This window comes from Pleomorphomonas diazotrophica (assembly GCF_002844595.1).
GTDB classification, from domain to species: domain Bacteria; phylum Pseudomonadota; class Alphaproteobacteria; order Rhizobiales; family Pleomorphomonadaceae; genus Pleomorphomonas; species Pleomorphomonas diazotrophica.
In genome coordinates this window covers 113,590-168,343 of record NZ_PJNW01000004.1, presented here as the reverse complement: position 1 = coordinate 168,343, position 54,754 = coordinate 113,590, and the positions used below count along the sequence as shown (strand labels likewise).

At 66.9% G+C, this 54,754-nt stretch carries 56 protein-coding genes and 1 tRNA gene (1 of these 57 cut by a window edge); 33 read left to right on the top strand and 24 right to left on the bottom strand.

Annotated features, from left to right (window positions below; translation table 11 throughout):
* Positions 1 to 348: 348 nt before the first annotated feature.
* Both CXZ10_RS08150 and CXZ10_RS08145 read right to left on the bottom strand, forming a co-directional pair.
* A complete protein-coding gene (locus tag CXZ10_RS08150; RefSeq protein WP_101288652.1) occupies positions 349 to 1,287 on the bottom strand; it encodes a sugar kinase in 939 nt (312 codons plus the stop codon).
* 166 nt (positions 1,288 to 1,453) lie between these two features.
* Positions 1,454 to 1,876 (bottom strand): organic hydroperoxide resistance protein, encoded by a 423-nt coding sequence (locus tag CXZ10_RS08145; RefSeq protein WP_101288651.1) that lies wholly within the window; start codon positions 1,874 to 1,876, stop codon positions 1,454 to 1,456.
* Between the two features lie 181 nt (positions 1,877 to 2,057).
* Here CXZ10_RS08145 and CXZ10_RS08140 point away from each other — a divergent pair, with 181 nt between their 5' ends.
* Entirely contained in the window at positions 2,058 to 2,516 is a 459-nt protein-coding gene (locus CXZ10_RS08140; protein ID WP_101288677.1) for a MarR family winged helix-turn-helix transcriptional regulator, read from the top strand.
* A gap of 12 nt (positions 2,517 to 2,528) precedes the next feature.
* Here the strand turns inward: CXZ10_RS08140 and CXZ10_RS08135 are convergent, their stop codons facing one another.
* Together CXZ10_RS08135 and CXZ10_RS08130 are read right to left on the bottom strand one after the other, a co-directional pair.
* A complete protein-coding gene (locus CXZ10_RS08135; protein WP_101288650.1) occupies positions 2,529 to 3,098 on the bottom strand; it encodes a type II toxin-antitoxin system VapC family toxin in 570 nt (189 codons plus the stop codon).
* A 1-nt stretch (position 3,099) separates the two neighbouring features.
* Complete coding sequence (locus CXZ10_RS08130) at positions 3,100 to 3,426, bottom strand: hypothetical protein (protein ID WP_244617224.1); 327 nt, start codon at positions 3,424 to 3,426, stop codon at positions 3,100 to 3,102.
* Positions 3,427 to 3,775: 349 nt separating this feature from the next.
* Here CXZ10_RS08130 and CXZ10_RS08125 point away from each other — a divergent pair, with 349 nt between their 5' ends.
* Together CXZ10_RS08125 and mgrA are read left to right on the top strand one after the other, a co-directional pair.
* On the top strand, positions 3,776 to 5,272 hold the full coding sequence (locus tag CXZ10_RS08125; RefSeq protein WP_101288649.1) for a DEAD/DEAH box helicase: 1,497 nt from the start codon (positions 3,776 to 3,778) through the stop codon (positions 5,270 to 5,272).
* A gap of 65 nt (positions 5,273 to 5,337) precedes the next feature.
* The gene (mgrA, locus tag CXZ10_RS08120; protein ID WP_101288648.1) at positions 5,338 to 6,384 is read left to right on the top strand and encodes an L-glyceraldehyde 3-phosphate reductase; all 1,047 of its coding nucleotides are present in this window, start codon (positions 5,338 to 5,340) and stop codon (positions 6,382 to 6,384) included.
* A gap of 9 nt (positions 6,385 to 6,393) precedes the next feature.
* Here mgrA and mnmA read toward each other — a convergent pair whose 3' ends face one another.
* Positions 6,394 to 7,548: a tRNA 2-thiouridine(34) synthase MnmA gene (gene mnmA, locus CXZ10_RS08115; RefSeq protein ID WP_101288647.1), complete on the bottom strand. Its 1,155-nt coding sequence runs from the start codon at positions 7,546 to 7,548 to the stop codon at positions 6,394 to 6,396.
* A gap of 304 nt (positions 7,549 to 7,852) precedes the next feature.
* Here mnmA and CXZ10_RS08110 point away from each other — a divergent pair, with 304 nt between their 5' ends.
* The 8 genes from CXZ10_RS08110 to flbD all read left to right on the top strand — a co-directional run bounded on the left by CXZ10_RS08110 (position 7,853) and on the right by flbD (position 17,272).
* Positions 7,853 to 10,186 carry a flagellar hook-length control protein FliK gene (locus CXZ10_RS08110; RefSeq protein WP_101288646.1) on the top strand — a complete coding sequence of 778 codons (2,334 nt, stop codon included), beginning with the start codon at positions 7,853 to 7,855 and terminating at the stop codon, positions 10,184 to 10,186.
* Between the two features lie 21 nt (positions 10,187 to 10,207).
* Complete coding sequence (locus tag CXZ10_RS08105) at positions 10,208 to 10,867, top strand: flagellar hook assembly protein FlgD (protein WP_101288645.1); 660 nt, start codon at positions 10,208 to 10,210, stop codon at positions 10,865 to 10,867.
* Between the two features lie 628 nt (positions 10,868 to 11,495).
* Positions 11,496 to 11,771: a CtrA inhibitor SciP gene (gene sciP, locus CXZ10_RS08100; protein ID WP_101288644.1), complete on the top strand. Its 276-nt coding sequence runs from the start codon at positions 11,496 to 11,498 to the stop codon at positions 11,769 to 11,771.
* A 300-nt stretch (positions 11,772 to 12,071) separates the two neighbouring features.
* Positions 12,072 to 13,763 (top strand): flagellar basal-body MS-ring/collar protein FliF, encoded by a 1,692-nt coding sequence (gene fliF, locus CXZ10_RS08095; protein ID WP_280178925.1) that lies wholly within the window; start codon positions 12,072 to 12,074, stop codon positions 13,761 to 13,763.
* Complete coding sequence (fliG, locus tag CXZ10_RS08090) at positions 13,764 to 14,828, top strand: flagellar motor switch protein FliG (RefSeq protein ID WP_101288643.1); 1,065 nt, start codon at positions 13,764 to 13,766, stop codon at positions 14,826 to 14,828.
* 28 nt (positions 14,829 to 14,856) lie between these two features.
* Positions 14,857 to 15,540, top strand: a complete 684-nt coding sequence (locus CXZ10_RS08085; protein ID WP_101288642.1) for a FliH/SctL family protein — start codon at positions 14,857 to 14,859, stop codon at positions 15,538 to 15,540.
* Entirely contained in the window at positions 15,537 to 15,878 is a 342-nt protein-coding gene (gene fliN, locus CXZ10_RS08080) for a flagellar motor switch protein FliN (protein ID WP_101288641.1), read from the top strand. Before CXZ10_RS08085 ends, fliN begins: the two co-directional genes overlap by 4 nt.
* Before the next feature lie 14 nt (positions 15,879 to 15,892).
* A complete protein-coding gene (gene flbD / locus CXZ10_RS08075; RefSeq protein WP_101288640.1) occupies positions 15,893 to 17,272 on the top strand; it encodes a sigma-54-dependent transcriptional regulator FlbD in 1,380 nt (459 codons plus the stop codon).
* Positions 17,273 to 17,385: 113 nt separating this feature from the next.
* Here the strand turns inward: flbD and CXZ10_RS08070 are convergent, their stop codons facing one another.
* A complete protein-coding gene (locus tag CXZ10_RS08070; protein ID WP_101288639.1) occupies positions 17,386 to 17,748 on the bottom strand; it encodes a glutathione S-transferase N-terminal domain-containing protein in 363 nt (120 codons plus the stop codon).
* Positions 17,749 to 17,861: 113 nt separating this feature from the next.
* Here CXZ10_RS08070 and CXZ10_RS08065 point away from each other — a divergent pair, with 113 nt between their 5' ends.
* Positions 17,862 to 18,320 (top strand): GNAT family N-acetyltransferase, encoded by a 459-nt coding sequence (locus CXZ10_RS08065; RefSeq protein ID WP_101288638.1) that lies wholly within the window; start codon positions 17,862 to 17,864, stop codon positions 18,318 to 18,320.
* Positions 18,321 to 18,329: 9 nt separating this feature from the next.
* Here the strand turns inward: CXZ10_RS08065 and CXZ10_RS08060 are convergent, their stop codons facing one another.
* From CXZ10_RS08060 to rsgA, 3 genes are all read right to left on the bottom strand, one after another.
* On the bottom strand, positions 18,330 to 18,701 hold the full coding sequence (locus tag CXZ10_RS08060) for a VOC family protein (RefSeq protein WP_101288637.1): 372 nt from the start codon (positions 18,699 to 18,701) through the stop codon (positions 18,330 to 18,332).
* Positions 18,698 to 19,612: an alpha/beta fold hydrolase gene (locus CXZ10_RS08055; protein WP_244617225.1), complete on the bottom strand. Its 915-nt coding sequence runs from the start codon at positions 19,610 to 19,612 to the stop codon at positions 18,698 to 18,700. Before CXZ10_RS08055 ends, CXZ10_RS08060 begins: the two co-directional genes overlap by 4 nt.
* Before the next feature lie 126 nt (positions 19,613 to 19,738).
* Positions 19,739 to 20,818 carry a ribosome small subunit-dependent GTPase A gene (gene rsgA / locus CXZ10_RS08050; RefSeq protein WP_101288636.1) on the bottom strand — a complete coding sequence of 360 codons (1,080 nt, stop codon included), beginning with the start codon at positions 20,816 to 20,818 and terminating at the stop codon, positions 19,739 to 19,741.
* 225 nt (positions 20,819 to 21,043) lie between these two features.
* Between rsgA and CXZ10_RS08045 the strand changes: the two genes are divergently transcribed.
* The 7 genes from CXZ10_RS08045 to CXZ10_RS08015 all read left to right on the top strand — a co-directional run bounded on the left by CXZ10_RS08045 (position 21,044) and on the right by CXZ10_RS08015 (position 27,829).
* Entirely contained in the window at positions 21,044 to 21,418 is a 375-nt protein-coding gene (locus tag CXZ10_RS08045) for a hypothetical protein (RefSeq protein ID WP_143741495.1), read from the top strand.
* A 250-nt stretch (positions 21,419 to 21,668) separates the two neighbouring features.
* Entirely contained in the window at positions 21,669 to 23,684 is a 2,016-nt protein-coding gene (gene flhA / locus CXZ10_RS08040) for a flagellar biosynthesis protein FlhA (protein ID WP_101288673.1), read from the top strand.
* Between the two features lie 175 nt (positions 23,685 to 23,859).
* A complete protein-coding gene (locus CXZ10_RS08035; protein WP_101288634.1) occupies positions 23,860 to 25,023 on the top strand; it encodes an extensin-like domain-containing protein in 1,164 nt (387 codons plus the stop codon).
* An 85-nt stretch (positions 25,024 to 25,108) separates the two neighbouring features.
* Positions 25,109 to 25,339 carry a hypothetical protein gene (locus tag CXZ10_RS08030; protein ID WP_101288633.1) on the top strand — a complete coding sequence of 77 codons (231 nt, stop codon included), beginning with the start codon at positions 25,109 to 25,111 and terminating at the stop codon, positions 25,337 to 25,339.
* Positions 25,336 to 25,713, top strand: a complete 378-nt coding sequence (locus CXZ10_RS08025; protein WP_101288632.1) for a type II toxin-antitoxin system death-on-curing family toxin — start codon at positions 25,336 to 25,338, stop codon at positions 25,711 to 25,713. Before CXZ10_RS08030 ends, CXZ10_RS08025 begins: the two co-directional genes overlap by 4 nt.
* Positions 25,714 to 25,882: 169 nt before the next feature.
* Positions 25,883 to 27,148, top strand: coding sequence for a multidrug effflux MFS transporter (locus tag CXZ10_RS08020; protein ID WP_101288631.1), 1,266 nt, complete (start codon positions 25,883 to 25,885; stop codon positions 27,146 to 27,148).
* Between the two features lie 186 nt (positions 27,149 to 27,334).
* Positions 27,335 to 27,829, top strand: coding sequence for an Hsp20/alpha crystallin family protein (locus tag CXZ10_RS08015; protein WP_101288630.1), 495 nt, complete (start codon positions 27,335 to 27,337; stop codon positions 27,827 to 27,829).
* Positions 27,830 to 27,886: 57 nt separating this feature from the next.
* Here the strand turns inward: CXZ10_RS08015 and CXZ10_RS08010 are convergent, their stop codons facing one another.
* Complete coding sequence (locus tag CXZ10_RS08010; protein WP_101288629.1) at positions 27,887 to 29,095, bottom strand: lytic murein transglycosylase; 1,209 nt, start codon at positions 29,093 to 29,095, stop codon at positions 27,887 to 27,889.
* 180 nt (positions 29,096 to 29,275) lie between these two features.
* Between CXZ10_RS08010 and CXZ10_RS08005 the strand changes: the two genes are divergently transcribed.
* Both CXZ10_RS08005 and CXZ10_RS08000 read left to right on the top strand, forming a co-directional pair.
* A tRNA-Met gene (locus CXZ10_RS08005) sits at positions 29,276 to 29,352 on the top strand.
* 81 nt (positions 29,353 to 29,433) lie between these two features.
* Positions 29,434 to 30,213: a class I SAM-dependent methyltransferase gene (locus CXZ10_RS08000; RefSeq protein WP_101288628.1), complete on the top strand. Its 780-nt coding sequence runs from the start codon at positions 29,434 to 29,436 to the stop codon at positions 30,211 to 30,213.
* Here the strand turns inward: CXZ10_RS08000 and CXZ10_RS21510 are convergent.
* From CXZ10_RS21510 to CXZ10_RS07985, 4 genes are read right to left on the bottom strand one after another with little or no spacing between them, the layout of a single operon-like run.
* Entirely contained in the window at positions 30,180 to 30,347 is a 168-nt protein-coding gene (locus CXZ10_RS21510; protein ID WP_180335914.1) for a hypothetical protein, read from the bottom strand. The two genes, CXZ10_RS08000 and CXZ10_RS21510, sit on opposite strands and share 34 nt — an antisense overlap.
* A gap of 51 nt (positions 30,348 to 30,398) precedes the next feature.
* Positions 30,399 to 31,634 (bottom strand): SAM-dependent methyltransferase, encoded by a 1,236-nt coding sequence (locus CXZ10_RS07995; RefSeq protein ID WP_101288627.1) that lies wholly within the window; start codon positions 31,632 to 31,634, stop codon positions 30,399 to 30,401.
* On the bottom strand, positions 31,631 to 32,407 hold the full coding sequence (locus CXZ10_RS07990) for a DUF1365 domain-containing protein (protein ID WP_101288626.1): 777 nt from the start codon (positions 32,405 to 32,407) through the stop codon (positions 31,631 to 31,633). The genes CXZ10_RS07995 and CXZ10_RS07990 overlap by 4 nt, the downstream gene beginning before the upstream one ends.
* Positions 32,404 to 33,747 carry an NAD(P)/FAD-dependent oxidoreductase gene (locus tag CXZ10_RS07985; protein ID WP_101288625.1) on the bottom strand — a complete coding sequence of 448 codons (1,344 nt, stop codon included), beginning with the start codon at positions 33,745 to 33,747 and terminating at the stop codon, positions 32,404 to 32,406. Before CXZ10_RS07985 ends, CXZ10_RS07990 begins: the two co-directional genes overlap by 4 nt.
* A gap of 207 nt (positions 33,748 to 33,954) precedes the next feature.
* On the opposite strand from CXZ10_RS07985, the gene CXZ10_RS07980 reads away from it, so the two are divergent.
* From CXZ10_RS07980 to CXZ10_RS07970, 3 genes are read left to right on the top strand one after another with little or no spacing between them, the layout of a single operon-like run.
* A complete protein-coding gene (locus CXZ10_RS07980; RefSeq protein ID WP_101288624.1) occupies positions 33,955 to 34,530 on the top strand; it encodes a sigma-70 family RNA polymerase sigma factor in 576 nt (191 codons plus the stop codon).
* Positions 34,527 to 35,177 carry a ChrR family anti-sigma-E factor gene (locus CXZ10_RS07975; RefSeq protein ID WP_101288623.1) on the top strand — a complete coding sequence of 217 codons (651 nt, stop codon included), beginning with the start codon at positions 34,527 to 34,529 and terminating at the stop codon, positions 35,175 to 35,177. Before CXZ10_RS07980 ends, CXZ10_RS07975 begins: the two co-directional genes overlap by 4 nt.
* Before the next feature lie 2 nt (positions 35,178 to 35,179).
* A complete protein-coding gene (locus CXZ10_RS07970) occupies positions 35,180 to 35,971 on the top strand; it encodes a DUF1295 domain-containing protein (protein WP_101288622.1) in 792 nt (263 codons plus the stop codon).
* Here CXZ10_RS07970 and CXZ10_RS07965 read toward each other — a convergent pair.
* Positions 35,934 to 36,338 carry a DUF2177 family protein gene (locus CXZ10_RS07965; RefSeq protein ID WP_101288621.1) on the bottom strand — a complete coding sequence of 135 codons (405 nt, stop codon included), beginning with the start codon at positions 36,336 to 36,338 and terminating at the stop codon, positions 35,934 to 35,936. The genes CXZ10_RS07970 and CXZ10_RS07965 overlap by 38 nt on opposite strands.
* A 155-nt stretch (positions 36,339 to 36,493) precedes the next feature.
* Positions 36,494 to 37,294 carry an SDR family NAD(P)-dependent oxidoreductase gene (locus CXZ10_RS07960; protein ID WP_101288620.1) on the bottom strand — a complete coding sequence of 267 codons (801 nt, stop codon included), beginning with the start codon at positions 37,292 to 37,294 and terminating at the stop codon, positions 36,494 to 36,496.
* A gap of 194 nt (positions 37,295 to 37,488) precedes the next feature.
* Between CXZ10_RS07960 and CXZ10_RS07955 the strand changes: the two genes are divergently transcribed.
* Positions 37,489 to 37,674: a hypothetical protein gene (locus CXZ10_RS07955; protein ID WP_101288619.1), complete on the top strand. Its 186-nt coding sequence runs from the start codon at positions 37,489 to 37,491 to the stop codon at positions 37,672 to 37,674.
* Between the two features lie 73 nt (positions 37,675 to 37,747).
* On the opposite strand, the gene CXZ10_RS07950 is transcribed toward CXZ10_RS07955, so the two are convergent.
* Genes CXZ10_RS07950 through CXZ10_RS07935 form a run of 4 tightly spaced genes read right to left on the bottom strand, consistent with a single transcriptional unit; the run spans position 37,748 to position 42,201 of the window.
* Positions 37,748 to 38,065 (bottom strand): hypothetical protein, encoded by a 318-nt coding sequence (locus CXZ10_RS07950; protein ID WP_101288618.1) that lies wholly within the window; start codon positions 38,063 to 38,065, stop codon positions 37,748 to 37,750.
* On the bottom strand, positions 38,065 to 39,600 hold the full coding sequence (locus tag CXZ10_RS07945) for a DHA2 family efflux MFS transporter permease subunit (RefSeq protein WP_101288617.1): 1,536 nt from the start codon (positions 39,598 to 39,600) through the stop codon (positions 38,065 to 38,067). Before CXZ10_RS07945 ends, CXZ10_RS07950 begins: the two co-directional genes overlap by 1 nt.
* Before the next feature lie 4 nt (positions 39,601 to 39,604).
* The gene (locus CXZ10_RS07940) at positions 39,605 to 40,747 is read right to left on the bottom strand and encodes an HlyD family secretion protein (protein WP_101288672.1); all 1,143 of its coding nucleotides are present in this window, start codon (positions 40,745 to 40,747) and stop codon (positions 39,605 to 39,607) included.
* Between the two features lie 5 nt (positions 40,748 to 40,752).
* Positions 40,753 to 42,201 (bottom strand): efflux transporter outer membrane subunit, encoded by a 1,449-nt coding sequence (locus tag CXZ10_RS07935; protein ID WP_101288616.1) that lies wholly within the window; start codon positions 42,199 to 42,201, stop codon positions 40,753 to 40,755.
* Positions 42,202 to 42,300: 99 nt separating this feature from the next.
* Between CXZ10_RS07935 and CXZ10_RS07930 the strand changes: the two genes are divergently transcribed.
* Together CXZ10_RS07930 and CXZ10_RS07925 are read left to right on the top strand one after the other, a co-directional pair.
* On the top strand, positions 42,301 to 42,894 hold the full coding sequence (locus CXZ10_RS07930; RefSeq protein ID WP_101288615.1) for a TetR/AcrR family transcriptional regulator: 594 nt from the start codon (positions 42,301 to 42,303) through the stop codon (positions 42,892 to 42,894).
* Between the two features lie 92 nt (positions 42,895 to 42,986).
* Positions 42,987 to 43,469: a group III truncated hemoglobin gene (locus tag CXZ10_RS07925; RefSeq protein ID WP_101288614.1), complete on the top strand. Its 483-nt coding sequence runs from the start codon at positions 42,987 to 42,989 to the stop codon at positions 43,467 to 43,469.
* A 5-nt stretch (positions 43,470 to 43,474) separates the two neighbouring features.
* On the opposite strand, the gene queF is transcribed toward CXZ10_RS07925, so the two are convergent.
* A complete protein-coding gene (queF, locus tag CXZ10_RS07920; RefSeq protein WP_101288671.1) occupies positions 43,475 to 43,936 on the bottom strand; it encodes a preQ(1) synthase in 462 nt (153 codons plus the stop codon).
* A 74-nt stretch (positions 43,937 to 44,010) separates the two neighbouring features.
* Entirely contained in the window at positions 44,011 to 45,600 is a 1,590-nt protein-coding gene (locus tag CXZ10_RS07915) for a sensor domain-containing diguanylate cyclase (protein ID WP_180335913.1), read from the bottom strand.
* A 306-nt stretch (positions 45,601 to 45,906) separates the two neighbouring features.
* Between CXZ10_RS07915 and CXZ10_RS07910 the strand changes: the two genes are divergently transcribed.
* From CXZ10_RS07910 to CXZ10_RS07885, 6 genes are read left to right on the top strand one after another with little or no spacing between them, the layout of a single operon-like run.
* Positions 45,907 to 46,971 carry an efflux RND transporter periplasmic adaptor subunit gene (locus tag CXZ10_RS07910; RefSeq protein WP_101288612.1) on the top strand — a complete coding sequence of 355 codons (1,065 nt, stop codon included), beginning with the start codon at positions 45,907 to 45,909 and terminating at the stop codon, positions 46,969 to 46,971.
* Positions 46,961 to 47,653: an ABC transporter ATP-binding protein gene (locus CXZ10_RS07905; RefSeq protein WP_245412973.1), complete on the top strand. Its 693-nt coding sequence runs from the start codon at positions 46,961 to 46,963 to the stop codon at positions 47,651 to 47,653. Before CXZ10_RS07910 ends, CXZ10_RS07905 begins: the two co-directional genes overlap by 11 nt.
* Positions 47,654 to 47,663: 10 nt before the next feature.
* Positions 47,664 to 48,863, top strand: a complete 1,200-nt coding sequence (locus CXZ10_RS07900; RefSeq protein WP_180335912.1) for an ABC transporter permease — start codon at positions 47,664 to 47,666, stop codon at positions 48,861 to 48,863.
* Entirely contained in the window at positions 48,864 to 50,072 is a 1,209-nt protein-coding gene (locus CXZ10_RS07895) for an ABC transporter permease (protein ID WP_101288609.1), read from the top strand.
* A gap of 3 nt (positions 50,073 to 50,075) precedes the next feature.
* The gene (locus CXZ10_RS07890; protein WP_101288608.1) at positions 50,076 to 50,750 is read left to right on the top strand and encodes a response regulator transcription factor; all 675 of its coding nucleotides are present in this window, start codon (positions 50,076 to 50,078) and stop codon (positions 50,748 to 50,750) included.
* Positions 50,751 to 50,753: 3 nt separating this feature from the next.
* The gene (locus CXZ10_RS07885; protein ID WP_101288607.1) at positions 50,754 to 52,034 is read left to right on the top strand and encodes a HAMP domain-containing sensor histidine kinase; all 1,281 of its coding nucleotides are present in this window, start codon (positions 50,754 to 50,756) and stop codon (positions 52,032 to 52,034) included.
* A 20-nt stretch (positions 52,035 to 52,054) separates the two neighbouring features.
* Here CXZ10_RS07885 and CXZ10_RS07880 read toward each other — a convergent pair whose 3' ends face one another.
* Positions 52,055 to 54,709: a nitrate reductase gene (locus CXZ10_RS07880; protein ID WP_101288606.1), complete on the bottom strand. Its 2,655-nt coding sequence runs from the start codon at positions 54,707 to 54,709 to the stop codon at positions 52,055 to 52,057.
* Between the two features lie 23 nt (positions 54,710 to 54,732).
* Positions 54,733 to 54,754, bottom strand: partial view of a nitrite reductase small subunit NirD gene (gene nirD / locus CXZ10_RS07875; RefSeq protein WP_101288605.1) — the final stretch only. Its footprint extends 308 nt past the window's final position; the window shows 22 of its 330 coding nt (coding positions 309-330); its start codon lies off the right edge, out of view; it ends in the stop codon at positions 54,733 to 54,735.

Here is a 54,754-nt window from a genome sequence, read left to right as displayed (position 1 = left end):
GCGGCAGAAGAACCGCCGTGCCATTCTCCGTCCATAACCAGATTATCGTTGCCCGAATATAGCGATCGACAATCAGGTTTTTCCCGAGGCGCCAAACGCAACCCCTGCCACCGGCGCCGTTGCCGGGGAGGTTTCGCCGCCGGCAAGGACACCCGGGAGGGCGGCGGTGCCGGCGGCAATGGCGTTTGGCCCTGTTGTCGGGCCTGTTCCCTTGGAAGGTGCGCCGTGCTCGGCCCACTCGGGTTCCTAAAAAGCAGGAAGCGTGCCAGCCCGAGGACGGGTCATTCCCCGCCCCAAGCGGCCAGCGCGGGAAATACATCGCCTAATTCGACGGCATCTGCCTATCGGTCAGCCAGCGCCACCCGCAGCAAGATCGGCGACGAGATCCATGTCGATCAGCGCCCCGCGCGCCTGGATCACCCGCGCCGCCACGGCGTGGCCGTGCCGCACCGCCTCGGCCGGCGAGCGACCGCCGGCAAGCCGGGCGGCGAGATAGCCGGCGTTGAAGCTGTCGCCGGCGCCGGTCGTATCCACCGGGTTGTCGACGCGTTCGGCGGCCACCCAGGCGTCGAGGCCGCCGGCCCTGACCAGGGTCGGGTCGGCGCCGGCCTTGACGATGATCTCCTGCACGCCCAGCGCGGCGATGCGGTCGGCGGTGCCCACGGCATCGGCGTCGCCATAGAGTTCGGCGTCATCAGGCGAGGTCGGCAGCGCGATGGTGGCGGCGCGATAGCCCTCGATGACGGCCGCCGCCATGGTCGCGCGATCAGGCCAGAGGCGCGGACGCAGGTTGGGGTCGAACACCACCTCGCCGCCGCGCGCCCGCACCTTGGCGAGCGAAGCGAACAGCGTGCGCCGGTGCTCCGGTGACAGGATGGCCAACGTGATGCCGGAGAAATAGGCGACATCGACGTCGGCCAGCGCCGCGTCGAGCCGTGCGCCCACCGAGGCCAGGAGCTTGGCGGCGGACTCGTTGCGCCAGTAGGTGAACGAGCGCTCGGCGCCCTGGAGCGTAATGAGATAGAGGCCGACGGTACGGCCGGCAATCCGTTCGACAGCCGTCGTGTCGATGCCGGCCCTGGCGATGAAGTCGACCATCTCGTCGGAAAGGGCGTCGGTGCCGACGCCGGTCACGTATTTGACCATCGATCGACGGCGGTCGAGCAGCGCCCGGAGATACCAGGCGGTATTGAGCGTATCGCCGGCAAAGCCGCGCCGATAAAGGCCGTCCGCCTGCGGCGCCATTTCGACCATGCATTCGCCGATGCTGGCAAAGCGTGCCGCCATCGTTCCCTCCCCTTTTGGACGGCAGACCCTATGCTCACCACTTCGGGCGATCAAGCTCGCAACCTGACGTATAAGCCAGAACACCCCTGAAAACGGCGACGCGCCGGGTGGGGAGCCCGGCGCGTCGATGGTCGGCTAGGGCGGGACGGGGGAGGGGCAACCCGCCTCAGAGCACGACCAGCGTTTTCTCGATGTTGCCGCGCGTCGCGTGGCTGTAGGGACAGACGACGTCGGCCTTGTTGACAAGGTCTTCCACCACGGCGCGCTCGAGGCCCGGCACCTTGATCTCCAGCTTGGCGGTGATGCCGAAACCGGCGCCGTCATCGCGCGGACCGATGCCGATGTGGGCGTCGATCGACGCGTCGGCGGGAATGGATACCTTTTCCTTGGAAGCCACGAACTTCAGCGCGCCCATGAAGCAGGCCGAATAGCCGGCGGCGAACAGCTGCTCGGGGTTGGTGCCCTGCCCGTTGTCGCCACCCAGCTCCTTCGGGGTCGACAGGTCGATCTTGAGGCGACCGTCGGTGGTCTCCGAATGACCGGTGCGGCCGCCGGTCGTATGGGCATGGGCGGTGTAGAGAACGTTCATGGCTTCCTCGCCTGTTGGTGTTCCGATGCCCATATTAATTGCGCGCAATTTAATTACGAGCAATTCACATTTTCGTGATCACCAGCGATTTCCACTGGGGAAACGAACCTAGCAAAGTATATTGATCCCCGTAGTCGGCTGGGAAACGCCGACGCCCGCAAAAGGTTCCACCCGGATCGACATGCCCAGCGCCCCCAAGCTCTCCGACCAGCTCTGCTTTGCCGCCTATTCCTTCACGCATGCCCTCAACCGTGCCTACCGGCCGCTGCTCGAACCGCTGGGCCTCACCTATCCGCAGTATCTTGTGATGCTGGTCTTGTGGGAGGCTGACGGCCAAACGGTGAAGGAAATCGGCGAGCGTCTGAAGCTCGACTCCGGCACGTTGACGCCGCTCCTGAAGCGACTTGAGACCGGCGGTTATCTGACGCGCCAGCGTGGCCGACAGGACGAGCGGCAGGTGATCGTCAACCTCACCAACGAGGGAAAGGCTCTGTCTGAAAAGGCGGCCGAGATTCCCACCGCGCTCGGCTGCGCCATGGGCGCCGAGTTCGCCGAGATCTCCGAACTGCGCGAGCATCTCCTCACCCTCCGCGACCGCCTCGTCGAAGCCGGCTGCGCCGTGGGAGAGGTGGAGGGGTGATGGCTCGCCGCGTCAGCCCCGCTTCCGGTAGAACAGCACCCGTCCGGACGGAATGAGCTGGAGCAGGTAATCGAAATCCTTGACGTTGCCAGTCACCACGGTCAGGCCGAGCTTGATCGACTGAAGGAACAGGCTGCAGTCCTGAAGGGCGCGCAAGCGCGCATCCTTCTCATATCCCTGAAGCCGGCATAGCATGCCCGAGAGAAGCGCCGCCCGTCCCAACACATCCGCATCGGGCGTGAAGATTCGATGAGGCCGCATGGCTTGGAGCACGACACCAATTTGTCGGATGACCGTTTTCGTCTGTGGGTGACGGGGATCGAGAACGCCGACGGTATGCATCAGTTCCTGGATCGCCACCGTGGAGTGGTTGGCTTTTCTAATGTCCAGAAGGCCGAGCAGTGCTTCCGGCGCCCTGCCCTGCAAGCTATCGATATAGACGCAGGTATCGAGGAGGACTTCCGATCCGGCCTCCGGCCCTTCGGAAAGAAAGGGAAGCTCCGCGTCGTCTCGCCGCGCCAGAGTTCGTTGCGGGTCGAAGCGCGCCCAGCGTAGCGTGGCATCGAAATCGAAGTCAGCCACGTCAGAAGCCTAGCTTGAGATCCGGCGAGACGGTGCCTTCGACCTCGCGAAGGGCACGACCGAAATGATCGTCGAGCGCGATGGTCGCCAACGCGAACTCGATCAACTCGGAATCCGTTTCGATCCCCGTCTGCTTCTTGGCCGTTTCCACCAGAGTCGGGCTGATCCGCCCGCCGATGCGATGGCTCTTTTCGCCCAGCATCCCGGCCTGATCGGCCGCCTTCAGGATAGAGTGAACGCGCAGAGAGATATCCGGCTCACCGGCAGAGCCTGCGCCCCGCTTGGACTGTTGCTGCCTGCCGGCCTGCTTTTCGCTACTGGCCTTCATGACCGCTCCGGTGTCTGACAATTTTTCATTTTGTTGAACATATCCTTGAAAGCCAGCACCCGCAAGTACGAAAAACCCGCCAGCTCTCAATGCGAAAGCCGGACCGTAACGCTCTCCGCATAGCTCGCATGTCCTCGTTTGCCTTGACTTTCCGGGCTCCAGGCCTCATGTGAAGGCCCAACGGGTGGCAAGCCGCCCCTTATTACGGCCGCGTGAGCGGATCGATTTCGATCCTTGGCCGTTCCTCCTACCGATAATTGGCCCGATCACGCGGGGCCGGTTGCTCCCCGCGAACGTCACCGGCTCCTCCCGCCGGCGATGACGCATGGTTTTGAAAGCAGATTTCCCTTTGACGTCCTTTTCCGACTTCGGCCTCGCCGACACGCTGAACCGCGCCCTTGTCGACGCGGGCTATGAGACCCCCACCCCCATCCAGACCCAGGCGATCCCCGACCTTCTGAAGGGTCGCGACCTCCTCGGCATCGCCCAGACCGGCACCGGCAAGACCGCCGCCTTCGCGCTGCCCATCCTGCAGCGCCTCGCCCCCGGCAAGCCGGCGGCCCCGCGCCGCGTCCGCGCGCTCATCCTGTCGCCGACCCGCGAGCTCGCCACCCAGATCGCCGAGAGCTTCAAGCTCTATTCGCGCTACATGAACCACATGTCGATCGCCGTGGTGTTCGGCGGCGTCGGCCATCGCCCGCAGGAAGACCGCCTGAAGCGCGGCGTCGACATCCTCGTCGCCACCCCCGGCCGGCTGATGGACCACATGGCCGCCGGCATGGTCTCCCTTGAATCGACCGAAATCTTCGTGCTCGACGAGGCCGACCAGATGCTCGACATGGGCTTCGTTCTGCCGGTGCGCCGCATCGTCAAGCACCTGCCCAAGGCGCGGCAGAGCCTGTTCTTCTCGGCCACCATGCCGAAGGAAATCGGCCAGCTGGCCGGCGAGCTGCTGTTCAACCCGGTCACCGTCTCGGTCGCGCCAGCCGCCACCACCGTCGAGCGCGTCGACCAGCGCGTCATCCACGTGGAGACCGCCGCCAAGCGCCGCCTGCTGCTCGACGTCATCGTCGCCGAGAAGCCGGAGCGTGCGCTGATCTTCACCCGCACCAAGCATGGCGCCGACCGCGTCGTCCGCCAGCTCGGCCAGGACGGCGTCGACGCCGCCGCCATCCACGGCAACAAGAGCCAGGCCCAGCGCGAGAAGGCCCTCGCCGCCTTCAAGGCCGGCACGACGCAGATCCTGGTCGCCACCGACATCGCCGCCCGCGGCATCGACGTCACCGGCGTCAGCCATGTGATCAACTTCGACCTGCCGAACATCCCGGAAAGCTACGTCCACCGCATCGGCCGCACGGCGCGCGCCGGTGCCTCGGGCGTCGCCATTTCCTTCTGCGCCGATGACGAGCGTCCCTATCTCAAGGACATCGAGAAGGTCACGCGCCAGAAAATCCCGGCCGAGGATCGCCGTGGCACCATTTCGGTCGCCGAGCGCGCCGACACGGCCGAGCGTGGCGAACGCGCCGAGCGCCTCTCCGGTAAGCGGCCGCAGCCGGGCAACCGGTCCGGCAACCAGCGCAACAACCGTCGCCCTGCCCCGGCTCCGGTCTCGGCCGAACAGCAGCGTCGCGACGCCATGCCGGCCGCCAAGGCCCGCCAGCCGGGCGCTGCCAAGCCCTCGCATGCCGCCCATGGCAAGCCGGGCCAGGCAAAGGCCTCCAACCGTCCCAACCACCGCGATAACGGCGCCTCCGAGGAAAGCCTTGGCCGCGTCGGCTTCCTGGCCGGTGGCCGTGACGGCCTGAAGCGTCGCCCCGAAGGGCGTGGTCAGCGCGACGGCCGCTAAGCCTTCTTGTTGCTCCTCGCTTGCCTCCGGTCCTATAACTGCGAGGCAAGTGAGGGAGTGACACGATGGCCTATGAAGCCGAGGCAAGCCGTTACGACACCATGCTTTACCGCCGCGTCGGGCGGTCCGGCCTGAAGCTGCCGGCCATCTCGCTCGGCCTCTGGCAGAACTTCGGTGAGAACTCGCCGCTCGAACGCGGCCGTGCCATCTGCCGCACCGCCTTCGACTTGGGCATCACCCATTTCGACCTTGCCAACAACTACGGCCCGCCGCCCGGCACCGCCGAGGAAGCCTTCGGCAAGATCCTCGCCAGCGATTTCCGCCCCTACCGCGACGAGATGATCGTCTCCACCAAGGCCGGCTATGGCATGTGGCCCGGCCCCTATGGCGAATGGGGCAGCCGCAAGTATCTGATCGCCTCGCTCGACCAGAGTCTCAAGCGGCTCGGCCTCGACTATGTCGACATCTTCTATTCGCATCGCTTCGATCCGGAGACGCCGCTCGAGGAGACCATGGGCGCGCTCGACCATATCGTCCGCTCGGGGCGGGCACTCTACGTCGGCATCTCCTCCTACAACTCCAGGCGCACCCGCGAGGCGGTGGCGATCCTGAAATCGCTCGGCACGCCCTGCCTCATCCACCAGCCCAGCTATTCGATGATCAACCGCTGGGTGGAGGAGGACGGCCTGCTCGACACGCTGGGCGATCTCGGCATCGGCTCCATCGCCTTCTCGCCGCTCGCCCAGGGCATGCTGACCGACAAATATCTGAAAGGCGAAGTGCCCGAGGGCAGCCGCGGCGCCCGCAAGGGGCCGCTGAAGCCGACCTTCCTCAGCGAGGAAAACCTCGGCCGCATTCGCGCCCTCAACGACATCGCGGCCGCGCGCGGCCAGACGCTCGCCCAGATGGCGATCGCCTGGGTGCTGAGGGGCGGCCGCGTCACCTCGGCTCTGATCGGCGCCAGCCGGCCGGAGCAGGTGATCGACTGCGTCGGCGCATTGAAGAACCTGGAATTTTCCGAGACCGAGCTCAGTGAAATCGACGCCCAGGCACCCGACCTCAACGTCAACATCTGGGCCGCCTCGGCCGAGCGCCAGGGACCGTCGCGCTGACGGGACGGCTTACTCGGCCGCCAGCGACGTCCCGAGCGAGGCGGTGGCCTCGATGAAGCCGCCGCCCAAGACGCGCGCCTTGTCGCCGGGGCCGTCGTAGAGCACGCAAGCCTGGCCGGGGGCGATGCCCTGCTCGCCGTCCAGAAGCTCCACGGCGATCCGCCCGTCCTGACGGACGATCATCGCCGCCTGCGGCGGCCGCGACGAGCGCACCTTGGCGAACACCATGCGGCCGCTGTCGACCTCGGCGTCGAGCGAGGTGCCGCCGATCCAGTTGAGGTCGCGCAGCATGAGGCGGTGGGTGATCAGCGCCTCGCGCGGCCCCACCACCACCTGACGGCTCGCCGCGTCCAGGCGGATGACGAACAGCGGCTCGCCGGTGGCGACGCCGAGGCCCTTCCGCTGCCCGACGGTGAAGTGGATAATGCCAGCATGGCGGCCGAGCACCCGGCCGTCGACGTGGACGATGTCGCCGGCCGCCGCCGCTTCCGGCTTCAGCTTCTCGATGACGTCGGCATACTTGCCCTGCGGCACGAAGCAGATGTCCTGGCTGTCGTGCTTGTCGGCGACTTCGAGGCCCAAGTCGCGGGCGATCGCCCGCGTTTCCGGCTTGGTGAGGCCGCCCAGCGGGAAGCGCAGGAAGTCGAGCTGGTCCTGCGTGGTGGCGAACAGGAAATAGCTCTGGTCACGGTCGAGATCGACCGGCCGGTACATGGCTCGATGACCGTTCACCAGGCGCGAGCGCACGTAATGGCCGGTGGCCAGCGCCTGGGCGCCGAGATTGCGCGCGGTATCCAAGAGGTCGGAGAACTTGACCGTCTGGTTGCAGGCGACGCAGGGCACCGGCGTCTCGCCGGCGATGTAGCTTTCGGCGAAGCGGTCGATCACCGCCTCGCGGAACCGGCTCTCGTAGTCGAGCACGTAATGGGGGATGCCGAGCCGCGCCGCCACGTCGCGGGCGTCGTGGATGTCCTGGCCGGCACAGCAGGCGCCCTTGCGATGGATGGCCTCGCCATGATCGTAGAGCTGCAGCGTCACGCCGACGACGTCATAGCCCTCGCGTTTCAGAAGACCGGCCACGACGGAGGAATCGACGCCGCCGGACATGGCAACGACGATGCGGGTGTCTTCTGGACGGCCTTCGAGATCGAGCGAATTCAGCATGGCGACTTTCCGGCGGAGGACTGGCTCCGGCGCCGCCGGTCCGCCCCGCTCACAACTCGTTCCTAATAGCTGCTTTGGCCGAGAAGCTCCAGAGCCGTGCCGGCATGGCTGGGTCAATTCTGCCGGGTAGCGGCAAGGCTTGCCGGCCACCCATGCCACGACGACGGCACCCGAAATCGGCAGAACGGGAAAAACCTGTTGTCTCCAAATGGCTTGGCTCTCAGCCGGTTTCTCCCCGCTTTTGGCCCCTCCCTTGCACACACAGGGTGAGACCGAGTTTGTCCCGCGTGTAACGGATCCGTCCATGGCCACTGTCGCTCCCGTTCTGCCGCTCCCCCAGCCCGCCGCCCCGGCGCCGGCGATCGCGCTCACCCGTGACGTCGGAAACGGCTTCCGCGACATGGTGGCCGAGGCGACCGACCGCGAACCCGCCGCCCCGCCGGCACGCGATGCCGGCACGCCGCAGCGGACCGAACGCGCCGAGCGGACGAGCGACGCCTCAAGCCGCCGGACCGACCGCGCCGAGCGGACGAACGACGCCCCCAGCGGCCAGACCGAGCGCACCGACGCCACCCCCACGCGGCGCGCCGATCGCGCCGAGGCCGCCGCGCAGCGCCGCAATGATCGTCGTGATGCCGCCAACACCCCCGACACCGGCGACACCACCGATGCCGGCGAGGATATCGGCAACACCGAGACCGCGGAGACCGCCTCCGAGGCGACCGACACGCCGCCCTCCGGCCTCCTTGCCGTGCCGCTCGACACCGCAGCCTTCTGGTCCGCCTACGCCGAGCTGCAAGCCAACGGCGAAGGCGATGCCGCCGTCGCGCTCGCGTCGATCGCCGACGCCGCGACCAAGCCCGCAACCGAGGCGCCCGCCGCGTCTCCGGCCGCGTCTCCCGCCGGCGACGAGTTCCTGAAAGCCCTGGCCGACGCCGTCAAGGAAGCGACGAGCGAGACCGAGACGGTTGAACTGCCGAAGCCGACCACCGAGGACGACGACAGCAAGGCCGCCACGCAGACCACCACGCCGCCGCCCGCCAGCGAGACCGACACCGTCAAGCCGATGAACGAAGCCGCCAAGGCCTTGGCAGCCGCGATGGACGCGGCCATGGCCGCCGCCACGGCGCCGCAGACCGCATCGACCGCTCCCGTCACGGCGACCACCCCCGCCGTGACGGGCGAAGCCGACTTGCTCGCCTCGGCCGCCACCGTGCCGCCCGCTGCCACGTCCGCTCCGGCCACCTCCGCCGCCGATGACGCGATCGCGACCCTTGTCGCCGCGCCCGTCGTCACGACCACGCCGGAGACTGCCGAGCAGCCGGCAGCGCCCGCCCTGCCCGAAGCCGCCACGGCGAAAGCCTCGCAGCCCGCCGCCGACGCTGCCAAGCCGGCTGTCGACATGACGGTCACGCAGAAGCCTGCCGCCGAAGCCGCCGCGCCGTCCACCGCAGCCGCCGATAGCGCGCCGCAGCCGGTCGCGTCCAAGACCGCCGACGCGCCGGTCGTGACCCAGCCGCAGCCGGCCGCGACCTCGGCGACCGGCGATGCTGCCCAGACGCCCGTCCTGCCGCTGGTCGAGGCCGACGCCCAGGGCGCGGCACAGACCGCCGCTGCCGAAACCGCCGCCGTCACCACCCCCAAGCCGACCACCGACAAGCCGGCGGCAACCCAGACCGTTACCAACGCACCGGCCGATGATGGCGCCGCGCCCGCCGACGATGCCGCCCCGACGACCGTGACGGCGCGGGCCCCGCTGCCGCCGGTTTCGTCCGACGCTCAGCTGTCTGCCGTATCCGCCGCCCCGGCCGATGCCGTTGTCGAGGACGCCGCCGCCACGGCCGGCGCCATGGCCGCCGCGGCCGTCAAGCCGGCCGGCACCAAGGCCACGGGCACGGACGCCACGACCGACGCCACCGATGCCGGCGCCGAGCCCACCTCGGCCACCGACAAGGGCGCCGCGCCCAACCAGGCTGCGGACAACGGTCTTGCCAAGCCGAAGACGGTGAGCGGGGTTTCCAACGCCGCCCGCGCCTTTGCCGACCGCCTGCGCGATGTCGGGGCGACCGCCTCGCAGGCCGACACCACCGGCACGCAGACCGCCGCCCTGCCGGCCAGCCAGACCACCGCCACCAGCGCCGCGCCCCAGGCGACCACCGCCACCGGCGCCGCCGTCAAGCTCGACGATCTCGGCGCCACCATCGTCCGCCACGTCAAGGCCGGCGAGACCAGCTTCTCGGTGCGGCTCGACCCGGCCGAACTCGGCAAGGTCGACGTGAAGGTCGATTTCTCGGCCGATGGCAGCGCCAAGGCCCACCTCGTGGTCGAGCGCCGCGACACCTTCGAGGCGCTGTCGCGCGACCAGCGGCACATCGAGCAGACGCTACGCGACGCCGGCTTCGAGGTGAAGGATGGCTCGGTGTCCCTGTCGATGCGCCAGGACGGCAACCAGCAGGATCGATCCGCCGCCTTCGCCCGCCAGGAACAGCAGCAGCAACAACAGCAGCAGCAACAACAGCAGCAGACCCGGCAGGCCCAGACCAATGTCAGGGGCGGGACCGAGGACGAAACCCAACCGACCGTGAGCCCTGCCGCCTACCGGGCAAGTGGCGCCGGCCGCATCGACATCAGCGTCTGAGTATTGAGTTAGGAGACGATCATGAGCGTATCCGGTGTCGGCAACTCGAACGCCACCAACACCCAGTCCGCGGCGACCAGCTCGCTGACGTCGAACTACACCACCTTCCTGACGCTGCTCACCACGCAGCTCCAGACGCAGAGCCCGCTGTCGCCGATGGACGTCAACAGCTTCACCCAGCAGCTGGTCCAGTATTCGGCCGTCGAACAGCAGATCCAGACCAACGCCAACCTCCAGGCGATGATGGACACGCTGAACTCGAGCGCCGCGCTCCAGCTCGTCAACTACGTCGGCAAGACGGTCACCGCCTACTCCGACACCACCAAGCTGGACGGCGGCAAGGCCGAATGGACGGTGAACTCCTCGGCAAAGTCCAGCAACGCCACGGTGACCATCACCGATGAGAAGGGCGCCGTCGTCTACCAGGGCACCATGGACTTGAAGTCGGGCGAGAACACCTTCACCTGGGACGGCAAGGGCACGCCCGAAGGCGACTACACCAACTCTACCGGCGCCTTCACCATCTCCGTCTCCGGCGTTGACGACAACGGCAAGAAGGTCACTACCACCGCCGAGGTCACCGGCAAGGTGCAGGCGGTCGACACCTCCTCGTCGCAGCCCTACATCAAGGTCAACGGCCGCCTGATCCCGCTGTCCGCCCTGACCCAAGTCGCCGCCTGACGGAAACCTGTTCAGGTTCGTTCTGAAGCCGCCGCCGGCCATTGCGTCGACGGCGGCTTTGACTTGCGCCTTCCCCCGAGGGTTTGCCGATAACAGGCTACCAATCCGCTCCTTTGAGCCGCCCCCGATGACGGCAATGACGAGGCCGAGCAGTGCCGACGTCAGCATGACGTCCCGATCGACACGAGGGACAGGGACTTGAGCGTTTCGCTGAGTTTGCGCTTGTGTTCGGTGAGGGGGATCATGCCGGAAGCATGCGCCACCCCACCCTCAGCTCGACCTTGAACACCGTCGCGGACGTGCTGGATCGCGATCGAGGATCTGAGAGCATACTCGTCCGATCCGGGCTATCTAAGTGTTTCTCCTGATGCTCCGGTATCGTTGCGACAGCATTCCGGTGCCGGGCGGCGCGCCGGCTCCCGCAGCTCGGGCCATGCCCATGTTAATCTTTCGGAGTAAAAAGCGTGCCTTTTCCGCGGCTGGGCGGCCCAATTCCTAAAGCACAGCAAACCGCAGGCTTTCGGCAAGTCGTTCAAAATCTTACTGAATTCTTGCGAGTGAATTAGGCGTTTTTTAAACGGCTTGATTTAGGATGCTCTCCTGAAGGTCAGATTTGTGTGAGAGTAGAATGACCGAACAGATGCGTCCGCGCGTAAAATACGTCATTGGACCCGATGGGAGTCCACTGACGATTGCCGATCTGCCGCCTGAGGGCACCCAGCGCTGGGTGATCCGCCGCAAGGCAGAAGTCGTCGCCGCAGTCCGCGGCGGCCTCCTGTCTTTGGAGGAAGCCTGCAAGCGCTACACCCTCACGGTCGAGGAGTTCCTGTCCTGGCAGCAATCGATCGACAAGCATGGTCTTGCCGGTCTCAGGGCAACGCGCATTCAGCAATATCGTCCCTGAGCGGGATTTGAGACAGCCTTTTTGAAGGGCGGCCGGTCCGGACGGATCGGCCGCCCTTGCCTTTTGCAACGGCTTTTGCCGCCTCTCGGCCACACCCGGCAAAAAATGCCGTGAATTGTGCAAATCTTCATAAACCGGTTCTGGCGGAATTCCGCCAATCCCGCCGGATAGCCCTTTGGGCGTTAATAACTTGTTTACCATAAGCGTGTGGAAATAATTGCCGCCTTGGTCCGCGGCGGCGATGACGATTCCCGCCGCGTCGAACAATGGGGAACCGGCGTGGGTGGATTTGGAGAATTCTTGAAGAACCTCGGGCCAAGCCGACTGGCGGCGATGGGCGCGGTCGCGCTCGGGCTCATCGGCTTCTTCGTCTTCATCGTGCTCCGTTTCTCGGCCATCCAGCAGGTGCCGCTCTACACCGGCCTCAGCATCGACGATTCCGCCGCCATCGCCCAGCAGCTCACCTCGGCCGGCACCGCCTTCACCCTGAGGGACAACGGCACCACCATCCTGGTCGACGAGACCAAGCTCGACCAGACGCGCATGGCGCTGGCCCAGCAGGGCCTGCCGGCCGGCGACAGCGTCGGCTACGAGATCTTCGACAAGACCGACGCGCTCGGCACCACTTCCTTCGTGCAGTCGGTCAACGCGCTCCGCGCCCTGGAAGGTGAGCTGTCGCGCACCATCCGCACCATCCGCCAGGTCGATCAGGCCCGCGTCCATCTGGTGCTGCCGGAGAAGCAGCTGTTCAAGAAGGACGAGCAGAAGCCCACCGCCTCCATCGTGCTGAAGACCCGCGGCACGCTCGATCCCGGCCAGATCCGCGCCATCCAGCACCTCGCCGCCTCCGCCGTTCCCGGCCTCGACCCCTCGCGCATCTCGGTGATCGACGAGACCGGCCGCCTGCTCGCCCAGGGCAATGGCGACGAGAACAGCGCCTCCTTCCTCGCCTCCAACGCCGACGAGCGCACCTCCGCCTATCAGAACCAGGTGGAAGGCCGCGTCCGCGACATCGTCGAAAGCGTGGTCGGCGCCGGCCGTGCCCGCGTTCGCGTCGCCGCCGAGCTCGACTTCAACCGCATCCAGGAGACGCAGGACACCTACGACCCCGACGGTCAGGTCGTCCGCTCCACCCAGACGCGCGAGGAGAAGTCGCTGAGCCAGGACAATCAGGGCAACCCGCCCGTCACGGCCGGCAACCAGATCCCCAACGCCAACCAGGGCCAGAACGCGCAAGGGCTCGCGCAGACCTCGGACAACGCCCAGACCACCGAGGAAACCGTCAACTACGAGATCTCCAAGGTCACCCGCACACAGGTGACCGAGGTGGGCGGCGTCAAGCGCCTGTCGGTTGCCGTGCTGGTGGACGGCCGCTACGCGCCGGACGCAAACGGCGTCATGGTCTATACGCCGCGCCCGCAGCCCGAGCTCGACCAGATCACCGCGCTGGTGCGCACCGCCATGGGCTTCGACGACAAGCGCGGCGACCAGTTGCAGGTGGTCAACCTGCAGTTCGCCGACAGCCCGCCGGGGCCTGCCGACCTCGCCACCACCCCCGCCTCGATGTTCGACTTCTCGCGCGAAGACATCATGCGCTTCGCCGAGATGGGCGTCCTCATCCTGGTGACGCTGCTGGTGCTTCTCTTCGCCGTCCGGCCGCTGGTCCGCCGCATCCTCGGCTCCGACATCGACGCCGAGACGCTGCCGGCCATCACCTCGGCCCTGAGCGAGGCGGCCGCCGCCGGCCGCAGGGGGGTGACAGTGATGCTCAACCCCGACGGCAAGCCGGTGGTGCTTGGTCCCGACGGCCTTGAGACTGCTGCCGAGGTGCCGGAACTGCCCGCACCGCCGCCCGACACCCGCATCGAGAACGCCAAGGCGCAGGGCGCCCAGCAGCTCGATCAGGTGCGCAAGGTCGGCGATCTCGTCAACGACAATCCCAATGAGGCGGCCATCATCATCCGCAACTGGCTGTCGGAGGTTCCGGTATAAATGGCCCTGTCCCCGACCGCGATCGTTGCCAAGGGCAACACGCTCACCATCTCCTCGGAGGGCGAAAGCCGCGAGCTCAACGGCGCCGAAAAGGCCGCCGTGATGATGCTCGCCCTTGGCGACCGCTACGGCGGCCCGATCTGGAAGCTGCTCGACGAAATCGAGATCAAGCAGCTCTCCATCGCCATGTCCAAGCTCGGCCCGATCACGCCGACCATGCTCGACGACCTGATGATCGAGTTCGTCACCCGCGTGTCGTCCTCCGGCTCGCTGATGGGCAACTACGACACCACCGAGCGCCTGCTCCTCTCCGTGCTGCCGCCGGAGAAGGTCAACGCCATCATGGACGAGATCCGTGGGCCGGCCGGCCGCAACATGTGGGAGAAGCTCTCCAACGTTCAGGAGACCGTGCTCGCCAACTATCTCAAGAACGAGTATCCTCAGACCGTCGCCGTCGTCCTCTCGAAGATCAACTCCGACCACGCGGCGCGCGTGCTGTCCAAGCTGCCCGACGAATTCGCGCTTGAAGTCGTCGATCGCATGCTGAAGATGGAAGCGGTCCAGAAGGACATCCTCGAGAAGGTCGAGCAGACGCTGCGCGTCGAGTTCATGTCCAACCTCACCAACACCCAGCGCCGTGACGCTCACGAGCTGATGGCCGAAATCTTCAACTCCTTCGACCGCAACACCGAGGCGAAGTTCATCGCCGCTTTGGAGGAGCACAACCGCGACGCCGCCGACCGGATCAAGGCGCTGATGTTCACCTTCGACGACCTCGGCAAGCTCGATCCGGGCGCCATCCAGACGCTGCTGCGCCAGGTGGAGAAGGACAAGCTGGCGCTGGCGCTGAAGGGTGCCAAGGAGGGCGTGCGCGACTTCTTCTTTGCCAACATGTCGGCCCGCGCGTCGGCCATGCTGCAGGAGGACATGGAGGCCATGGGTGCCGTCCGCCTGCGCGACGTCGACGATGCCCAGGCCGCGCTGATCAACCTCGCCAAGGACCTCGCCGCCAAGGGCGAGATCATGATTTCCAAGAACAAGGGCGAGGACGAGCTCGTCATGTGACGAGCCCCTCGTGAAGGAGTAACGGCTTATGGCGGCACCGGCCCGCTTCCTGTTCGACAACGACTTCTCGGCCCCCTCGCGCGCCGACGCCGCGCCGGCGACCGTGATGGTGCCCGAACCGGAGCTTCTTCGCCGCCTCGCCGAGGCGGAGGCCGCCGCCTATGAGCGCGGTCTCGCCGCCGGCCGCGAAACCGCCGAGGCCCAGGCGGCCGATCGCACCGCCCGCGAGGCCATGCGCCTGTCCGACGAGGCGCAGCGCCTTGCCAGCGCCGCCCAGTCGATCCTTGCCGTGCTCGACACCGAGCGCGTCCGCATCGAGGCCGACGCCATGCGCCTTGCCGAGACGGTGGCCATCAAGATCGCCGGCTCACTGGTCGAACGACAGCCGCGCGAGCGCATCCTCGGCCTTCTCGAAGATTGCTTTGCGCCCTTGCGCGCCGCACCCCACCTCGTCGTGCGCCTGTCCGATGTCGACGCCGAACCGATCCAGGCCGAACTGCGCCGCCTGGTCTCCGAACGCGGCTTCGAGGGCCGCCTCGTGGTGATGGGCGAGCCCGGCATGGCGCGCGGCGACTGCCGCATCGAATGGGCCGATGGCGGCATCGTGCTCGACCATGCCGCCGTCATCGCCGACATCGAGGCGGCGATCGCCCGCCACCTGCCGGCCGAGGCGCCTGTTGATCCCACTGCCAAGAGCGGAGCCGCCACATGACCCCCGCCGACGAACCCTCGGGCATCGATCTCGAATCCCATGTCGCCGAGCGCCGGCGCGGCGAGGAAGGCGAAGACCAGGCCATCACCCGCTCAGCCGCCGAACTTGAGGCGGTATTCGACGTCCCCGTGCGCGTGTCGGCCATTCTCGGCCGCGCCCGCCTCGGTGTTTCCGACCTTCTTCAGCTCGCCCCGGGCTCCGTGCTGGAACTCGACCGCAAGGTGGGCGAAGCCATCGACATCTACGTCAACGACCGCCTTGTCGCCCGCGGCGAAGTGGTGCTGGTCGAAGACAAGCTCGGCGTGACGATGACGGAAATCGTCAAGTCCGAACGCTGACCGGAGACAGACACATGCGCCTTCTGATCGTTGGCTCCCTCAACGGACAGCTCACCGCCGCCACCCGCATCGCCATGGACAAGGGTGCGTCGGTGCTGCAGGCCGACACCATCGACACCGCCCTTCGGACGCTGCGCTCGGGGCGCGGCGCCGATCTGGTGATGATCGATGTGTCGCTGCCCATCCAGCGGCTGATCACCTCGCTCGAAGAGGAGCGCATCCACGTTCCCGTGGTCGCCTGCGGCATCGCCACCGACGCCAAGGCGGCCGTCGCGGCCATCCGGGCCGGCGCCAAGGAATATATCCCGCTGCCGCCGGACGCCGAGCTGATCGCCGCCGTGCTCTCGGCGGTGACCGCCGACAGCCGCGACCTCGTGGTGCGCGACGAGGCGATGCAGGCGGTGCTGAAGCTCGCCGACCAGGTGGCAGGCAGCGAGGCGTCGATCCTGATCACCGGCGAGAGCGGCACCGGCAAGGAAGTGCTGGCCCGCTACGTTCACCGCAAGTCGGCCCGCGTCGACAAGCCCTTCGTCTCCGTCAACTGCGCCGCCATTCCGGAGAATCTCCTGGAGTCCGAGCTGTTCGGCCATGAGAAGGGCGCCTTCACCGGCGCCGTCGCCCGCCGCGTCGGCAAGTTCGAGGAAGCCTCCGGCGGCACGCTGCTGCTCGACGAAATCTCCGAGATGGACGTCCGCCTGCAGGCCAAGCTCTTGCGCGCCATCCAGGAGCGGATGATTGACCGGGTCGGCGGCGGCAAGCCGGTGCCGGTGGATATCCGCATCATCGCGACGAGCAACCGCAACCTCGCCGACGCCGTCAAGGAAGGCCGCTTCCGCGAAGACCTTCTCTACCGCCTCAACGTCGTCAACCTGAAGATCCCCTCGCTGCGCGACCGTCCGGCCGACATCCTGGCGCTGGCCGAGCACTTCGGCCGCAAGTATGCCGAGATCAACGGCATGCCGGAGCGGCCGCTCTCGGCCGACGCCAAGCGCGAGCTGATCGCTGCGCGCTGGCCGGGCAACGTCCGCGAACTGGAAAACACCATCCACCGCGCCGTGCTGCTGGCGAGCGGCATCGAGATCGGCGTCGAGGCCATCCGCTCGCCGGACGGCGCCCGCATGGAAGGCAACGTCACCGTGCCGCGCTCGACCGACCCGGCCGCCCGCGCCGCCCAGACGGCGGAAGCGGTGACGCGGGCTCTGGTCGGCCGCACCGTCGCCGAGGTGGAACGCGACCTCATTCTCGACACGCTCGACCATTGCCTCGGCAACCGCACCCACGCCGCCAAGATCCTGGGCATCTCCATCCGCACGCTCAGGAACAAACTCAACGAATACGAGGCCGAGGGCATCGACGTGCCCGATCCCGGGACGAGCCGGATTGCCACTGCCTGAGGAGGCTCCAGGGAACCGCGTCAAGCCGATCGTCATCGTGCTGGCCGTGGTGCTGGACACCTACCTACCGCAACCACCTTCTGCGCAAGCTGGAGGCGCGCTGATCTGAGCCCTCACGCCTGTTTCAGCTCGGCATTCTCTTTGTAGAGCGCCAGAAGCTGCTTGAACGGCCCGTCCACATAGGCCTGGAACGTCGGCAGTTGTGCCGGTGCCGGCCCGCCTTCGTCCACGAAATGGGCGATAATGTCGTCCGATTCCGTCATGTAGGTGTCGCCGAGGCGCAGCGTCGGATAGCTGACCTTGGCAAGGTGTGGGGCCAGCTCCGCCTTCATGGCGTCCTCTTCCTCGGACGTGCGGCTTTCGCGCAGGGTGACGCTGTCGAGGAGGCCGGCTTCCAGAAGATAGAGGCGAACCTTCAGGCAGAACGGGCAGGTGTGCTTGACGAACAGGACGGGATTTTCCGAAATGAGCGACATGGCGACCTCCTGGCTTGGCTGGAAGGAACCCGCCTGCCCCCCAGGGGGTTCCATTTCCCCACCGAACCCGTTGCCCTCTGCCTGTGGCTTACGGCCCTATCGTTGGAACCACCATGCCCTTTCTCCTTCGGCCGGCGCGTAACGACGACCAGAAAGCCCTCGGAGCGCTCAAGCTCAGGTCTTCATTGGCTTGGGGCGACCATGTCGAGGAACTGCGCGCCCTTCCCGAAGCGCGGGAGGTTCCGCCCGAGCACCTGCCGCATATCATCGTGGCCGAACTTGACGGCGTCATCGTCGGCTTTGCAACGGTGCTCGTCGGCGAGGATGGCGGCGAGGCCGAGTTGGAGGATCTGTTCGTGGCGCCCGAGCACTGGCGAACGGGCATAGGGCGAAAGCTGGTCGCCGAAGCCGAGCGGCGGGCCGTGGAAGCCGGCGCACGTGCCTTGCATGTTGTTGCCGGCGCGCGGGCGAGGCCCTTCTACGAGGCGCTGGGATATCGGTTCGCCGGAGAGGTGGCGACGGCCTTCGAGCCGGCGGCCAAACTCGTCAAGAGCCTGGGGGCCCAGCGCTGATCACAGGCCTCAGGCATCATGCTCGACATATTCGACGATAAGGCCGTCGGCATGGCGGAAACGGGTCTTGCGTCCGCGCGGCGTCGTCTGGATCGGCTCCAGTTGCGTGCCGCCGGCGTTGATGAGCCGATCCACGTAGGGCTCCAGTCGGTCGACCTGGATGGTCAGCCGCGTCGCCTCGAAGCGCGCCCGCCCCTCGGGCGGACCGGCGATGATTAGCACGGAGAGCTTTTCCGAGGAGACGGCGGCCAGTTCCAGATCGGCCTCCGGATAGGCGAAGCGCAGCGTCTCCCTGCCCGACAGCAGGCTGGCGTAGAAGTCGACGGTTCGATCGAGCGCGTCGGCCTCGACGAAGACGCGGATGAAGGTTTCCAGGATCATCGGGCAGCTCCCTGGGCGGGAAGCCCCGCCGTCTCGGTCTCAGCGTCGGCAGACGGCGCGGCCATGAAGGCCTCGATGGCCCTCAGATATTGCTTGGGGTCCTGCGAGTGGGCGGGATGGCCGACGCCTTTCAGCACCACCAGTTTCGCGCCGGGAATGGCCTCGGCGATATGAGCGGCGTGCTCGGGCCGGATGACCGGGTCGTGGTCGCCGATGACGATTTCCGTCGGCACGCGGATCCTGGCGAGGTCGGCGTCGGAATAGTTCGGCTCGGTGGCCCAGAGCCGCCGGAACACCCGCTCGCGCGCCCGTTGCTTGCGCTTCGCCCGCGCCTCCGGATCGGACATGTCCGAACCATCGAGCGACAGGCTGTCGGAGAGCGGCGGCGGGTCGATCTCGGGGATCGACGTCAGGCCGTCCGGCGTGACGTTGGGTGCCTGGGCGAACAGCCGGGCAAGCAGCTTGGGGTGATGGATGGCGATGTCGAGGCCGATGATGGCGCCGTCGCTCCAGCCGACCAGCGTCACCTTGCCGACACCGAGCCGGGCGAGCAGCGCCACGTAATCCTCGGCCATCCGGTGATAGGTGAGCCCCGCAAGGCCATGCGTCGAACGCCCCTGCCCTCGGCTGTCGGCGACGATCACCTCATGTGTCTTGGCGAGCGTCGGCACCTCGAAGCTCCAGACATCGCCGCTCGCGAGGCCGCCGTGGATCATGAGGATCGGCGATCCCCTGCCCTTGCCGTAGAGCGAATAGAACATGCTGATGCCCCTGATATCGGCAAAGCCGCTTTCGTCGGCCGGCGGCATCGGCGGCGGCACGGGGAAACGCTGCCACTTCGGTACGGCCAGCGCCGGCCCGGCGGCAATCAACAGGCAGAGGATCGCGAGCAGCGCTTGAAGCTTCGGCAAGGCAGGCCTCGTTCGGTTTCTGCAGAGCGGCGCGATCTTAACCACGCCTCGCCTTGGATGCCGCTCAAACAATTGTCATCTGAAGGCTCCCGCCCCGGCCTCGCGGGCCGGAGCGGGCGGTCCTCTTCATCGTTTCGCCGGCTTGTCCTTCAGGATCGAGCGCACCATGCGGCCAAAGGACCGCTCGCGCTCGCGCCGTTCGGCAAGGCTCGCCGAGTTGAAGGCTTCCTCGCGCTGGAGCTTCTGCCAGCGCCTGAGCCGCGCCTCGTCGACCTCGCCCGCCGCGATGGCCGCCTGCACGGCGCAGCCCGGCTCGTCCTCGTGGCGGCAGTCGCTGAAGCGGCAGCGTGCCGCGAGATCCGAGAGGTCGGCGAACACCTCGGCGATGCCCTCGGCGGCGTCGGTGAGTTGCAGCTCGCGCATGCCCGGCGTGTCGAGCACGGCATAGCCCTCCGGCAGCACGTAGAGGTGTCGGCCGGTGGTGGTGTGCCGCCCCCGGTCGTCGTCCTCGCGGATGCCGCCGGTCGCCGCCGTGGTTCGTCCGGACAGGGCGTTGACCAGCGTCGACTTGCCGACGCCCGACGAGCCGAGAAAGGCGAGCGTGCGGCCCGTCTTGCACCAGGGCGCCAGCTTCTCCTTCGGTTCCGGCCCGAGCGCGTCGAGCACCACGACCGGCACCGCCGCCGACACCTCGGCCGCCGCGGCCGCGAAGCCCTGCGGATCGTCGGCGAGATCGGCCTTGGTCGCCACGATCACCGGCTCGACCTCCGCCTCGAAGGCCAAGGCAACGTAGCGTTCGAGGCGCGCGACGTTGAAGTCGCGGTTGCAGGAGGTGACGATGAACACCGTGTCGACGTTGGCTGCAATGAGCTGCACCTCACGGCCGGTGCCGGCCGCCCGCCGCCGGAAGAGGCTCTTGCGGGCGAGCAGCCGGCTGGCGCCGGGGCGGGCCGCGTCATGCAGCAGCCAGTCGCCGACGGTGGCGTCAAGGCGCGGCGGCAGGGTGGCCTGGAGGCTTTCGCCTTCGACGCGGAGACCGCTGCGCTCCACGGAGGTGACGCGGACGGGCGGCGTTCGGGCGAGGTCGTCGACACTCACCTGTTGGGCGAAGAAGCTGGTCCAGCCGAGCCGTTCAAGGCCGGTCGGCGTGTGGATCTGGGTGCCGCCCGTGAGGGACGGCAGGAAGCGGGAATAGTCCCGTGCCATTGCGGTAGGCTTTCCAATTCAGCCGCGAGCTTGATGCCGCAGCGTGAGCAAACAGAAATTGAGGAAAACGCAAGCCATCGAGCACCCGCGATCAACGCCGGGCGGCAATTGGACAGACTTGCGAGGGGAGGATCTCTGTCCTCCCCGCCTTACCGGGGCATAAAGCCTCCTGTGACGTACGATGGAACAGTACGATCAACAGTGCGGGGTGTCAAAGGGGAGCAATTGGAGACGCGGGTACCGCCAAATGCCGGCAACCAGCTTTGCCATGTGGGGATGAGAGATGCTATTCTTACAACCCTCGCACCATATTCCGGACGCGCGATGCAACATATCTTTGCCCTCGTATATCTCGCTTTTGCGATCATCACCGGCTTCTTTGCCCTTATGGGAGCAGGCTTTGCACTTGCCGCTCAAGGCCGTCTGGATATCTGGGCGCATATTTTTCAGTATTCGCTTGTCCTGCTCTGCCTGACGATGCCCACGCTGTTTTTCATGGGGGCGATCGCCTGCTACTCATCCGGCAAGAGGCGAGACCTCCTATTGGTGCTGCCTTGGCTCTATGTGTTTGGGTTCTTCCTGCTGGCTAGCATTGGCTGACGCAGGCTTGCCAAGCCATCCACAACCGTCATCCCCTTCGTTAACCACCCGTTAACCATACGCTCGGCAAATTCTGCCGGGTGGCGCGGTGTGCGTCGCGACCGGCATTTCGGAAACGATCGACTTGAGCGACATCACTTCAGCCCCCGAGACGGCATCCTCCAGGATTCCCTTCGGCCTCAGCGTGCCCACGGGGTCGGACCTGCGCTCGACGCTGCTGCGCGGCGACATCGGCCTCGCCGTCGGCATCATGCTGATCATGGTGATCCTGATCCTGCCGATGCCGGCGATGCTGCTGGACTTCATGCTGGCGGTGTCGATCATCTTCTCGGTGCTGATCATGATGACGGCGCTGTTCATCCAGACGCCGCTGGAGTTCACCGCCTTCCCGACCATCCTCCTGATCTCGACGATGCTGCGCCTGTCGCTCAATCTTGCGTCGACGCGCCTCATCCTCAGCAACGGTCACGAGGGAACCGACGCCGCCGGCCACGTCATCCAGGCCTTCGGCGGCTTCGTGATGGGCGGCAACTTCGTCATCGGCATCATCGTCTTCGCCATCCTGATCATCGTCAACTTCGTGGTCATCACCAAGGGTTCGGGCCGTATCGCCGAAGTCGCCGCCCGCTTCACCCTCGACGCCATGCCCGGCAAGCAGATGGCCATCGACGCCGACCTGTCGTCGGGCCTCATCAAGGAAGACGAGGCGCGCAAGCGCCGCAAGGATCTCGAAGCGGAAAGCGCCTTCTTCGGCGCCATGGACGGTGCCTCGAAGTTCGTGCGCGGCGACGCCATCGCCGGCCTCCTGATCACCTTCATCAACGTCATCGGCGGCATCATCATCGGCACGATGCAGATGGGCATCACGCTCGCCGAAGCCGGCCATTCCTACACCGTGCTCACCGTCGGCGACGGCCTCGTCAGCCAGATCCCGGCGCTGATCGTCTCCACCGCCGCCGGCCTGCTGGTGTCGAAAGCGGGCGTGTCCGGCTCGGCCGACAAGGCGCTCAGCGGCCAGCTCACAGGCTACCCCGCCGCCCTCGGCATCTCCGGCGTCGTCATGGGCATGCTGGCGCTTCTGCCCGGCCTGCCCTTCCTGCCGTTCGCCGCCCTCGGTGCCGCTGCCGGCGCCGGCGCCCTCTGGGCCAAGCGCCAGAACGCCAAGCGTCAGATCGCCGCCGTGCTGGCCCAGGCCGAAGCCGAGGCGCCGCCGCCGCCCCCGGCCGAGGAGCCGATCGCCACCGCCCTCAAGATGGACGACCTGCGTGTCGAACTTGGCTACGGCCTGTTGCCGCTGATCAACGACAATGGCAAGGGCGGCGAGAAGCTGTCCGACCAGATCAAGGCGCTGCGCCGCCAGATCGCCTCCGACCTCGGCTACATCATGCCGCCGGTGCGGCTTCTGGATAACGTGCAGCTCGGCGCCAACGAATATGTCATCAAGATCAAGGAAGTGGACGCCGGCAAGGGCACGCTGTTCCCCGGCCAGTACATGGTCATGGACCCGATGGGCGGCAAGGTGACCATCCCCGGCACCCAGACCACCGAGCCCACCTTCGGTCTGCCGGCCACCTGGGTGGACGGGCGCCTGCGCGAGGAAGCGGCGATCCGCGGCTATACCGTGGTCGATCCGGCCACCGTGCTCTCCACCCATCTCTCCGAGACGCTGAAGACCAACGTCTCCGAGCTTCTCTCCTACGCCGACGTCAAGAAGCTCCTGGCCGAGGTGCCGTCCGATCAGGCCAAGCTGATCGACGAGATCGTGCCGAGCCAGATCACCGTCTCCGGCATCCAGCGCATCCTGCAACTGCTGCTCGCCGAGCGCGTGTCGATCCGCGACCTCGGCACCATCCTGGAAGGCATCGCCGAGGGCCTCTCCATCTCGCATGCGACCCAGACCATTGCCGAGCACGTGCGCGCCCGCCTCGCCCGCCAGATCTGCTCCTCCAACATGGCGCCCGGCGGCTATCTGCCGCTGATCAACCTGTCGCCGGCCTGGGAGCAGGCCTTCATCGAGAGCATCGTCGGCGAGGGCGACGACCGTCGCCTCGCCATGGCGCCCAGCAAGCTGCAGGAGTTCGTCGGCACGGTGCGCGACCAGTTCGAGGAAGCAGCCAAGAAGGGCGAGCTGCCGGTGCTGATGACCAGCCCGATGAACCGCCCCTTCGTCCGCTCCATCGTCGAGCGCTTCCGCGCTCATACCACGGTGATGAGCCAGGCCGAGGTCCACCCCAAGGTCCGCCTGAAGACGGTGGGGACGATCTAGCCCAGCATCCGCCCGAAAAGTTGCAGACTTTTCGGACAAGCGGATGCGCAAGCAAACCATCCGCTCCGAAGGTCTGACGTCTCGATGCCTGTTGGCCCTCGTTCGAGCCGATTGCTGCCGGCATCACCCGGTTAACGTAAACCGGACCTTAAGGCATCGGTTCTAAACTGAGAGCATGAGACCCTCTCGTATCGCGTCCGGTCTGATCTCTCTCGTGCTGTCCGCCGCACTGGCGGGCTGCGGCTTCTTTGAATCCGAGGAGCGCGAGCCCTGGCGTGCCCAGGCGGAAGCAGCCTGCTATGCCCGCAACATGGTCAAGCTGTCGCCGCTGATCCAGAAGGCCAATGCCATCGAAGGCAAGGGCATCTGCGGCATCGACCGGCCCCTGAAGGTCAAGGCGCTGGAGGACGGCACCGTCAGTCTCGGCTCCCGCTCGCTGGTGCTCTCCTGCCCGATGACCGCGGCCCTCGAACGCTGGGTCGCCCAGAGCGTCATGCCTGCTGCGCTTGCCCGCTACGGCCTGCCGGTGGTCGAGATCAAGAACTTCGGCACCTATAACTGCCGGTCGCGCAACAACATCGCCGGTGCGCGCCTGTCCGAGCACGCTTTCGCCAACGCCTTCGATTTTGCCGGCATCGTGCTGTCCAACGGCTATAGCGTCACGGTGAAGAAGGGCTGGTACGGCAATGCCACCGATCGCGCCTTCCTGCGCGAGGTGACGCGCGGCGCCTGCGGCACCTTCACCACCGTGCTCGGCCCCGGCGCCGACCGCGCCCACGACGACCACCTGCATCTCGACCTCGCCCGCCACAACAACGCCGGCACCTACCGCTACTGCAAGCCGCTGCCGCAGGTGCCGCCGCGCACCGCGCCGATGTTCACGCCCGATCCGAACGTGCCGATGGCGAGCAACCTGCCGGCCGATCCGGTCTGGCCGGCCGCCGCGCAGCCGATGCCCGCCGCGCCGACCTATGCAAGCGGCAACCCGTCCTTCGACGCGCCGCTGCCGCCCGCCCCGATCGGCGGAGGGCAGCCTGTCTACGAGACCGCCCAGCCGGCCTATCCGGCGCCACAGCCCACCTATCAGGAACCGCAACCCATCTATCAGCAACCGCAGCCGGTCTATCAGGAACCGCAGCCGACCTATGCCGATGCGCCAGCCGCCCAGCCGCCCGGCTGCCCGCCCGGATACATCTGCACGCCCGTTGGCCAGGGCAACTACGTGCCGCCGCCCACCGGAGCCGGCAACATTGGCTGGAGCATCGGCGCCCAGCCTGTCCAGGGCTACTCGCCGACCGATATCACCGGCTCGGTTCCGGGGCCGTATTCGGACGATTGAGCCACATCGTCCCTGAAGGACTCGTCATCAAGGTTGAGGCGTCAAGATCCATCATGATACAGTCCTCCCTATATGGAGGCGCGCCATGACATCTCACAGCCGCGAGAAGTTTGCGACCCAAGTCGATTCTGAGATTCTTTCGACCGTACGCGACCTCGCGAAAAGCGAAGGCCGCCAGTTGCAGGCGCTCGTCGATGAAGCGCTGGCCGATCTGATCGAGAAGCGCAAGCACGGCAGGCCGCGCGCGAACGTCATGGCCGCTTATCAAGCCAGCCATGAGAAGTTCGCTCCGCTTTACAAAAAGCTGGCCGAATGAGTGACTATCTGACGACGATAGAAGTTCTAGCGATCCTACAAGACCAAATAGAGCGATATGGCGGCATTGCGGGCGTCAGAGACCCTGGCTTACTGGAAGCTGCCCTATTTCGACCGCAGACCGGTTATTATGCCGACCTGATTGATGAGGCGGCGGCTCTTTGGGAGAGTTTGGCGCAGAACCATCCGTTCATTGATGGCAACAAACGCGTCGCTTTTGCCGCAACCTACACATTCTTGGCCATCAACGGAACGTACATCACAGCCAACGCCGACGAGACGTTCTCTTTTATCGATGGGCTATATCAGTCGGGATCCTTTGAGTTCGAGAGACTTGCAGCTTGGCTACGTGTCAACACCGCGGATAAGCGATAGCCATCCCTTCGTCTTAAGCGTTTCCCCGATCACATTTTGCTGAGTCCGGCCCTCCGGGCTGGAAAAAACGTCTCTGAAACGCTACAAGACCCTTCCAGGCAGGCCGCAGCGTTTTTGTTTGCGCGTCCCGGCATTCTCCGGGCCCTGCTTCCAGCAATTAGGTTTCATCATGACCACCCCGACCGGCTTGCCGGTTCGCCAGGGTCCCGGCTTTGCCGAGACCGTCGCCCTCATCGCCGCCCTGATGGGCCTCACCGCGCTTGCCATCGACGCCATGCTGCCGGCCCTGCCGGCCATCGGCCAGAGCTTCGGCGTCGCCGAGGCCAACGAGCTGCAGCTCGTCGTCTACGCCTATATGATCGGCTTCGGCATCGCCCAGGTCGTCTACGGGCCGCTGTCCGACGTCTGGGGACGCCGCCCGCTGGTGATCGCCGGCCTTGCCATTCTGATCGCCGGCGCCGTCGTCTCGGCCTTCGCCACCGGCTTTACCGGCCTGCTGATCGCCCGCGTGCTGCAGGGCATCGGCGCCGCCGCGGCACGCGTCATTGCCGTGTCCATCGTCCGCGATCGTTATGCCGGCCGCGAGATGGCCCGCGTCATGAGCTTCACCATGATGGTGTTCATGGTCGTGCCGGTGCTGGCGCCCACCTTCGGCGGGCTGATCCTGGCGCTGGCCGGCTGGCGGTCGATCTTCGCCATCATGGCGGCGCTGTCCATCGCCGTGGGCCTGTGGTTCTTCATCCGCATGCCGGAAACGCTGCATCCCGAGTTCCGCCGTCCGCTGTCGGTGCGGTCGATCGTCGACGCGGCGCGCATCTGCGTCACCAACCGCGAGGCGGTCGGCTATTCGCTGGCCATCGGCCTCCTGTTCGCCATGCTGATGGGCTTCATCGGCTCGGCCGAGCAGATCCTCGGCTCGGACGGCTATCGCCTCGGCGCGCTGTTCCCGGCGGCCTTCGCCGTGGTGGCGATCACCGGTGGCGTCGCCGCCTTCATCAACGGCCGTCTGGTGCGCACCTGGGGCATGCACCGCCTGTCGCACGGCAGTCATCTGATCCATGTCGGACTGACGGGCGCCTTCTTCGTCATGGCAAACCTCTGGGGCGGCCTGCCGCCGCTCTGGCTGTTCATGGCGATGATGGTGGCGATGCAGTTCTTCTTCTCCTTCGCCATCTCCAACTACAACGCGCTCGCCCTCGATCCCCTCGGCGAGGTGGCCGGCACCGCATCGTCGCTGATCGGCGCCTTCACCACGCTGGTCGGCACCATCGGCGGCGCGCTGATCGGCCAGGCCTTCGACGGCACGGTGGTGCCGCTCGCCGCCGGCTTCTTCGGTCTCTCCGCGGTGACGCTTCTCATCGTCCTGTGGACCGAGCGCGGCCGGTTGCTCCAGCCGCATCATCAGGCCGGCGCCATGCCGGCCGTCGCGGAATAGCCTGGAATAACAGATCGATACTTTCGTTGGGGCGGGCAGGAATGTCCGCCCCAACTGTGTTTTCGGGTCTTCAATCCCCGGGCCACGCTCCCCATATAGGAGAAGCCACGTTACGGGGTCCCCTGGAGGACGCCGATAAGGCGTTCACCGGTCCTGGGGCACTCCGCGAGACATGAGGAGTTAGCCATGGACAAGAAAACCCTGATGCCCTTCGGGCGCGGGTCGGCTCCCTCCCGCTCGCACGAGGATACGTTCCTGTCGCTGCGTCGCGAGATGGACCAGCTTTTCGACAGCTTCACCCGCGGCTGGGGCCTGCCGACACTGGCCTCCGAGAGCGTCCTGAGCCCGCGCGTCGATATCGTCGAGACCGAGACCGGCCTCGAGATGACTGCCGAGCTGCCGGGCATCGACCCGAAAGCGATCGAGTTGGAGCTTGATGACGACGTCCTCACCCTCAAGGCGGAGCGCAAGGCCGAGCGCGAGGAGAAGGACGACAAGCGCCGCTACCACCTGACCGAGAGGTCGACCGGCACCTACATGCGCAGCTTCAGCCTGCCGTTCACGCCGGACCGCGACAAGATCACGGCCGACTTCGACAAGGGCGTGCTGAAGGTGATGGTGCCGCGCTCTCCCGACCAGCCCAAGTCGACCAAGCGGATCGAGATCCGGCCGGCCGCTTGATCATATGACGAGCCAGCAATGATGAGGGGGCGCTTCGGCGCCCCCTTTGATTGGGCCTCATTTCAGCGCCGAGATCACAGCCTTGTCGGGATAGCAGGTGACGGGTAGTCCGTTCTTGGCCTGCCAGCGACCGATGGCGACGCGGGTGCGGAAGCCGACGAGCCCGTCGGCCGTGCCGACGTCGTGGCCCATGCCCTCGAGCCGCGTCTGCACCGTCCGGACGTCGCTGCGGCTGAAGCCGCCCACCTTGCCCCAACTGCCTCGGATCTTCTGCGACCCGCTCAGCCGATCGCCGACCATGCCGATGGTCAGCGCGTAGACGTCGGATTCGTTATAGGCCTTCAGCACATAGAAGTTGTCCGACACCAGGAAGGCCGGCCCCATCCGCCCGGCCGGCATCAACAGGTGGCCGACCGGACCGACATCGTCCATGGCGAGCGGCCCGCCATCGGCGCGCGTCACCCCGGCCCTCACCCAGGCCGCGAGCGGCTGGCCCTGGTCCGGCCCTTCCAGGCTGCAAGCCACCGAGGCCGGCAGCCGCACCTCGACGCCCCAGGGTACGCCGGGCTTCCAGCCGCGCGATTTCAGATAATGGCCGATCGAGGCAAGCACGTCCGGCGTCGAGCGCCAGATGTCGCGACGACCGTCGCCATTGCCGTCCACCGCGTCGGTGAGAAACTTCGACGGCATGAACTGCGGCTGGCCCAGCGCGCCGGCCCAGGAACTTTTCATGGCGACGCGGGAGATATGCTCTTCCTCCAGGATGCGGAGGGCCGCCAGGAGCTCGGGGAAGAACTCGGCGCGGCGCGAGCCCATGTAGGCCTGCGTCGCCAGCGTGCGGACGGCGTCCTTCTCGATCCTGGCGGCGCCGAAGGCCGATTCCTTGCCCCAGATGGCCAGCACGATGCCCTGGGGCACGCCGGTCGCCCGGGCCACCCTGTCGAGCACGGCCCGGTTGGCGGCGAACCGCTTGCGCGCGCCGGCGGCGAGACCGTCGAGCTTGCTGTCGGCGAGATAGGCGGCCGGGCTCCTGAACTCGGCCTGGAAGGCGTTGCTGCCGCCGGTCGGCTTGAGATCGGGTAGGCCAAGGTCGGGTTCGAGCCCCACCACCGCCGCCTCGAAGGTGGCGCGGCTGACGCCGGACGCCTCGGCCGCCGGCCAGACCTTGCTTTCAAGCCAGCGGGAAAAGCCGGCATCGGCCGCCGAGGCCGCCTGGGGGAGAAGTGCCAACGCCGTGGCGAGGAGGACTGCGATTCGCTTCATCATCGGATGGAATCCCGCCCGTCGCCACGGGTCAAGGCCGATGGACGCAGCTCGGCGAGCCCGGCTTTTCGTGCCCCGTCAAGCACCGCCGGCAAAGGGTCATTACGGGGTCGATGGCGCTTGACAGCCCCCCTCCCCCGCCCTTATATCGGCGCACTTTCCGCCGGCCAGCCGGTGGGTCGTGGCAGTGTAGCTCAGTTGGTTAGAGCGACGGACTCATAACCCGTAGGTCGGCGGTTCGATTCCGCCCGCTGCTACCACTTCTCTCCCTAATTGCATTTTTCCTGACCGGCGCCCTCCGCTTGTCGTATGATGTCTTCCGACAGGACAGGGAGAAAGCGATGCGCCATCAGGACGGCAGCGCCGGCGACGCCGATTACGGCCGGATCGGACACTCCTACAGCGCCTATCGCCAGCCCGACCCGCGCATCGCCGCCATGATCGCCGAGGCGCTCGGCCCGGCTAGGACCGTGCTCAATGTCGGCGCGGGCGCCGGATCCTACGAGCCTCTCGATCGTGAGGTCACCCCCGTCGAGCCATCGGCCTCGATGCGGGCGCAGCGGCCGGCCCACCTAGCACCGGCCATCGACGCCACCGCCGAGCACCTGCCCTTTGCCGATGACGCTTTCGACGCGGCCATGGCGAGCTTCACCATCCACCAGTGGGCCGACCTCGAAGCCGGCCTCCGGGAAGTACGCCGCGTCACGCGCGGGCCGGTGGTCATTCTCACCTGTGACCCCAATGAAGTGGAAGCCTTCTGGCTCTCCGACTACGCTCCGAAGGTGCTCACCACCGAGGCGCGCCGCTATCCGTCGTTCGACAGGGTCGCCGATGGCTTGGGCACGCCGGTCGAGCGCATCGCCGTTCCCATCCCCTTCGACTGCCGCGACGGCTTCAACGAAGCCTATTACGGCCGGCCGGAAAGGCTGCTGGAACCAGCCGCCCGCCTCTCCTGCTCGGCCTGGAGCTTCATCACGCCCGACGAGGCGGACGCCGCCGTCGCCCACCTCGCCTCCGACCTCAAGTCCGGCATCTGGGACGCCAAATACGCCCCCCTCCGCCACCAGCCGACCTATCGCGGCTCGCTCTACCTGTTGGTGTCCTCGGGGAAGATAGACTGAGGCAGCGGCATGTCATCGATCTCCGGGAACTGATCTTCCGCGGCGAGCGGCTGAAGCTCGGCGAGAACCTCCAAAAGGTCCTTGCGCTTCACCGGCTTGAGGATTGACTGTTCGTCGTCGCGATGGATCGGCACTGGTTCCCCCTCTGCGTGGGCGACCACTATACAGCCATCGGCACAACAAGTTTAGGAGCTCCCCACCGGCTCCAGCGCATAAAGGCTCACGTCGATGCGCCCCGTCCGGAACCCGGCCTCGCAGTAGGCGAGGTAGTAGGACCAGAGGCGCTTGAAGGCGGGGGAGTAGCCAAGGTTGGCGATGCGCGGCCAGGCGGCCTCGAAGCGCTGGCGCCAGTCGGCCAGCGTCTTGGCATAGGAGAGGCCGAAGTCGAGGCGGTCGGTGAGCGCAAGGCCTGCCTCTTTCGCCACATCGGCGAAGATCGTCTGGCTCGGCAGCATGCCGCCGGGGAAGACCAGCGTCTGGATCATGTCGGGATGGCTGCGGTAGTGCTCGAAGCGGTCGTCGGCGATGGTGATCACCTGCAGCACCGCCCTTCCCCCAGGCTTCAGCGCCTGCCGGAGCTTGTCGAAATAGCCGCGCCAGTAGGCCTCGCCCACCGCCTCGAACATCTCGATCGACACCACGCGGTCGTATTGCCCTTCGATGTCGCGGTAGTCTCGCAGTTCCAGCGACACCTGACCGTCGAGCCCGCGCCGCTGCACCTTTTCCTCGGCCACCTCGATCTGGGCCGGCGACAGCGTGATTCCGCGCACCGAACGCGCGCCGGCATCGGCGAGATAGGCGGCAAGCCCGCCCCAGCCGCAGCCGATTTCCAGCACCGACTGACTACCGTCGAGATGCAGCATGGCGGCGATGCGCTGGAACTTGCGCCGCTGGGCGGCTTCGAGATCGTCGCCCTCCTCGTAGAGCGCCGAAGAATAGATCATCTCCCGGTCGAGCCACTCGGCGAAGAAGGCGTTGCCGAGGTCGTAGTGGGCCATGATGTTGCGCCGGCTGCCGGCCTTGGAGTTGCGGCGCATCAGCATGAGGAGGCGACGCGCCAGCCGTACCGGCCATGAGGGTTTAGCGGCCGTATTCAGCCTGTCGAGATTGTCGGCGCAAAGAGTGAGGAATGCGACGAGGTCCGGCGTGTCCCAGTCGCCGTCGACATAGGCTTCGGCAAAGCCGACGTCGCCACCGGTCAGCAGGCGGATCACCGCCCGCCAGCGCAGGATCCTGAGTTCGGCCACCGCGCCGGGCTCGCGGCCGGCCGCCGCAAGCTGCGTTCCGTCCGGCAGTACCACGGACAGGCGCCCGCGATCGATATGACCGAGCATGCGCTCCACCAGGGAAACGCGCAGCCGGGTCGGCAATGCCAGGCCGACGATCGAAGGGATGAGCGTTGAGATCGACAGCGACGTCATCCGGATGACCTTTCCGTTGGATTGAACCCCTTGGGGCCGCCACCGGGGCGGGAATGGAAGGGAATGCGCTTCCGCCACAGCTTCAGCGCCTCCCAGTGGATGCCTGCCACCACCTTCAGCGTCATCAGCGGAAAGCGGAGGAAGAGGCCGGCGAGCGCCCGGTCGCCGAGCGCTTGGCGCGTCAGCGACATGGACGCCGTCAGCATCAGGCCGTCCCGGTCGTGATCCTCGATGGCGATGGTGAAGCGCTCGCCCGGCGGCTTGACGTGGAAGCGGTAGCGCATCTCCATCGGCAGGAAGGGCGAGACGTAGAACTGCTTCTCCGCCGCCTGATGGATGGTACCGGCCGCGTCCGGAGCGACCGTCTCGGCATAATGATGCATGCCGCCGAAAGTGTTGCGCACCTCGTAGATGACGGCGGCGAGCCGGCCGTCGGCATTGCGGCAGAAATAGAGGGTGAGCGGATTGAACACGAAGCCGAGAAGGCGCGGCATGGCGATCAGCGTGAGCTCGGTTCCGTCCCAGGCTAGGCGGCGCTCGTCGGCTAGCCGCCGGATGCGCGTTGCCAGCCGCCCCTCGCCGGCCGGACCATGATCGGCTTCGTGGAACGACAGCAGATTCCAGCGGTTCACCGACAGCAGCCGGCTCGCCCGCCGAAGCTCGTCCAGCCGGTCGAGATCGGCGTGAAGCATGTAGACGCCGTATTTCAGGCTGTGAGGCGTCGGCCTGAGGCGACGGTGCAGAACCTCGCCGACGTAGAGGGCGGGGGTCATTCGGCCGCCTCGCCCCAGATGTCCGGACCGATGTGGATGCGGCCGGATTCACCCTTCACCTGCCAGGGGCGGCGCACCTTGCCCATCGCCTCGGCGGCGGCGAGGCCGGCCTGCAATCCGTCCTCGTGAAAGCCCGCCCCGAAATAGGCGCCGGCGAACCAGACGTTGCCGACGCCCTGCAACGACCAGAGTTGCCGCTGCGCCTCGATGGCGCCCTGGTCGAACAAAGGGTGCTCGTAGGTGAAGTGGCTGTAGACGCGGTCGAGGCGCGGCTCGACAAGCGGATTGAGCGTCACGAACAGCGGCACCGACGGGTCGATGTGCTGCAGCCGGTTCATCCAGTAGGTGACCGACGGGCCTGACGAGCGGTCGCTCTCGGCAAGATAGTTCCAGGCCGACCAGGCCGCCCGCCGGCGCGGCATCAGCCGCTCGTCGCCATGCAGCACGGCGTAGTTTCGGCTGTAGCGGAAAGCGCCGAGGATGCGACTCTCGGCCTCCGTCGGCGCCTTGACGACCTCGAGGGCCTGATCGGCATGGCAGGCGACCAGCACCTTGTCGAAGCGGCGCTTCACCGTCCCGTCCTCTATCACGACGCCGGCCGCCGACCGCTCGACGATCCTGACGTTGCGGCCGATCATCACCCGCCCGCTGAGCGGCTCGGCAAGGCGGGAGACATAGCTCCGGCTGCCGCCCTTCACCGTCCGCCACTCCGGCCGATCGCTGAGCTTCAGGAGGCCGTGGTTGTCGCAGAAGCGGATGAAGGCCTCGGCTGGATAGGCGCCGACATCGGCGGCCGGCGTCGACCAGATGGCCGCCGCCATCGGATAGAGGTGGTCCTCGCGGAAGGCGCGGCCGTAGCCGTTGGCATCGAGATAGTCGGCGAGTGTGACGCCCTCCAGCTTGCCGAGATCGCCCGGCGCCCGCCGATAGAAGCGCAGGAGGTCGGCCATCATGGCGTAGAAGCGCGGGCGCAGGAGATTGGATCGCTGGGCGAGGAGGCCGGCGAGGTCGGAGCCGGCATACTCGAGGCGGCCGCTGTCGATCGACACGGCGAAGGACATCTCGGTCGCCTGGGTTTCCACCCCGAGGTGGAGGAAGAGGGCCGTGAGGTTGGGATAGGTGACCTCGTTATAGACGATGAAGCCGGTGTCGACCGGAATGGAGGCGCCGCTGGTCGGGGCCAGCACGGTGTTGCTGTGGCCGCCGAGCCGCCGGTCGATCTCGTAGAGCGTCACATCGTGCCGGTCGGACAGAAGCCAGGCCGCCGACAGGCCGGAAATGCCCGACCCGATCACCGCGATCTCCAGCCGCCTGTCGGTATCCTTCGTCGCGTCGCGCATGGGAACTCCGCTTACCGCTGAAACTGCTGTACGATCCATTCTACGAGCGGACCCAAGCAAAGGATCACAGCGGCCCTGCGAAACTGGTCGCAGCTTATCCCGACCACCGGTGATCCGGTGCTGCGGGTCTTGCGTAGAAGAGGCATGAGACGTGAACGGGCGAACTCATTTCTTCTGGTTGAAACTGCAACGCGGTCGGTCAGTTCCATGAGACCGGCGAGCGAAGCGGAACGTCCGTTCGACCGGGCCGAGGCGGCGCGCCTCATCGCGGCCATTGCCGAGGCCGGCGACCGGCAGGCCTTTGCACGGCTGTTCGCCTTCTACGCGCCGCGCCTCAAGACCTTCCTCGCCCGGCAGGGCTTCGGCGCCAGCGACTGCGACGACCTGATCCAGGACACCATGCTCGCCGTCTGGCGCAAGGCCGGTCAGTTCGACGCCGAGGCGGGCGCCGTCTCCACCTGGATCTTCACCATCTGCCGCAACCTCGGCATCGATCGCCGCCGCCGGCTGGCCCGCAGCTTCGCCAATGCCGAACCGGTGGTCGACATAGACCCAAGCCCCTCGGCCGAGGGCGAGATCATCAGCCGCGAGGAGGAGACGCGGGTGCGCCGCGCCCTCGACCGCCTGCCGGCCGAACAGGCGGAGGTGATCGCCCTCTCCTTTTTCTCCCAATCGCCGCAGAGTGAAATCGCGAAAGCGCTCGGCATCCCGCTCGGCACCGTCAAGTCGCGCGTCCGCCTCGCCATGAACCGCCTGCGCCACCTGCTCGACGAGCCGTCATGACCTTGAGCCGCCACCCCAGCCCCGAACTGATGGCCCGCTATGTGGCCGGAACGCTGTCGCCGGCCGCCGCGCTGGTGGTGGAAAGCCATCTCGCGCTCTGCGACGACTGCACCGCCACCCAGCGCGACATGCTGGCGCTCGGTGGCCTGCTGCTTGAAGACCTGCCGCCCTCCGACCTCGACGCCCGCCTGTTCGAGCGGACGCTGGCCCGCCTGGGCGAGAAGCGTCCCGCCGCCGCACCGGCGCCGGCCGGGCGCCCGGTCCGCGACCTCGGCATCTACCTGCCCGCCCCGATCGCCGACCGGGCGACCTCCGGCTGGCGCTGGATGGGGCCGGGCATGGCCTTCGCCCGCCTCGACGTGCCGGAGGACCCCGCCACCAACCTCATTCTCCTGAAGATCGCCGCCGGCAAGCGCATGCCCACCCACGGACACTCCGGCGAGGAACTGACGCTGGTGCTGCAAGGCGCCTTCGAGGACGAGCATGGGCGTTGCGCCGCCGGCGACCTCGCCGAGGAGGACGACGATACCCACCACACCCCGGTCGTCACCGGCGAGGAAACCTGCATCTGCCTCGCCTCCATCGAGGGCCGCCTCAGGCCGCACGGCCTGATCGGCCGCCTCGTCAGCCCGCTGATCGGCCTCTAGCCATGCTGCTTGGCGCCCTTCTCTCGCTGGCGATCCTGGTGGTGGCGATGGGCGCGGCGGCGGTCATCGCTGAGCAGACGCGCCGCTCCGGCTTCATCGACGGCATCTGGGCGATTTCGACCGGCGCCGCCACGCTGACGCTGATCCTCACCCTTTCCGGCCCCTTCGAGCGTCCGCTTGTCATATCGGCGCTGGTTGCCATCTGGGCGGTTCGCCTCGGCCGTCACCTCGTCACGCGCACGCTGAAAAGCGGCGCCGACGATCCGCGCTATGCGGCCCTACGCCGCGACTGGGGAGAGGCGGCGCCGCGCAAGCTCTTCGTCTTCCTGCAAATGCAGGCCATCGCCGGCTGGCTGCTGGCGCTGTCGGCAGCGGCGGCGGCCGCGCGTCCTGGCCCGCTCGATTGGCAGGATGGCCTCGGCGTCGCCATCGTCCTGATCGCTCTGTTCGGCGAATGGCAGGCCGACCGCCAGCTCGCCGCCTTCCGGCGCGACAAGGCCGGGGCGGTCTGCGATCGCGGCTTGTGGGGCTGGTCGCGCCACCCGAACTACTTCTTCGAGTGGCTGGTCTGGGTGGGCATCGCCGTGATCGGCATCGCCTTTGACGGACGCACCGCCCTCGTGCTGGTGGCGCCGGTCTCGATCTACTGGCTGCTGGTCCATGTCTCCGGCATTCCGCCGCTGGAGCGCCACATGCTGGAAAGCCGGGGCGAGACGTTCCGCGCCTATCAGCGCCGCGTCTCGCCCTTCTTTCCGATCAAGCCGAAAACCATCGAGACAGAACGAGATAGCTGATCGTCGCGGCAAGACCACTGGCGATCGTGCCCCAGGCAAGATCGACGACGGTGATCACCATGGGCCAGCCGCGGATGGTCGCCTGATTGGTGAGATCGTAGGTGGCGTAGGCAATGAAGCCCAATGCCGCGCCCGATATCAGCGCCGTCTGCCACTTGCCAACGGCAAGCGCCGGCTGGATGGCGAAATAGGCGAGCCCCGCCGCGTAGATCAGATAAAAGATCGCCGCCGGCAGCGGCTGGAAGGGATCGGCGACGAGGTCGCCCATGGCCGGCTTGTAGAGACGCGGCACCATGGTGCCGAGCCAGATGGCGTCGAGGGCGAGAAAGCTGATCAATCCGGCTGCGTAGATGGCGATGGCGTGCATGACGACCTCCAGTGTTGTCTTTGATACGTCAGGAGGCGCCGTTCAGATCATCAAACACGAAAGGACCGGCCATGCCGGGTGCGCCCCAGCCGGCCGGCCCACAGCCGCCGGGCCGCTGGCTCGGCCCGGCAGTGCTTCAACGAGCGGCCTCGAGATCAGCTCAGGCCGCTGCCCGGCTCGGCCAGCTTGCGATGGCCGCGAGCCAGCGATTCCGGCGACATGAAGCTCGCCATCGCCGTCTGCAGCTTGTTGCTCCAGCCGGTGACGATGTCGGCCTCGCCGTTCATCATGGCTCGGTAGCCGGCGCGCGCCACGTAGCCGGCGTCGTCCTTCTCGGCCTGAGCCATCTTGGTATCCATGAGGTCGGCCCGCTCGAAGAACTCCGTCTCGGTCGGCCCCGGCATCAACACCGTCACGCGGACGCCGGTGTCGGACAACTCTTCGCGCAACGCGTAGGCGAAGCTGTCCACGAAGGCCTTGGTGGCGTTGTAGACCGCCTGGAAGGCGCCGGGGATGTAGCCGGCGATCGATCCGGTGAACAGGATGCGGCCGTAGCGCTGCTCGCGCATCTGCCGACCGACCCGATGGACGAGGTCCAGCGTGCCCATGATGTTGGTGTCGACCACCCGGCGGATGTCGTCGAAGGACTGGTCGAGAAAGGCGTGGCCAAGGCCGCGTCCGGCGTTGGCCATCAACAGTTCCACCGGGCGCCCGTCGGCGTCGATGACGTCGATCAGCCGGGCGATGCCCTCGGGCGTAGAGAGATCGGCCTCGACGGCGCGGATGTTGACGCCATGCTCGCCGAGCAGGTCGGCGGCCTCGTGGATTGCCGGCTCGTCGGCGGCGATGACGAGATCATAACCGTCGGCGGCGGCGCAGCGGGTGAGTTCAAGACCGATGCCGGTCGAAGCGCCGGTAATGACGGCGATGCCGCGGTCGGGATATGTCTGGCCCATGGTGTCCTCCTCGGTTTGCGCGAGACCGGCGCAGCCGGCCGCTCGACGATAAAACCCATGGCGACCGGCGAAGTTCCCGAAGGGCGCCGCCTCACCTTACCGTCAGGAACAAAGGGCGGAGTGACCGGTTGTCTCGTGAGGTCGGCGCGGCCGGCCGAGCCCCGAACACCCCGGGGACCATCAAGGAGGCCGTCATGAACGACAACGCCAAGAACACCGAGCATCGCGAGCAGGATCCGGCGGAAGGCGCACGCGACATCGTCGACCGCGAGCTGAAGCGCCAGGACAACGAGGCCGGCCAGCGGGCCGCCGCCGGCAAGCCGATCGACCCGACGCCGAAGCCGCTCGACGAGCGTCCCCAGATCAACCAGAAGAAATGACGGGCAAACCCTTTGGTTTGCCGCCCTGTTAACGGCTCGGAGTTCATCCGGGCCGTTTGCGCATGGTCGGCGCTCAGGCCATCACGTCCTGCTCGATGCCGTCGAGACAGGTCTTGAGTTCATCGAACCTCGACGACATCTCGCCCGCCCGGCCGAGAAGCTGCCGCGCCGTCATCAGCGAAAAGGCTAGGATATAGCGATCTTTCTCGCTCATCTTCTTGGCATGTGCCCGCGAATAGTCGGCCAGCGCGCCGATCTCCGGCGAGCTCAGCGAATCCGCCTCCATCAGCTTCAGCCGGTTGATCAGAATGCTCGGGCGCGCCGCGTCCGTCTGCTCGGCGGTGAGCCGCAGCTTGTAGCGGTATTTTCGTTCGTCGACAGGCCGTCCCATCAATGCGCTCCACTGGTATCGATCGGGCCCTTCGGCTTGGGCGCCAGCCAAGGCAGCATAGCAGCCAGGACGAAGACCACGGTGATGACCGAGAACATGTCGAGCGTGGCAAGCAGCACGCTTTGTTGCTCGACGACGCGGCTGAGGCTGGCAACCGCCACCTCGTGCGAAGTGCCCCCCTCCATCATGCCGGCGATCACTCGATCGCCGTTCTGCATGGCGCTGACCAGTTCGGTCTGGTTGACGCGCGCCGAGTTCGCCCAGCCGGTCTGCACCAGCGAGGTGGCGAAGGCGCCGGCCAGCGTGCGCATGAAGTTGGAGAGGCCGGCGGCGTTGGCCTGTTCCTCCGGGCTGACGCTGGCGATGGCGAGGCCGGTCACCGGCACGAAGAACATCACCATGAACGGGCCGGTGAACAGCGTCGGCAAGGCCATCTGCGCGAAGGTAACGTCGGAGTTGAAACCCATGCGCCAGGCCGTCATCGCACCGAGGCCGAGGATGCCGACCGACAGGATGGCGCGCGGATCGATCTTCTCCGTCGCCTTGCCGACGATCGGCGCCGAGATCAGCGCCAGCACGCCCATGATGCCGGTGGCATAGCCCGCCCAGGTGGCCGTATAGCCCATGTTCTGCTGCAGCCAGAGCGGCAGGATGACGATGGAGGCGAAGAAGGCCCCGAAGCCGCCGGCGAAGGTGACCGCCGCCGCCGTGAAGCCGCGATGGCGGAAGATGCGGAGATCGACGATCGGCTCCGCCTCGGTCAGCTCGTAGATCACGAAGGCCAGGAAGCCGATCACCGCGACGACGGCGAGGATCTGGATCTCCTCGGAGGCGAACCAATCGTGGTTGCGCCCCTCGTCGAGCATGATCTGCAAGGCGGCGATCCACAGAACCAACAGGGCGAGACCGATCTTGTCGATGCGGGCGGGGCCGGTCGGGTCGGGCTGGCCCAGCGTGGCAAACAGGACGATGGCGCCGCCGACAAGGGCGATCGGCACCTTGACGAAGAAGATCCATTGCCAGCCGATGCCGTCGCAGATGATGCCGCCGAGGATCGGGCCGGCGATCGGGCCGATCAGCGTCGTCATCGCCCAGATCACCGAGGCGACGGTCGCCTGCTTGGGCGGGAAGATGCGCATCAGGAGCATCTGCGACAGCGGCATGATCGGGCCGCCGAACAGGCCAAGCAGCACGCGGCTGCCGATCAGCATGCCGATCGATTGCGACAGGCCGCAGAGCACCGAGATGGCGGCAAAGGCGAAGTAACAGACCAGAAAGACGCGCAAGGACCCGAACCGCCGGCTGAGCCAGCCGGTGAGCGGCACGGTGATCGCTTCGGCCACCGCATAGGAGGTGATGACCCACGACCCTTGCGAGGAGGAAACACCCAGCGAGCCGGCAATCGTCGGCACCGACACGTTGGCGATCGTGGTGTCCAGCACCACCAGGAAGTTGCCGACGCCGATGGCGAGCGCGGCCACCAGCAGGCGGGCGCCCGTCAATGGCGCGGCATGGTCGAGGGCGGGTGCGGTCATGGCCTTACTCGGCGACCGAAATGTCGGCAGTCATGGAGAGGCCGACCTGCAGCGGATGGGCCGCGAGTTCGGCCGGATCCAGCGCGATGCGCACCGGCAGGCGCTGCACCACCTTGATCCAGTTGCCGGTGGCGTTCTGGGCCGGCACCACCGAGAAGGCGGCGCCGGTGCCGCCGGAGAAGCCGACGACCGTGCCGGTGAACGGCACGTCGCTGCCGTAGAGGTCGGAGACGAGAGTCACCTTCTGGCCGGCCTTGACGTGGGCGAGCTGCACTTCCTTGTAGTTGGCGTCGACATAGGCGTCTTGCAGCGGCACCACCACCATCAGCGTCATGCCCGGCTGGACGCGCTGGCCAACCTGCACCTGGCGACGGGAGATGACGCCATCGACCGGCGCCCACATCACCGTGCGGTCGAGATTGACCTGAGCCTGATCGCGCGCCGACTTGGCGGCGAGCACTTCCGGATTGTCGTCGATGCCGGCGCCGACGATCATCGCCGCATTGGCTTCCTTGGCGGCGGCGACGGCGTCGCGCGCGGCGGCGGCACCGGCGGCGCCGGCCTGAGCCGAGGCAAGGCTCGCCTCGGCGGTCCTCAGCGCCGTCTCAACGGCGGTCACCTCGTCGCCCGACACCGAGCCCTTGTCGGCCAGCGTCTTGCGGCGGTCGAGATCGATCCTGGCCTTTTCGAAATTGGCCTCAGCGGAGGAGAGCTGCGCCGCCGCCTGGGCCCGATCGGCTTCCCGGCCGGCGAGCTGGGCGACGAAGCCCTTGTCGTTGGCGATGAGGGCGGTCACCCGGCGGATGGCGCTCTGGTAGTTGGCCTCGGCCAGCGACAGCGCCAGCCTGGCGTCGGTATCGTCGAGGCGCACCAGCACGTCGCCCTTCTTCACCATCTCGGTGTCGCTGACCAGCACGGCGGTGACCGGCGCCGCCACCAGCGGCGTGATCTGCGCCACGTCGGCGCCGACATAGGCGTTGTCGGTGATGGCGTGCCTCGACGCATAGAGCGTGTCGTAGGCGTAGTAGGCGCCGCCTGAGGCCGCCACGGCCAGCATGAGGCCGAGGAACAGCGGGCCGCGCTTCCTGGGGTTGACGGCGGCCTTGGCGCGAGTGGTCTCTTCGACGTCGGCGTCGATCTTGCTCATGTCGTTCACGACTGCTTCTCCGTGCTGCGGAACCCGCCGCCGAGGGCGCGGACCATTGCGATGTCCAGGGTGAAGGCGCGGGCCTGCAAGGCGGCCGTGGCGCGACGGGCGCTGATCAGCGCGTCTTCGGCCGTCAGCACTTCGAGATAGGTGGCAAGGCCGCCGTTGTAGCGATCGCTGACGACGCGCCACGCCTTCTCGGCGGCGGCAGCCGAACGCCGGGTATTTGCAAGCTGGCTGGCGAGCTGGCGCTTGCTCACCACGGTATCCGCAACCTGGCGCAGGGCTTCCGTCAACGTGCTGTCGTAGTCGGCGACGGCGATTTCGTATTGCGACACGGCGCTGCGTTCGCCGGCCCTGAGGCGGCCGCCGTCGAAGATCGGCAGCGAGATGGCCGGACCGACCGACCCGAAGGTCGAGCCGGTATCGGTCAGCATGTTGAGGCCGAGTGCCTGCTTGCCGATCACCGCCGCCAGGTTGACGTTGGGATAATAGGCGGCCTTGGCCGCATCGATGTCTTTCAGGCTCGCCTCGGCGGTGGCGCGGGCCGCCACGATGTCCGGCCGCCTCCCGAGAAGGTCCGCCGGCAGGGATTGGGGAACGCCGGTGAAGCGGCCGCCCTTCACTCGTGGGCGGGCGATGGCAAGGCCGCGATCCGGCCCGGCGCCGACGAGGGCGGCGAGCTGGTTCCTGGCAAGGCCGATCTCTTCGTCGACCTGGGCAAGCTCGGCCTCGGCGGAAGCCTCCGCCGCACGGGAACGCTCCAGCGCGCCCTCGTTCTCAAGGCCCTTGCCGTAGCGATCGCTCATCAGCGACAGCGTCTGCTTGCGAACGCTGATGGCGCTGACCACGCTGTCGCGGTCGGCATGCAGCGCGGCGAGGTGACCGTAGGCTTCGGCGATGCCGGTGGATAGCGCCAGGCGGGTGGCGGCGGCTTCGGCCTCGGCGGCGGCCGCCTTGCCCTTGGCGGCGGCCAGCGCTGCCCGGTTCTTGCCCCAGAAGTCGATTTCCCAGTCGAGCGACAGCGTCCCCGTGCCGGCGTCCTTCCAGCCCTTGGGCACGAAGTCCTTGCCGATCAGGTAGTTGTAGGACTGGCGCTCGCTGTCCGCCTTGGCGGAGGCGCCGAGGGTGGGCAGCAGCGAGGCCCGGGAAGCGCCGACGCCGGCTTGGGCGAGCGCCACCCGCGCTTCGGCGAGCCGCATGTCGGAAGCGCCGGTGAGCCCTTCGCCGATCAGGGTGACAAGCTGCGGATCGCCATAGGCCGTCCACCACTCGTCGACCGGCCATGCCGCGTCCTTGGCAGGCGCAAGGCTCCTGTCCGACGCATAGGCACTCATCGGCTTGACCGACGACAGGGCCGCGTTCTCGGGCAGCGAGGCGCAGCCACCATAAAGCGCTGATATGAAAAGAAGAAAGCTGGCGGAATAGCCTGTTTTCCCGAACCTCGAACGCATGCGGCACCTTTATAACCGTACAGTACAGTTTAGTTATAAAAGCTACTTGCGGCGGTCAAGTCGGAAACCTACCCTGCCGATCACAATTAGGAGACCTTGATGCGCGCGAAGACCGATGAGAAGCGAAACGCCATCATCGCCGCGGCGACGGCCGTGTTCGAGGAGGTGGGCTACCGGGGCGCCAGCATGGCGATGATCTCGGCCCGGCTCGGCGGCTCCAAGGCCACGCTCTACGGCTACTTCCACTCCAAGGAGCAACTGTTCGCCACCGTCGTGACGTCCGCCCTGGAGGAGAGCGGCGAGGAAATGCTGGCCTCGCTCGCCTCGGACGGAGATCTCGCGGCGGCCCTCATCCTCTTCGGCCGGCTCTACCTGGACCTTGTCACCCAGCCGGAAATCCTGGCGATCCAGCGCACCGTCCTCAGCGAGAGCCAGAACACCACCCTCGGCCGCGAGGTCTACCAGCTCGGGCCCCAGCGCGGCCTCGACGCCCTGACCGATTTCTTCGCGGCGCGCGCCGCAAAGGGGGAGATCGACCTCCCCTCGCCCAAGCTCGGCGCCCTCTACTTCAAGAGCCTCCTGGAAGCCGGCATCGCCGAGCCGCTCCTCTACGGCCTCGACGAGGTCAGGGACAAGACCGAAGCCGTCGAAACCGCCGTCGCCGCCTTCATGAAGCTCTATGGAAGGGTGTGACTTACCGGCGTCGATTTGCCTCCTCGCCGCCAAGTGACTACATCAGCGGCAAGTTCAAGGCCTTGTTGCCTACCCAGGCAGCCGGAGACACTATGACCGAAACGGATGCGCCGCGGCGCGGCATTCCCATGGGATCGATCGACGAGGACAGCATCCACGCGCTGGTCCACGGCTTCTACGGCAAGGTGATGGCCGACCCGGACCTTGCCGCCATCTTCGGACGCGAGATCGAGAAGCACGCGTGGCCCGCCCACCTCGAGAAAATGTGCGCCTTCTGGTCGTCGGTGCTGCTGCGCTCGGGCCGCTACGAGGGCCGGCCGATGCGGCCGCATCTTCTGATCTCCGACATCGAGGATCGACATTTCGAGCGCTGGCTGACGCTGTTCGCCGAGACGGCGCGGCAGGTGTTCAATGAGAACGACGCCAACGGCGTCATCGCCACCGCCGAGCGCATCGGCCACAACTTCCGCCTCGCCCGCGCCCAGAACCGCGGCCTCGACAGCACCCGCATGGACATGATCCGCGCCGAGCCGGACGGCCCGCGCAAGCCGGCCGTCTGGACCCCGCCGCAGTAGTTTTCTCAACCGCGTCCGCGATACGTGGCCACGCCCTGATCGGGCAGCCAGAGATCCTTCGGAGGCGCGCCGGTCTGCCAGAAGACGTCGATGGGGATGCCGCCGCGCGGATACCAGTAGCCGCCGATCCGGAGCCAGCGTGGTTCCAGGCGCTTGACCAGCCGGCGGGCGATCATGATGGTGCAATCCTCATGAAAGGAGCCGTGGTTGCGGAAGGACGTCAGGAAGAGCTTCAGCGACTTGGATTCGACCAGCCACTGATCTGGCACATAGTCGATGACCAGATGGGCGAAGTCGGGCTGGCCGGTGACCGGGCAGAGCGAGGTGAACTCCGGCGCGGTGAAGCGGGCGAGATAGTCGATGTCGGGATGTGGATTGGGCACCCGGTCGAGCACCGCCTCGTCGGGCGAGGCGGGCGTTGCGGTGGCCTTGCCGAGTTGGTGGGCGCCCGTTGCATCGCTTGTCATGTTGAAAATCCCGAGATCGAGAAGAGCCGGCGCCGAGAAGTAATCGAAATAGGGCCGGACTTCAAAACCCCACTTCACGCCACGTCGGTCATGAAACCGGCGAGCAGCTCAAGGTCCCGGTGATCATCGGGCAAGCCTTCGACCCGGTTGCGGCCTTTCCTCTTGGCCAGATACATGCAGCCGTCGGCGCGCGAGATCGCCGCCAGCGGTGTGTCGTCGTCCTTGGCGGCCGCATAGCCGATGCTGACGGTACAGACGGCATGCGGCGAGTGGAGATGCGGAATGGCGATCGCCGCCACGGCCTGCCGCAGCGCTTCGAGATGCAGCCTCAGCTTCTCCGGATCGGTCTCGGTCAGGATGAGGGTGAACTCCTCGCCGCCGTAGCGGGCGGCGATCTCGTCGGTGCGGCGGGCAAAGCGCTGAATGGTCGCGCCGACCAGCTGAAGCACGTCGTCGCCCATGCCGTGCCCATAATGGTCGTTGAACGGTTTGAAGGCGTCGATGTCGATCATGACGACGGTGAAGCCGACGCCATGGCGCTTCAGCCTGTTGAGGCTGGCGAGCAGGAACGTGTCGAGGGCCCGCCGGTTGGCAAGGCCGGTCAGCGGGTCGGTGTTGACGGACGCCTGCAGGCTGTCGAGCATCATGTTCACGGAGCGACCGACCAGCGCCAGATCGGGCAGTACGGAGGTCTGGGTGATCCGCGAGGTCCAGTCGCCGGCCGAGACACGCTCGGCCACGTGAACCACCTGCCTGAGGCCGCGCAGCACAAGCCATTCCAGCAGGCCGAGCACGGCCGCCGCGATGCTGAGCGCAACGAGACCGACCAGCGCCAACCGCTCGATCATCGCCCTGGTCGCGACGGACCGCACCTGATCGGTGGCGACGCCGAAGCCGATCCGATCGGTCGTTCCCGGCAGGGTGGTCACCGCGAAGACGTTGCCGCCAGCCCCGTAGGTGTCCGGTAGAACGAGCCCGGTTCCGATCTCCGCCAGCCGCTTGGCCGTCGTCTCGGACAGGGGGTCCTTCACACCCGGCATCGGGCCGCCGTCCAGCACCTTGCCATGGGCGTCGAGAAGCATGCCGTAGGTGAGCGGCAGGTTGAACTGGTCGAGGGAGGCCTGGCGCAGATAGCCCGTGTTGAGGGCGATCGCCAGCACGAAGTCGACGCGGTCGCCGGTGCGAACCGCCTTGGCCGACTGCAACAGCAGCCGGCCGGTGATGCGGCTGATGATGAAGTCGCTCCAGACGACTCCCTTGGAAGCAATCGCGCCGGTGAAATAGGCCCTGTCTCCGACATAGACGCCGATGGCCTTGGGGTCGGTCGAGCAATAGATGGTTCCGCCGGGAGAGATCAGCGAAATGCGCTCGACCTTTTCCTGGATCTCCAGGGTGCGCGACATGCTGTCATTGCAGTCGGCGGCCGACATGTGCCGGAGGCTGTCGTAGAGGGCGATGGTTTCCGAAAGCCGCTCGATCTCGATGCGCGTCTCGACGAAGCCTCGCTGGCTGCGCAACAGCGCCTGCATCATGCTCTGGTTCATCGCGTCGAGCTGCCGCGCCATGTCGGCACGCGTGCGCATGATCTCGCTTGCCACAAACGGCACCAGGCCGAGGAAAACCGCGGCCAGGATAACGATGCGGATCTTGAGCAGCCCGAACATGGGATTCCAACGCATTGGTACCCGAACAGCATAGTTCGCAATGTATATATAAACTTCTAATATTTTCCATGGCTTTGTCCTTCTCGCACTGTCAGCGATAAGTACAAAGCGCAGGCTTTTTATAGTATTATGGTAAGGAAAAACCGCAAAACAATACTCCCGAACTCTAGCGGCCCCGGTCGCAAGCGAAATCAACTGAGCCCGACCGCGCCGCCGTTCCCGTGACAATCCGTTGCATGCCGCTGACCGGCCCGTGACAATCGCCCCCTACTTTTCTGCCACGCATGGACAGCAAGCGGAAAAGCAATGCGCGGCAGGATCGGGATCGCCATCGTTTTGATCGTCGTCATCGTCGGCGGAGCCGTCCTTGCCGGTCTCGGCCATGGCGAGACGGTGACGGCTACTGACCCGCCCCCGTCGCGCACCGCCGTGGCAACGATCGGTGATCTCCAGCGCGTCGTGACGGCAACCGGCATCGTGCGTCCCAAAACCGGCGCCGAAATCCAGGTCGGCGCCGAAGTCGTCGGGCGTCTGGTGGCAGTACCCGTTACGGTCGGGACCTATGTCGACAAGGGCACCGTCCTTGCCAGGATCGATCCCGCCACGTTTGCCGCCCGACGCGAAGAGGCGGACGCCGCGCTCAAGTTGGCGGAGGCCGAAAGGGATTATTCCCGCCTCGATCTCGGCCGGAAACGGTATCTGCTGTCGACCGCCGTCGGTTCGGTTCAGGCGGTTGACACGGCCCGGACGAATCTCGCGGCGGCGGAGGCCAGACTGCGAGGAGCGGCCGCCCGTCTGGCCCTCGCCGAGATCGATCTCGGTCGCACGACGGTAACGGCACCCATAGCGGGATACGTCGCCGATGTCGCGATGACGCAGGGCGAGACGCTGTCGATGCGCCTCGAAATGCCGAGCCTCGTCACCATTATCGACATATCCAGGCTGGAAGTGCGCGCCTTCGTCGACGAGACCGACATCGGATCGATCCGGCTCGGCCAGAAAGCAACGTTCACGGTCGACAGCTTTCCAGACCAGGCCCTCTCCGCCAGCGTGGTGGCGATCGAGCCCAAGCCGCGCATCGAAAATGGCGTCGTCAACTATGTCGTCAAGCTGGATTTCGCTCCCGTTCCGGGCGTCGTCGTCCGTCCGGAAATGACAGCCCATGTTCGACTGACCGTTGGCGCGGCCACCGGAGCAATCCTCATCCCCCGCGCGGCACTCCGGCGAAACGCCGACGGTGAAGCCGTTCGCATCCGAGCCGGCGACGGCTGGGTCGACAAAGCCGTCGTCACCGGGCTGCGCGACGAAACCATGGTTGAGATCCGGGCCGGCCTCGCAGGCGGAGAGATCATGGAAATCAATGATTTCTAGTACCCAGGACACCATCGGAGACACCATGTTCCAGCTTGCCAACATAACCAAGGCGTACCGGACGCGCGACGGACAGAGGCTCGACATCCTGCGCGGTATCGACCTGACGATCGGCGAAGGCGATTATGTCGCGATCGTCGGCGGATCAGGCACCGGCAAATCCACCCTGATGAACATCCTCGGCCTGCTCGATCGTCCCGACGGCGGCTCCTTCCGCTTTCACGGCGACGAAATCGCCTCGATCGCCGAGCCCGAACGGGCACGACTTCGCAACCGGTGCATCGGCTTCGTTTTCCAGCAGTTCCATCTCTTGCCGCGCACGACGGCGCTCGACAATGTCTGCCTGCCCCTCCTCTATGGCCCCTGGGACTCGCCCCGCCGGCGCGCCGCCGAGGCCCTCGCCAAGGTCGGGCTGGCGGACCGCATCAGCCATACCCCCGAGCAGCTTTCCGGGGGACAGCAGCAACGGGTCGCCATTGCTCGCGCCCTGGTCACCGATCCGACCCTTCTGCTCGCCGACGAACCGACCGGCAATCTCGATCCGGCGACGACCGGCGAGATCCTGTCCCTCTTCGACACCTTGAACGAGGCGGGCACCACCATCGTGCTGATCACCCATGATTCAGAGGTCGCGCGGCGCGCGCGGCGCACGCTCAGGCTTCAGGGCGGCGTCCTTTTCTGAGGAGCATTCCATGTTGACCCTTTCCGGCACTCTCTCGATCGGTCTGGCCGAAATCTTGCGGCACCGTCTTCGCTCCCTGTTTGTGGCGCTCGGCGTCGCTGTCGGCACCGCCGGGCTGGTGGGACTGTCGGTGATCGCCGACCAGCTCGAGGGGCGGTTCCTGGCGACGGTCCAGCTCATGCTGGGTTCGGATGGACTGATCGTCAGGGCACGCGACGGCACCGGCGCCGGCAACCTCAAACTGTCGGACGCCGACGCGATAACCAGAGAGGTGGCCGGGCTCAACCTTGCCGACACCGTGTTCGATGGAGGCGAGGCCGTCGTTCGCTACCAGGGCCGAAGCGCGGAAATTCGCCTCTTCGGCAACAGCGCCAACGCCGCCAAAGCCTGGGCGCGTCCGGTGACGGCCGGCCAGTCGCTCGCGCCGGCCGATATCGAGGCAACCGCGCGGGTCGCCTTGATCGGCACCACCGCGGCGCGCCGGCTGTTCGGCGACGAGGACCCGGTCGGCAAGTCCGTCCAGATCGACGGTGTGCCCTTCGAGATCAAAGGCGTCCTCCGGCCAATCGGCGTCGACGGTCACGGAGCCGATCGCGATGACGAGATCCAGATTCCCGTCACGACCCTGATGCGCCGCGTCAGGAACGTCGATTACCTCACCATGCTGAAGTTCACGGCGACGCCCGGCGTCGATCCCGACAGCCTGGGTGGTCAAGTCGCGACGATCCTGCGGCGTCGTCATGCCATCGCCCCCGGCGAACAGGACGACTTCGCCGTGCTGACGCCAAAAGCCGTCCGCGCCACCATCGACAGCACCCTCGGCATCATCCGGATCCTGGTGCCGGTCGTTGCCGGCATGTGCCTGCTCGTCGCGGCGACCATCGTCTCCTCGATCACGTCGGCGTCCGTCCGCGAACGCTTCCGGGAGATAGGACTCCGCCGTGCCGTGGGCGCGCGTCCGACGGACGTCGGCATCCAGTTCCTCACCGAGGCGATGCTGGTGACCACGATTGGCGGCTTGCTCGGAATCGGACTGGCCCAACTGATGATCTTCGCCTTTGCGGTGAAGTTCGGCACTCCCATGGCCTTCTCGCCGGCGGCCGTTCTCATGGGGCTCGGCGCGACGGCGGCGGTGGCCTTGGCGTCCGGCTGCCTTCCGGCGCTCAAGGCGGCGCGGCTCGATCCCGTGGAGGCTCTGAGGGAGACGTAAGTGCGGACAACGCTCGCATCCGTAGCGGCGCGGCAGGCGGTCGCCGCGCTGTGGCGGTCCCTTCCGAGCCGGATCGTCGCCGCCGCCGCCATGGCGATCGGCGTTGCCGCGGTCGTGCTCCTCCTGGCGTTGACGGAGGGCGCACAGCGCGACATCGAACGCCGGATCGACCGGCTGGGTCGCAACCTGATCGCCGTCAATGCGATCCGCCTCGAAACGACCCGTCCGCGCGGAAAGCCCGAGGTCGCGCATATCTTGCGGATCGCCGACCGCGACGGCCTCGCCGCGCTGCCGGGGGTTGTCGATGTTGCGGCGATCAAGGACCAGAGCGCGCTCGTTTACGCGGGCGGACGGCGCCTCGCCGTGCCGGTTGTCGGCACCGAGCCTGCCTTCCGCCGTCTTCGCAATCATCGTCTGTCGAGCGGCCGCTTCGTATCGGCGGACGACGTTGCGATACGTGCCACCGTCTGCATCATCGGTGGCGAGGTTGCTCGTGAGCTGTTCGGCGGTGAGGATCCCGTGGGGCGGCACCTGCGAATCGGCCGGATGGACCTGACGATCGTCGGCGTCCTCGCCCGCAAGGGCGTCGGGGCCGACGGCGACAATGAGGACATGCAGGTCATCGTGCCGGTCTCGACCCTTCAGCGGCGCCTGCTCAACGTCGATTGGCTCGACCGCTTCTACCTCCAGGTCGCCGATGCGGGGAAAACCGACACGGCCATCCGCGCCGTCGAAGCCTTTCTGGCCGACCGCCAGGCGGGCGAACCGGCCTTCCGCGTCGTCTCGCAGGACAGGGCCCTGCGCACCGCCGCCGCGAGCGACGACCTGGTGCAACGGTCGATGCGGCCGATCGCCTGGCTGGCGCTGTGCCTCGGCTGTGGCGGAACGCTGGCGGTGATGTCGCTCGCGGTCCGCCAACGTTGGCGGGAGATCGGCCTCAAGCGGGCGATCGGCGCGCCTCGTTCGGCCATTCTCGCCGAGTTCGTACTGGAATCCGGTCTGATTGGCGCGATGGCCGCAACTTCCGGAGTCGTGCTAGGGATCTCCGGCATATGGGCCGCCGACGCGATCATGGCCTGGAGGCTGGCGATCGATTGGCGCGTGCTGGTCTATCCCGCGCTGATCGCCACGGGCCTCGGGTTGGCGGCCGGATGGCTGCCCGCCTGGAAAGCCTCGAGGTTGGATCCGATCGTCGCCTTGCGGAGTTGACCGATGACCAAGCCCACCGTCCTGCTGATCGACGACGACGCCGATCTCTGCCGTCTGCTGGAAGAGTATGTCCAGCGTTTCGGCATCCGTCTGATCTATGAAACGCGGCTTGAGACCGGGTTGCGACGGCTGAGGCGCGATGGAGCGGACCTCGCCATCCTCGACGTCATGCTGCCCGACGGCAACGGCATGAACGCCTGCCGCGACATTCGCGCCGCCAGCGACTTGCCGATCATCCTGCTGACCGCGCGCGGCGAAACCGCCGACCGCGTAATGGGCCTGGAAATGGGCGCCGACGACTACGTCCCCAAGCCCTTCGAGCCGCGCGAACTCGTCGCCCGCGTCGACGCCTTGCTGCGTCGCCTGCATCCAACCCGAAAGACCCTTGTCGTCGGCCCGCTTTCCGTGGACATGCCGCGCCGCATCGCCTCTCTCGACGGAACCTTGCTCGATCTCAGCAGCACCGAGTTCACCATCCTCGCCGCGCTCGTCGGCTCACGCGGGGCGGTTCTGAGCCGGACACAGCTCCTTCGCGCCGCCTGCACCGACGACCTCAACGTCACCGACCGCGCGGCGGACATGGCCATCAGCCGCCTGCGCGAGAAGCTGGGCGACGATCCGCGCAGCCCGCGTCTCATCAAGACGATCCGGGGTCTCGGCTATCAGTTCATCGGGTGAGGCATGACCGGCGTCCGTTCCTTCGGTCTCTTTCGGCGCCTGCGCGTCGCCAGTATCGCGACGGCTGCGGCCATTGCCGTGCTCGTGGCGATAACCTACGGGCTGACCCTCTTCGGCGGCGTGATCGACGGTCCGGTAAAGGCCGTTCTCGCCGACTATGCCACCGTCCTGGTGCGCGACCTGCCGGCCGACGCCGGCCAGGCGGACGTCGATCGCTTGGCGCGCACCCACCGGGTGGCGGTGACTTACCATCGGAACGGCATGAGTTTGCACGCCGACTCCCCCTCGCCGACGTTGCCGCAGCCGATGATGCTGTCCGCGACGGCCCCGGCGGCGGGTGGAGCCTCCGTCGAGCTGCGCTGGCCGGTCGCCGACGCCGCGAGGTTTCATCTGGCCGCACTGGCGATCCTGATCGTCCTGGTAATCACAGTCCTCGCAGCCCATCACGTCTATCAGGCACGCCTGCTCGCGCCGCTCCGCTGGCTGCGGCGGAGCGTCGAGGCCGTGGCAGCAGAAAGGTTCGACACCGTGGCACCGATGCCCCGCGGTGACGGCGAACTTGCCGAGGTGGCCAGGGCCTTCGATGACATGGCCCGGCGGGTTCGCGACATGCTCGCGGCCCGGGAACGGCTCCTCGGGGACGTGAGCCACGAACTGCGCTCGCCGCTGACGCGCATCAAGGTCGCCCTCGAGTTTATTCCGGAGGGCGAGAAACAGGATCAGATCCGCAAGGATGTCGGGATCATGGAATCGCTGGTGGCGACGCTGCTCGAGCGCGAACGGGTGGCGCGAGGGGCCATTCGCATGACCTCGCTCGATCTGGCGGCGCTGGTGCGAAGCATCGTTCAGGAGGAGCGTCGCCGGCCGCTGGCGCTGGACGTTCGAGCCGCCAACACACGGATCCGTGGCGACGCCGATCTCCTGCGAATCCTGTCGATGAACCTGATCGACAACGCGATCAAGTTCTCCACCGAAGACGACGATCCCATAGAGGTCGTCCTCGAAGGCGACGAAGCCACATGCCTCCTGCGGATCATCGATCACGGCGTCGGCATTCCCGAGACGGACCGGCTGCGCGTCTTCGATCCGTTCGTCCGGCTGAGCGCCGCGCGCGAGCACGGAAAAGGCTACGGTCTCGGGCTCGATCTCTGCCGAAGAATTGCCAATGCTCACGACGCCAGGATCGAGATCGTCGATGGACCGGCTGGGGGGACGGAGATCAGGACAACCTTTTCGACGGAGACTGGTCCGGGCTGCATCGGCCGCACGCCTTCCTCGCGGTGACCTGTCGCATGTGGAACCGGTCACTCGGCCGCCTGAAGCATCATGCCCTCGAGGATGCGGCGGATCTCCGGGCGGCAGGAGCCGCAGTTGGTGCCGGCGGCCGTCGCCTCGCCCACGGCGTCGACGCTCTGGCAGCCCGAGGCGATGGCGGCGCGGATGTCGTTGATGCCCACGGCGGCGCAGGCGCAGACGATGGCGCCCTTATCAGTGCCGCCCTTGCCCGGCCGCCCGGCCACCACGTCCGCCCGGCGGTGCGGATCGGTGAAGCTCTGGCCGAGCTGATCGGCCGCCCAGGCGCGCGATACGGCGACCGGCCCCTTGCCGACATAGAGCGCGGCGTGAAGGCGCGTACCCGTGAAGGCGGCCATGCGAGTCCCCGCTCGCTCATGATAGCCGATGACGTCCGCCTCCGCCGGCAGGCCGGCCACCCGGCGCAGCCAGCCTTCCCAGCCTTCGGCCGGTGGAGAGCCGGCGAGCTCCAGCCGCCAGCCGTGATCGGTGCGGGCCAGCGCCCAATAGTCGGTGCCAACGCCCTCGGGCTTTTTCTCGGACACAAGAAAGCCGTGCGTCTCGCTGTCATGCCGACGCAGGCGGACCGCCGTATGCTTCAACGCCGGCTGGCCAGAGACCGCATCGACCCGGCCGGGGAACAACGCGTTGACCCGGGCGAGCGCCGAGGTCTCGCCCGTCCAGTGCATGGGGACGAACAGGTTGCAGCGCGCCTGCCGGTCGGTGAGCAGCGCCCGCACGATGACGCGGGCGCCCAACTCATTCTCCACCTCCACGAGGTCGGCGTCGTCAATGCCACAGGCTCGGGCGTCGGCCGGATGGATCTCGGCGAAGGGTTCGGCGAGATGGGCCGACAGGCGCGGCGATTTGCCGGTGCGCGTCATGGTGTGCCAGTGGTCGCGGACGCGGCCGGTGTTCAGCACGAAGGGGAAGCCCCAGTTGGTGCGGCGTTCGGTCTCGCCCTTCGCGGCCACGAAGCGCGCCCTGCCGTCGGTGTGGTAGAAGCGGCCATCGGCGAAGAAACGGCTGGTCTCCGGCGGTGTGCCGGCCGGCTGCGGCCACTGGAAGGGCTGGAGCCGCTCGTAACCGGCGGCGTCGATGCCGGCATGGGCGGAAATGTCGAAGTCGCGGCGGCCGGCGTTCTCGAAGCCCGAGAGGCCGGCATGCTCGGCGAAGATCTGGTGCGGCCCGGCATAGGCGAAGGCATCGCCAAAGCCCATGCGGCGACCGACCTCGGCGAACTGCCACCAGTCGGCCCGTGCCTCGCCCGGCCCCATGCGGAAGGCGCGCTGGCGGGAGATGCGCCGCTCGGAGTTGGTGACGGTGCCGGATTTCTCGCTCCAGCCGAGCGAGGGCAGGAGCACATGGGCGAGCCGCGCCGTGTCGGTATCGCGCTGGATGTCCGAGACGACGACGAAGGGACAGGCGGCGATGGCCGCCCGCACCCGGTCGGCCTCGGGCATCGATACCACCGGGTTGGTCGCCATGATCCACAGCGCCTTGACGCGGCCGTCGGCCACGGCGTCGAACAGATCCACCGCCTTGAGGCCCGGCCGCTCGGCGATATCAGGTGCGGCCCAGAAGCGGCCGACGCGGTCGCGATCGGCGGCATCGTCCAGATTCATATGGGCGGCCAGCATGTTGGCGAGCCCGCCCACCTCGCGCCCGCCCATGGCGTTGGGCTGGCCGGTCAGCGACAGCGGCCCCATTCCCGGCCGGCCGATGCGGCCGGTGATGAGGTGGCAGTTGATGATGGCGTTGACCTTGTCGCTGCCCGACGACGACTGGTTGACGCCCTGGCTGAACAGCGTCACCACCTTCTCGGTCGCGGCAAAGCGCTCGTAGAAGGCGGCGATCTCCGCCTGCGTCAGGCCGGTGACGGCGGAAAGCTCATGCGGCCCCAGGCGCCGTGCCTCGCCGAGGGCCGCCGTGAAGCCCTCGGTATGCTCGGTGATGAAGGGTCGATCGACATGACCGGCAGCGTGCAGATGCGCCATCAGCCCGTTGAACAGCGCCACGTCGCCGTCGGCGCGGATGGAGAGATGCAAGTCGGCGATGTCGCTCGTCGCGGTGCGGCGCGGGTCGATCACCACCACCGACATTTCGGGACGCGCTGCCTTGGCCGCCGCGAGGCGCTGGTAGAGCACCGGGTGGCACCAGGCCATGTTGGAGCCGACGATCACCACGAGATCGGCAAGCTCGATGTCCTCATAATTGCCCGGCACCGTGTCGGAACCGAAGGCGCGGCGATGGCCCGCCACCGACGAGGCCATGCAGAGGCGTGAGTTGGTGTCGATGTTGGCGGCGCCGATGAAGCCCTTCATCAGCTTGTTGGCGACGTAATAATCCTCGGTGAGAAGCTGGCCCGACAGATAGAAGGCGACGGCCTCCGGCCCATGCTCGGCGATGGTCTCCTTGAAGGTGCCGGCCACGATATCCAGCGCCTCGTCCCAACCCGCCTGCCGCCCGCCGATCTCAGGATGATGAATGCGGCCATCATCCCCCAGCGTCTCAACCAGCGCCGAGCCCTTGGAACAGAGCCGACCGAAGTTGGCGGGATGATCGGGATCGCCCTTGACGGTCGTCCGCCCATCGTCGTCGACGCGGACGAGCACACCGCAGCCGACACCGCAGTAGGGACAGGTGGTACGGGTTTCCTGAACCATTCTCGGGCAGTCTCTCCGATGGTTTACTCGGCAGCGACACGCAGC

Bases quoted from the DNA above. Each gene is read 5' to 3' on its own strand.
- CXZ10_RS08140 (WP_101288677.1), top strand. From the start codon at position 2,058: ATGCCCAGCGCCCCCAAGCTCTCCGACCAGCTCTGCTTTGCCGCCTAT.
- CXZ10_RS08065 (WP_101288638.1), top strand. From the start codon at position 17,862: ATGCCCTTTCTCCTTCGGCCGGCGCGTAACGACGACCAGAAAGCCCTC.
- CXZ10_RS07930 (WP_101288615.1), top strand. From the start codon at position 42,301: ATGCGCGCGAAGACCGATGAGAAGCGAAACGCCATCATCGCCGCGGCG.
- fliN (WP_101288641.1), top strand. From the start codon at position 15,537: ATGACCCCCGCCGACGAACCCTCGGGCATCGATCTCGAATCCCATGTC.
- CXZ10_RS07900 (WP_180335912.1), top strand. From the start codon at position 47,664: ATGTTGACCCTTTCCGGCACTCTCTCGATCGGTCTGGCCGAAATCTTG.
- CXZ10_RS07885 (WP_101288607.1), top strand. From the start codon at position 50,754: ATGACCGGCGTCCGTTCCTTCGGTCTCTTTCGGCGCCTGCGCGTCGCC.
- flhA (WP_101288673.1), top strand. From the start codon at position 21,669: ATGCTGATCATGGTGATCCTGATCCTGCCGATGCCGGCGATGCTGCTG.
- CXZ10_RS08150 (WP_101288652.1), bottom strand. From the start codon at position 1,287: ATGGCGGCACGCTTTGCCAGCATCGGCGAATGCATGGTCGAAATGGCG.
- CXZ10_RS07910 (WP_101288612.1), top strand. From the start codon at position 45,907: ATGCGCGGCAGGATCGGGATCGCCATCGTTTTGATCGTCGTCATCGTC.
- CXZ10_RS07955 (WP_101288619.1), top strand. From the start codon at position 37,489: ATGAACGACAACGCCAAGAACACCGAGCATCGCGAGCAGGATCCGGCG.
- CXZ10_RS07940 (WP_101288672.1), bottom strand. From the start codon at position 40,747: ATGAGCAAGATCGACGCCGACGTCGAAGAGACCACTCGCGCCAAGGCC.
- CXZ10_RS08105 (WP_101288645.1), top strand. From the start codon at position 10,208: ATGAGCGTATCCGGTGTCGGCAACTCGAACGCCACCAACACCCAGTCC.
- CXZ10_RS08085 (WP_101288642.1), top strand. From the start codon at position 14,857: ATGGCGGCACCGGCCCGCTTCCTGTTCGACAACGACTTCTCGGCCCCC.
- CXZ10_RS08025 (WP_101288632.1), top strand. From the start codon at position 25,336: ATGAGTGACTATCTGACGACGATAGAAGTTCTAGCGATCCTACAAGAC.
- CXZ10_RS08030 (WP_101288633.1), top strand. From the start codon at position 25,109: ATGACATCTCACAGCCGCGAGAAGTTTGCGACCCAAGTCGATTCTGAG.
- CXZ10_RS07950 (WP_101288618.1), bottom strand. From the start codon at position 38,065: ATGGGACGGCCTGTCGACGAACGAAAATACCGCTACAAGCTGCGGCTC.
- CXZ10_RS08015 (WP_101288630.1), top strand. From the start codon at position 27,335: ATGGACAAGAAAACCCTGATGCCCTTCGGGCGCGGGTCGGCTCCCTCC.
- CXZ10_RS08000 (WP_101288628.1), top strand. From the start codon at position 29,434: ATGCGCCATCAGGACGGCAGCGCCGGCGACGCCGATTACGGCCGGATC.
- flbD (WP_101288640.1), top strand. From the start codon at position 15,893: ATGCGCCTTCTGATCGTTGGCTCCCTCAACGGACAGCTCACCGCCGCC.
- CXZ10_RS07960 (WP_101288620.1), bottom strand. From the start codon at position 37,294: ATGGGCCAGACATATCCCGACCGCGGCATCGCCGTCATTACCGGCGCT.
- queF (WP_101288671.1), bottom strand. From the start codon at position 43,936: ATGACAAGCGATGCAACGGGCGCCCACCAACTCGGCAAGGCCACCGCA.
- CXZ10_RS07925 (WP_101288614.1), top strand. From the start codon at position 42,987: ATGACCGAAACGGATGCGCCGCGGCGCGGCATTCCCATGGGATCGATC.
- mnmA (WP_101288647.1), bottom strand. From the start codon at position 7,548: ATGCTGAATTCGCTCGATCTCGAAGGCCGTCCAGAAGACACCCGCATC.
- CXZ10_RS07990 (WP_101288626.1), bottom strand. From the start codon at position 32,407: ATGACCCCCGCCCTCTACGTCGGCGAGGTTCTGCACCGTCGCCTCAGG.
- CXZ10_RS07915 (WP_180335913.1), bottom strand. From the start codon at position 45,600: ATGTTCGGGCTGCTCAAGATCCGCATCGTTATCCTGGCCGCGGTTTTC.
- CXZ10_RS08145 (WP_101288651.1), bottom strand. From the start codon at position 1,876: ATGAACGTTCTCTACACCGCCCATGCCCATACGACCGGCGGCCGCACC.
- CXZ10_RS07935 (WP_101288616.1), bottom strand. From the start codon at position 42,201: ATGCGTTCGAGGTTCGGGAAAACAGGCTATTCCGCCAGCTTTCTTCTT.
- CXZ10_RS07970 (WP_101288622.1), top strand. From the start codon at position 35,180: ATGCTGCTTGGCGCCCTTCTCTCGCTGGCGATCCTGGTGGTGGCGATG.
- CXZ10_RS08110 (WP_101288646.1), top strand. From the start codon at position 7,853: ATGGCCACTGTCGCTCCCGTTCTGCCGCTCCCCCAGCCCGCCGCCCCG.
- rsgA (WP_101288636.1), bottom strand. From the start codon at position 20,818: ATGGCACGGGACTATTCCCGCTTCCTGCCGTCCCTCACGGGCGGCACC.
- mgrA (WP_101288648.1), top strand. From the start codon at position 5,338: ATGGCCTATGAAGCCGAGGCAAGCCGTTACGACACCATGCTTTACCGC.
- CXZ10_RS07905 (WP_245412973.1), top strand. From the start codon at position 46,961: ATGATTTCTAGTACCCAGGACACCATCGGAGACACCATGTTCCAGCTT.
- sciP (WP_101288644.1), top strand. From the start codon at position 11,496: ATGACCGAACAGATGCGTCCGCGCGTAAAATACGTCATTGGACCCGAT.
- fliG (WP_101288643.1), top strand. From the start codon at position 13,764: ATGGCCCTGTCCCCGACCGCGATCGTTGCCAAGGGCAACACGCTCACC.
- CXZ10_RS07945 (WP_101288617.1), bottom strand. From the start codon at position 39,600: ATGACCGCACCCGCCCTCGACCATGCCGCGCCATTGACGGGCGCCCGC.
- CXZ10_RS07880 (WP_101288606.1), bottom strand. From the start codon at position 54,709: ATGGTTCAGGAAACCCGTACCACCTGTCCCTACTGCGGTGTCGGCTGC.
- CXZ10_RS07975 (WP_101288623.1), top strand. From the start codon at position 34,527: ATGACCTTGAGCCGCCACCCCAGCCCCGAACTGATGGCCCGCTATGTG.
- CXZ10_RS07890 (WP_101288608.1), top strand. From the start codon at position 50,076: ATGACCAAGCCCACCGTCCTGCTGATCGACGACGACGCCGATCTCTGC.
- CXZ10_RS08010 (WP_101288629.1), bottom strand. From the start codon at position 29,095: ATGATGAAGCGAATCGCAGTCCTCCTCGCCACGGCGTTGGCACTTCTC.
- CXZ10_RS07980 (WP_101288624.1), top strand. From the start codon at position 33,955: ATGAGACCGGCGAGCGAAGCGGAACGTCCGTTCGACCGGGCCGAGGCG.
- CXZ10_RS07985 (WP_101288625.1), bottom strand. From the start codon at position 33,747: ATGCGCGACGCGACGAAGGATACCGACAGGCGGCTGGAGATCGCGGTG.
- CXZ10_RS08070 (WP_101288639.1), bottom strand. From the start codon at position 17,748: ATGTCGCTCATTTCGGAAAATCCCGTCCTGTTCGTCAAGCACACCTGC.
- CXZ10_RS08020 (WP_101288631.1), top strand. From the start codon at position 25,883: ATGACCACCCCGACCGGCTTGCCGGTTCGCCAGGGTCCCGGCTTTGCC.
- CXZ10_RS07995 (WP_101288627.1), bottom strand. From the start codon at position 31,634: ATGACGTCGCTGTCGATCTCAACGCTCATCCCTTCGATCGTCGGCCTG.
- CXZ10_RS08035 (WP_101288634.1), top strand. From the start codon at position 23,860: ATGAGACCCTCTCGTATCGCGTCCGGTCTGATCTCTCTCGTGCTGTCC.
- CXZ10_RS08060 (WP_101288637.1), bottom strand. From the start codon at position 18,701: ATGATCCTGGAAACCTTCATCCGCGTCTTCGTCGAGGCCGACGCGCTC.
- CXZ10_RS08130 (WP_244617224.1), bottom strand. From the start codon at position 3,426: ATGAAGGCCAGTAGCGAAAAGCAGGCCGGCAGGCAGCAACAGTCCAAG.
- CXZ10_RS07965 (WP_101288621.1), bottom strand. From the start codon at position 36,338: ATGCACGCCATCGCCATCTACGCAGCCGGATTGATCAGCTTTCTCGCC.